Consider the following 57,671-nt stretch of genomic DNA (forward strand, 5'->3'; position numbering starts at 1 on the left):
ACCTTCTACCTTTTACACCCCGCGCCATGTCACTGGTTCAAGCCCGTAGCTATCAAAGACCGTCCACCACTTTTTAAAAACTCCAAAACTCTAAAAATCCAAGCTAATAATACTTTTCACTGTCTATTTTTATTCTTTCTACGTTGCCATTCTGTTTATAGTTCATTTAATTACATCAAAGTGATGAATTAACCTATACCAATTCCATTAAATTTATTACCAACTCAGAGCTGCGCTAGGAAAATTAGAGCAAATAAAATTTGTGTAGCTCTAGTTATTCTAAATCAAACGAATTTATGCAGTTATCACTTTCCTAGCGAGCTCCCAAAGGGCGAGTTTAAAAGGCTTATATGCAGCGTTATTGATTTTGACAAGGAAGTAATCATTCTCGGCAATCAATGCCTTGCCTCGAAACCTTTAAATTCTCGCTGAGTAGTCAATAACTTAATGGACTTGGTATTCACCTCAATGTTAAAATGCGCTCAATTTATTGATTTATACTGCTAACGCCGCCAAATAGGCGTTATTAGTGACACCTTGTAGAGACTCTTATGACTTTAACGACACGTTTTGCTCCAAGCCCAACAGGTTATTTACATGTTGGTGGTGCCCGTACTGCCTTGTATAGCTGGTTATATGCCAAGAAAAATGGCGGTAACTTTATTCTTCGTATCGAAGATACCGATTTAGAACGTTCTACCCAAGCATCAGTTGATGCCATTATGGATGGTATGAATTGGTTAAACCTTGACTGGACTCACGGTCCTTACTTTCAAACAAAGTGTTTTGATCGTTATAAAGAAGTCATCGAACAACTATTGGCATCGGGTAATGCGTATCGCTGTTACAGCACAGCGGAAGAAGTTGATGTTATGCGTGAAGAAGCCAAAGCAAAAGGCGGTATTGAAAAATACAATGGTTTATGGCGTGACCGTACTGATCACCCTGCAGATAAACCTTTTGTTATTCGTTTTAAAAACCCATTAGATGGCGATGTTGTTATCAAAGATATGGTTAAAGGCGATATTACCATTAGCAATGAGCAGTTAGATGATTTAATCATCGCGCGCTCTGACGGCACCCCTACTTATAACTTAACGGTTGTGGTTGATGACTGGGATATGAAAGTTTCTCATGTTGTCCGTGGTGATGATCATATTAGTAATACTCCTAAGCAAATTAACATCCTTAATGCTTTAGGTGCCGATATCCCACAATATGCCCATATCCCGATGATTTTAGGTGATGATGGTAAACGTTTATCTAAACGTCATGGCGCAGTAGGTGTTATGCAATATCGTGATGATGGTTTTTTACCAGAAGCACTTTTAAACTATCTAGTACGTTTAGGCTGGTCACATGGTGATAAAGAAATCTTTTCTCGTGAAGAGATGATTGAGTTATTTGACTTAAAAGACTGTAACCGCGCAGCGTCTGGTTTTAATACCGATAAACTTATTTGGGTTAATCAGCATTACATGAAAACCATGGACCCTGAATATGTTGCTGAGCACCTTGCCTGGCACATGAAAGACCAAGGTATAGATACTACTAATGGACCAGCGCTTAGCGAAGTAGTTAAAATTCAAGCTGACCGCGTTAAAACCTTGAAAGAAATGGCACAAATATCACGTTATTTCTATGAAGATTTTACCGAGCTTGATGCAAAAGCCGTTAAAAAACATTTACGCCCAGTGGTTAAAGAGCCAATGATGTTAGTTAAACAAAAACTAGCTGCATTAACTGATTGGTCACCTGAGCCTATTCACGCGGCAATTAATGATACAGCGGTTGAATTAGAACTTGGTATGGGTAAAGTCGGTATGCCACTACGTGTTGCGGCAACAGGCGCCGGTAACTCACCATCACTTGATATTACTTTAGCTTTGTTAGATCAAAAGAAAGTATTAGAGAGAATTGATCAAGCCCTAGTGGTCGTTGAAGCAAGAATTGCTGCGAGTTAATGAGCATTTTAAACACGTTAAATAAATGTAGGAGAGTACCTAGTGCAATTTAGTGATTTTGGTTTAGACAGATGTTTAATAGATACCGTTAATCATCTTGGTTTTAGCGAGCCAACACAAATTCAGCAACAGGCTATTCCTGCGGCAATGGCGGGGCATGATTTGATCGCCTCGTCGAAAACTGGCTCAGGTAAAACCTTAGCCTTTATTCTTCCTGCGATACAAAGGTTGACGAAAAACCGTGCTTTATCTAAACGTGATCCACGGGTAGTTATTTTAACGCCAACACGTGAGTTAGCTAAGCAGGTCTTTAGTCAATTACGTTTATTTACGGCTAATACTCAGTTTAAAGCGGTGCTGATTTTAGGTGGCGAAAACTTTAACGATCAAGTGAAAGTGTTAGAAAAAGACCCGCATTTTATTGTCGCAACACCAGGTCGATTAGCGGATCATTTAAAGCAAGGTCATTTTTATTTAAATGGCTTAGAGCTGCTTATTTTAGATGAAGCAGATCGCATGCTTGATTTAGGTTTTAGTAAACAGCTCACGCAAATAAATAATGCTGCCGATCATCGTAAACGCCAAACCTTATTGTTTTCAGCAACCTTAGACCATGCGCAAGTGAATGACTTTGCCAAAGAATTATTAAAAAAGCCGAAACGTATTGCCATTGCATCGGCCCATACCGAACATGAAGATATTACCAAGCGTTTCTTTTTAGCTGACAATCTCAGCCAAAAAGAAGTACTTTTGCAGCATTTCTTAACGACAGAAATTTCGCAGCAAATCATTATCTTCACGGCAACACGAAGTGATACTGAACGTTTAGCTACCATGTTAACCAAGCAAGATCTTAATGCGGTAGCCTTAAGTGGTGACTTAAACCAAGGCCAACGTAATCAAATTATGGACAGTTTTGCTAAAGGTAAACACAAGATATTGGTTACCACAGATTTAGCTTCACGTGGCCTTGATTTAATCAATGTTTCGCATGTGATTAACTTTGATATGCCAAAACATGCGGAAGAGTTTGTCCATCGTATTGGTCGTACGGGTCGTGCTGGCACTAAAGGTGATGCTATTTCATTGGTTGGCCCTAATGACTGGTTAAGCTTTAAAAACGTGGAAGCTTTCTTACAGCAAAAGATAAGCTTTACCAAAGTTGACGGGTTTAAGGTTAGGTTTAAAGGCTTAAAACCGAAAAAAGAAAAAGTGGTGAAAGCTATAGTTAATATTGCTAAAGATAAAAAAACGGTATCGAATAAGCCAAGAAAAGTCATTAAGAAAACTTTCCTTGATATAGAAGATTTCGGCGCAATGAAAATTATTAAGCGTAAGAAAGTGTTAACACCAGAGCAAATTGAAGATGCGACTAAAAAGGAACAGGATTAACTTCTGTTACCAATGCATTTAAACAGGGCAACTTCGGTTGCCTTTTTTTATGCCAAGAGTAACTTGTCTTGAGTAAGTTGGAAGTTATAAAACGCGTCTCAATTTCACTCAACCATAACACTGAGCAGGCGCAGTGCATCTAACCCTGACTAATTGTATAATGTAAGACCACTCAGACTTTACCTTCAAAGCGATGTTTAATGCCAACCACTAACCAACCCCCTTTAGCAGAGCTCGCTGAGCCAAGCCACGTTCACCAGCACTTCAAAATATTTAAGCCATATGGTTTTTTAAGTCAGTTCTTACCCGAACAACGCAAGAAGAAACGTCTACTAGGCGAGCTATTTAACTTCCCCAATAAAACGATGGCGATTGGGCGATTAGATCACGACTCCGAAGGCTTATTGTTACTCACAACCGACGGTATGATGAGCTACAAGGTCAGAGACAAAGCTATAGAAAAAGAGTACTACGTGCAAGTTGATGGCGTGATCACGGTTGAAGTCATGTCACAGCTGCAAAATGGTGTTGAGATTGGTATCAATGGCACTAAGTATCTAACCCTGCCTTGTAAAGCGTACAAGCTAGACGGTGAGCCTCAACTCCCCACTCGTGGTCGTAAAATTCGTGATCTGCGACATGGGCCTACTAGTTGGATCTCTATCACTCTGTGTGAAGGGAAAAATCGTCAGATAAGAAAAATGACGGCTGCGGTGGGCTTTGCCACATTAAGGCTGGTAAGAGTGCGGATTGGCGATATCCATATCGATAGCTTGATTGCCGGTGACGTTGTTACGCTTCCTAATTTTGACGCCGCACTTAATCGCTAAAGCCTCAAGTATTAAACCCTTTGTGCTTAATATTACCAACTCGCTAGCCCTAATCAGCAGAGCATTCAATCACCAACTAGCGTAAACCACTATTCCTGCTGATTTATCTTGCCGGAACAACGGCAGCCCTCGACGTCAGGAGCATATTGTCCTGATGTGCCATCAGCGCTGTTACGTCGATAATACTTGAGTGAATTGAAGAATACGTTAGCAGCTGTGAGGGATTCCAAAGGGATAAAAAGAGTGGCGGTAGTCTCTTTCTTCTGGGTGGAGTTGCTACCGCGACAAATCATTTTAATTTACGCTGACCATATTTATTTAACGATCACTTTTACCACAACAGCGGTCATTCGAGATTATTAAATACATGCAAAATTACTGTCTGCTTTGGGATCAGAAAGTTGACAGTAATAGCAATTTTAGGATTTTATAGTAAAGGGTAAAAGTAGACATTAACACTAATAAAGCTAACTATGTCCTAAGCGCATCCAACCAGATTATAGGATGCTTCAAGGCTTGTAGTAGTCTATTTTACACCTACGGAAAGTAACATTAATTTATTAAAGGAGAGCCAAACTTATCTAGTAAATTATAGAAATTTGGCTCTGAATTCTTGATATGCAATTTATTTAGCAGAGCCGACATAAATGATTTTAATTTCTTCATTTCTGCGATTTAAAACGGCTGCGATATCTTTTATTTCAACACTTGTGGCATGAATTTTATCTTTTTTTGTGGTCAAACGATTTAAATATGCAAAAGTATCTAACGCATCATATTTATGGGCAAAATGTGCCATCACCATATCATTACAAGTAATATTATTAACAGAAAATCGTTTGTTAACAAACGCGGCACCCCACGAATTTAGTCGCAAGGCATTTTTTAATCCAAGTTTATTATTATTACCGGCAAACACACAGATTTTAGTCTCAATACTATTATCTGCTGCGATAAATTTATACTTGGTGGCATTAACATTAAAAGATAATAATAAGATCACGACTACTGATATTAAATTTAGTATTTTCATAACAGACTCCTTTAAGTTGCAAGTTTCAGATACTCTTTGAGTAAAACTCTCGAATAGGAAGCTATTAAACACATCCTCTTCTATATCATTATAGGCATTTATCGCGCCATTCTGAATTCGTAAAACCTAAAGGTAGGAATAAAAAGAGATTAAAATGTGTAACTAAAAGTAATATTGATTTTGATATATTAAGTGTAAAAAAATTAGACACTTACTCATAAAAAAATCCGAAAACTAAATATAAATTTCGTGTTAAATGTGGAAATAGCACAATTAAGAGCCAAAGCATAGAATATGCAATGCTTTTTATTGTCGACTGTAAAAAGGGCTGACATTTTACTCCGCTCTACACTGAGAGATTGAGTCACTAGAAGTTATTAGGCCGGAATTTATGCCAAACTAAAGGCTGATGTGAACACGTTAATTATGGTGGTTTTCAGACAGAAAGGACTATAAAGCGCACTAAGTTGCCATAAATCCTCTCTCACAATGTGCTCTGAAGTGCGATAAGCCGAAGAGATACTTTAAGCTTCACCGCAGTATTTTTGGATGAGCGCACTAGTTTGATGGATATAAAAGTAGTGCGCTTTAGCTTACTTATTTACCCTAGAAACTCACCAATTAGTCCGCTCTTTTTTATTTATCAAAGCAAATAGTAATAACAGGTTTATTTAAGACTATATCCATGTATTCAATAGCTTGCAAAGATGCTAAATTATTAATGATATAGGGTGTATTTTAAATACCAATACAGACGTTAGATAAGGACATTTCATGACCATAATGCAAAAAACTCTCTGGTTAATTGCCAGCCTAGGTAATTTTTCGGCAGGGTACTTCTTTATACAGAGTCAAAGCGCATTGAGTATTGCTTTGTTAGTAACAACATTACTCTATAGCCTCATCGGTATATACGATGTCTTTTATAGCCGCCACAGTTTAAATCGTCTTTATCCGGTAGTGGCTTATCTGCGCTATTTCCTTGAATCTTACCGTGTTGAAATTCAACAATACTTTATTGCCAATGATACCGAAGAGCGGCCTTTTAACCGCGAGCAACGTACCTTGGTCTACCAACGCGCTAAAAATGTTCGTGATACCATTGCTTTTGGTACCCAGCGTAATCTCGTTGAAGATAACTACTTAAGTTTATGGCATTCATTATCGCCAACTCATATAAAAGAAAGTGCTAAACGCATAATCATTGGTGGTGATAGTTGCAAGCAACCTTATTCAGCATCGTATTTGAATATTTCAGCGATGAGCTTTGGCTCGTTAAGTAGCAATGCTATTGAAGCGCTTAATTTAGGCGCTAAAAAAGCCGGTTGTTATCACAATACCGGTGAGGGCGCGGCGAGTCCTTATCATTTAAAACATGGCGGTGATATTGTTTGGCAGCTGGGCACTGGGCTCTTTGGTTGCCGTGATGAGCAGGGGCGCTTTAATCCTGCTAGTTTTGAGAAAACGGCTAAACTACCGCAAGTTAAAATGATCGAAATAAAGTTAAGCCAGGGGGCAAAACCTGGTCATGGCGGTGTACTGCCGAAAGCCAAAATTACCGATGAAATAGCACGTATTAGACATATCTCAAAAGATCATGATTGTATTTCGCCCGCAGTAAATCCAGAATGTACATCACCAAAAGACTTACTGGCCTTTATCGAACAATTACGCCGCTTAAGTGGTGGCAAGCCTGTTGGTTTTAAATTATGTATTGGTAATCCGGCCGAGTTTTTAAGTATTTGTAAGGCCATGTTAGAAACGGGCATTACTCCTGACTTTATTACCGTAGATGGCGCGGAAGGCGGAACGGGCGCTGCGCCGGTTGAATTTACCAACCGCCTAGGTTTAATTTGTTTAGAGGGCATAAGCATAGTAAATAGCGCTTTGGTTGGTGTCGGTTTACGCAATAAAATAAAAATTATAGCTTCAGGTAAAACCGCCTCAAGTTTTGATTTACTGGCAAAAATCGCTGCTGGCGCTGATGTGGTTAATGCCGCAAGAACTATGATGATGGCCATTGGTTGTATTCAATCAAGACATTGTAATACCAATGATTGCCCGACAGGTGTGGCAACTCAAGACCCTGCACGGGCAAAAGCCATTGATGTTGAGTCGAAAAGTGAGCGAGTGAAAAATTTTCACTACAATACCCTGGCAAGCTTTTATGAATTAGTCGGTAGTATGGGGCTTGATGATCCTGCCAAGTTAGTGCCACAAATGGTCAAAAGGCGCTCACCTTATGGCATGCAAATGTCGATGGGCAGTCTTGTTGCGCCACTATCTGCCAATGCTTTAATAGACCCTTCAGCAGGCGAGAATGAACTTGATGAATCGTGGCAGCACTGGTGGAAAAGCAGTAGTGCCGAGCAGTTTTATGTTGATGATTTCTTTATACTGAAAGCGCCTGAGTTTCATCAAGCAAAAGTGAAAACTGCTTAGCACTTTCGATTGTTTTTTAGGAAAGTCCCTTTAGCTAATGGTGAGCTAGATATACGTAAAGCTAAATTACAGTTCTACGTATACCTCACTAAAACGAAGTTACTCGGCAATGAGCTGCTTCAGCGTATAACTTGTCGCATCAGTGCCAAGTTTAGCCTTCATATACGGTAATATCTCTTCAAGTTGTGCTGTTAATTGCCATGGCGGGTTAACGATAAACAAACCAGTGCCGGTCATGCCGTATTCGTCAGTATCCGCGGCCATGCAAAACTCTACTTTTAATAGGTTTTTGACGTCACTGTCAGTAAAGTCTCTCTCCATTTGTTCAACTAACTCACGCTTAACCACCGGATACCAAAGAATATAAGTGCCTGTTGAAAATTTTGTATAGGCCTTAATAATGGTTTTTACCGCTTTTTGATAATCTTCTTTTAGCTCATAAGGTGGATCGATTAACACCACACCGCGACGACTTGGTGGTGGTAATAAGCCGAGTACACCTTTATAACCATCAGACTGCTTAACGAACACTTTACGCCAGCGCTGACAAAAATCTTCTAAATGTTGAAAATCAGTCGGGTGTAACTCAAATAAATGACTAGAGTCTTGTCGACGAACAAAGGCTTTAGCGATGCCAGGAGAGCCTGGGTAAACCTCAAGTTCGTCACTTGTGTCAGTACTTGGTTCACTTGCATTACTGCTGAGGTTAAGGCTGTTGATTAGCGATAAATAGGGTTCAAGTGCTTCCGGTGCGTTTTCATCATTAATGATTTTGGCAATACCGTCTTTATATTCACCGGTTTTTTGTGCATATGCATCGGCCAATTGATACATACCAGCGCCAGAGTGGCTATCGATATAACAAAAGCCTTTTTCTTTACGAGTCATATAATCAAGTATCAGTGATAAAACACTGTGTTTGAGTACATCGGCAAAATTGCCAGCATGAAAAGCGTGACGATAACTAAGCAAGGTAATTCCTTAAAGTAGGGGGGTAATGGATATCATGGTACACAAGAAAAAAAACGGCTATCAAACAGTATTTTTGATAGCCGTTAGCAATATTTAGTTTATAGCTTATGCTTGGCTAGCTAAGTACTCGTCATAAGTTCCGGCAAAATCGATATAACCGTCTTTGGTTAACTCAATAATACGAGTGGCGATAGTTGAAACAAACTCTCGGTCATGGCTAACGAATAAAAGCGTACCCTCGTATTGCTCTAACGCCATATTTAGGGATTCAATTGATTCCATATCCATGTGGTTGGTTGGTTCATCAAGCAGTAAAATATTAGGCTGTTGCATCATTAACTTACCAAATAACATCCGACCTTTTTCACCACCGGACAATACTTTAATTGACTTTTTAATATCATCAGATGAGAAAAGTAAACGTCCTAAATAACCGCGAATCGCTTGCTCGTCATCGGTTGGTTGGCGCCACTGGCTCATCCAGTCAAATAAGGTCATGTCATTTTCAAACTCAAATTCATGATCTTGCGCGTAATAACCAATATTGACATTTTCAGACCAAGTAAACTCACCTGAATCTTGCTTATAAGCGACTTCGTTCATTAAGGTGCGTAAAAAGGTCGTTTTACCAATACCATTTTCACCAATAATAGCGATGCGTTCACCAACTTCAATTAAGGCGGACAGATCTTTAAGGATATGATTACCATCAAAGCTCTTATTTAGTTTCTCAACGACTAACGCATTACGGAATAATTTCTTTTCTTGGTCAAAGCGAATAAACGGGTTACTACGACTTGATGCTTTTACTTCTTCTAACTGAATTTTATCAATGCGCTTAGCACGAGAAGTGGCTTGTTTTGCTTTCGAAGCATTAGCCGAGAAACGCGCCACGAAGGCTTGCAGTTCGCCAATTTGTGCTTTTTTCTTCGCGTTATCTGATAATAAACGTGCTCTTGCTTGTATTGCTGCCAACATGTATTCGTCATAGTTACCTGGGAAAACACGTAGCTCACCGTAATCTAAATCGGCCATGTGGGTACAAACACTGTTCAAGAAATGTCTATCATGAGAAATAATGATCATGGTTGAATTACGTTCATTTAACGTTTCTTCTAACCATTGGATAGTGTGAATATCCAAGTTGTTGGTTGGCTCATCCAGTAATAAAATATCAGGATCTGAAAACAGTGCTTGTGCTAGTAATATACGTAACTTAAAACCAGGCGCTATTTCACTCATCAAACCGTAATGTTGCTCAACCGGAATACCAACACCAATTAATAGCTCACCTGCACGAGCTTCTGCGCTGTAACCATCCATTTCGGCATATTCAGACTCTAAATCGCCGACTTTCATACCATCAGCTTCACTCATTTCAGGCAAAGCGTAAATACGGTCACGTTCTTCTTTTACCGCCCAAAGTTCGGTATGACCCATGATAACAGTGTCAATTACACTGTTATCTTCAAAAGCGAATTGGTCTTGACGTAATTTACCTAAACGTTCACCAGTATCAAGGGTAACGTTGCCACCAGTCTGCTCTAAATCACCACCTAAAATTTTCATAAAGGTAGATTTACCACAACCGTTTGCGCCAATTAAACCGTAACGGTTACCGCCACCAAATTTTTGTGAGATGTTTTCAAACAATGGCTTAGCGCCAAATTGCTGAGTGATATTATTTGCTGATAGCATGATGTCTTCCGTCGAATGTTGAGATTTACTGAGTCAAATGTGTCAGTAAATATACCGATAGATACCGAAAAATATGTAGTTACCGGACAAGTGATGCGCGCGATTATACACTAGTGTTTACTGGTCGCATACGATAATTTATAACTAAGCCAGGCGCCAATTAACCATTTTCACATATACTAAATAGATGGATAAAATACTTTCAATGAGGGTTCTCCACTTCGATGTTGAATAGGAGGTAGTCTTATGAAAGTACCGATGAAGTTTTTATATTTAAGTTTATTTGTATTCTTTGCTATTACATCAAAGCCGTTATGAACAGCCAAGAAAATACTAACCCTATAAACGAAACACCTGAGTTATTAACAGATGCAGTTAATGAACTTGTTGATGCACTAGTTGTTGAAAAAAAGTAGCTATATGTATCGGTGTTTTGTCAGGTTTACCTAAAATAATGCCTAGAATAAAACTCATTTTTTATTCTCAATGTTATAAGTCATTTTTCAATGGCGTTGAACAAAGACTTTTTAATTTTATGACTACTATTGCTATTTTTGTTGATTAACTGGATAAAAACCAAGTCCCTGCATAAACTTGCAAGCAACGTTATGATATATCATGATTTAACTTTTAGGTGGCGTAATGAGCGTAACAATCTTAGTGGTTGATGACAGTTTAGTTTCACGGATGATGATAAAAAATATTTTAGAAATCCATGCACAGGGGGCTGATATTATAGAAGCAGGCAATGGTGAGCAAGCACTCGATAAAGTAGCTCAAGGTAAGGTTATTGATGTAGCTTTTATTGATTACAATATGCCTGGCATGACCGGACTTGAGTTAATCAGTGCATTGGCTGCCAAGCTGACCATTCCAAAAGTAGCCTTATTGACAGCAAATATTCAAGATGAGATCAAAGCTCAGGCATTAGCTGCGGGGGTGACATTTATGAATAAGCCCTTTGATGAAGAGGCCATCGCAAATTTTTTACATAACTAGCCGTTCGAGTCATTAACGAGTAACTATTATATGCCAGATAAATTGACCCCACTTGAAATAGATGCCCTAACGGAAATTTTTAATATTGGTATTGGCCGAGCTGCTAATTCTTTGAATAAAATGGTTTCACAAACGGTTGACTTAACCATTCCTGAAATTGACATATTGCCTAATAAACAGGCTAAACAGAAACTTGATTTCGATATTGCTATGGAGATCAGTGCTGTTACTCAACGATTTTCCGGGGACTTTAAGGGGCAAGCTTTATTAATGTTTAGTAAAGAGAATGGCTTGCAACTTGTTAAATTGTTACTTGGTAATAAAATACCCATTGAAGACCTATCTGAATTAGAACAAGACTCATTAGTTGAAATCGGTAATGTTATTTTAAATGCTTGTTTTGGTACCGTGATCAATTTTTTGCAAGCGTCCATTTCAATTGAAATGCCAGAGTTTATTCAAGGTAACCTAAATGAGATTTTTACTTATAGTAGTGAGTATGATTGGTCACTGTATATTAGGGTGAAATTTTCTTTACCCAGTGAAAATATTGAGGGTCATATATCCTTCATCATGGATATTACTTCACTAGAAGTTTTTCAAGAATCAGTGCGGAAATTTGTTTTTGGAATCACCAATCCTACTCCGAGTTAAGGTGATGGTATGGAAAATTTAACCAATGACATTCTTTATGCTTCTTTAAATCAACTTTCTGTCGGTATTATTATTATTGATAAAGAGCAAAGGGTAGTCTTCTTTAACCAATGGTTAAGTGATTATTCAGGTAAGGCATTAGGTGATCATGAAGGTAAATATATAGGGGCAGTATTCAAACAATATCAAGACTCTCGGTTGAGGGATGCCTGTGAATCTGCATTGACCTTGGGTTTACCAGCACTATTATCACATACCTTTAATCCTACCCCTTTACCCCTTTATCAAAAAAACTTCTTTGGCGATGAAAAATACTTAATTCAACAACAAATTAGTGTCAAAAGGATTGCTGTTGAGTCGTTAAGTCCTCTTTGCCAAATAGTCATTGATAATGTCACCAATATGGTTAAAAAGGAGCAGACGTTAAAAAACCTAGCGGATGAAAATAAAGTTCAACAACAAAAGGCTGAAGTAGCAAACCGCTCAAAATCTCAGTTTCTTGCCAATATGAGCCACGAAATTAGAACGCCCATTAATGGTGTGTTAGGCATGCTAACTTTGTTAGCGGATACTCAGTTAAGTAGAACGCAACAACACTTTTCAAAACTTGCTAAGGTTAGCGCTGAAACCTTATTACATCTTATTAACGATATATTAGACTTTTCCAAAATAGAAGCGGGAAAACTTGAAATTGAAAAAGTAGTCTTTAACCTACCTGACTGCATAGTTGAAACAGTGCAAGCTATGTCAATTAAAGCACAGCACAAAGGTATAGAAGTTGTTATTGATACCTCAGCTTTACTCGCAGGTTTTGTTGTTGGTGACCCTAGCCGATTAAAACAAATAATGACTAATTTACTCAGTAATGCCATCAAATTCACCAACCAAGGTGAAATCATTATCACGGTTACCACGCAGGAGCAAAGTTCAGCAGTAATTAAGCTAGTGGTCGTTATTGCCGATACGGGCATAGGTATTGCCGCGACAAAATGCGATTCTCTTTTTAATGCTTTTACCCAAGCTGACGCTTCTACCACGAGAGAATACGGTGGAACTGGCTTGGGACTGACTATCGTTAAGCAATTATGTCAATTGATGGGCGGGAATATAAGCGTTAACAGTCAACTGGGGCAGGGTAGCCAATTTACCTTTCATTTAAACTTGGCTAAGAGTGAAAAAGCAATAACACCTTTTAAACGTTTTACCGAAAAATCAATCTTATTAATTGAAAGCAATGCAACTAGTAGTAGAAGCATTAGTAGACAATTACAGTTATGGGGGCTTAATGTTGTTATGAAAATAACAGCCGATGGCGTAATCGCCGTAGGTGATGAAATTGAGAGTAATGATTTTTCTGTCATTATCCTTGATAGCAAATTAGATAAAGCAGTACTTGATAATATTGCTAATTTATTGCTGATAAATAATAAACTAAAATCCGAAATCGTACCTATCATTTTTATGACACCGATGGATGATCGCAGTACTGAAAAAAACAGCGAGCTTTTGGCATTGAGCAATGATGGCAATATTTATCAGCTAGCTAAACCTATTAGCGCTGCAAAGCTTTATCAAGTTCTAACAAGCGCTTTCTCTACTGAGAGTACCGAACCAGAGCAGAGCTTGTCACATCGAACACCTGAAAAATATCTAATAACGAATAACATCGATAAACAAGCAAGAATTCTATTGGTTGAAGACAATAGAATTAATCAAGAAGTTGCCTTAGGTTTATTACGTCGGATGGGTCACAGTGCTGATGTCGCAATTAATGGCGTACATGCGTTAAAGCTGATATTACAGCGACAATTTTCGGAGCCCTATCAGTTGGTTTTAATGGATTGCCAAATGCCTGGAATGGACGGATATCAAGCAACACAAGCCATTCGCACTGATGATAGATATCAGCGAGTCAATCAGGTGGGTATCATAGCCATGACAGCTAATACCATGAGCGGAGATCAGCAAAAATGCTTAGATGCAGGAATGAATGATTATTTAGCTAAACCAATTAACCCGCAATTACTGGCAGAAAAAGTAGCATTTTGGCTAGCTAAGGCGTAGATAACCTATATACCCGTTACCAATCAAAGTGCAGGGTTTCAGTGGGAATTAAAATGGCTTTAGGCAAGGAGAATCATTTAAGCATAGTCATTACTATGGTTTGATCATTTAACGCGGTATAAAGTCATTTTAAACCCATCGAAGAAGCGTTTGATCAACATCACTTCATCGTTGCTGTAACTCATAATGACGCTGCACGGATGCAGCTTATTAGAGAATGCAGGAGCATATTCTCCTGAACAACCATTATTTCATCACAGCGCCTTGAATTGAAATTGCTCAAGCACTCTGAAACATGCCTCTTGAATGGTCACGGGTATATTTGTGATTATCTACGCCTCAATCGCTTATTTAAACTTATTTAGGGTTTTTTCTATCGCTAAACTGATTATCTGAAAAGCGGGTTAAACCTTTTTTGTGCGTTGGCGTTCTCTTACCTTTTCCATTACTTTGTCCCGGTTTAGAACGGTTTTGACCCGGGCTACTTTTAAAGCCTTGCGAGTTATTCTTACCTTGTCTGTTTCTATTGGCTAAATTCTGCTCGTTACGGGTTTCTCTAGGGACTAAACAGGTTGGCGCAGAGCCAATAAGCTTGGTTAAACCCAGCTTAGTTAGTGCTTGACGAATTTGTGGCCAGTTTAGGGGATCATGATAACGCAGTATAGCTTTGTGTAAGCGTCGTTGAATGGTGCCTTTGGGTACGGTTATTCGGCCATCTTCCTTCGCTAAGTTTTTGGTCGTCACGTTACGTAAAGAGTTCAACTCGGTATGGTATAAGGTGGTGGCGTTGGCTAATGGTGATGGATAAAAATTTTGCACCTGATCTAATTTAAAATCATTTTCTTTCAGCCACAAGGCTAAATTAACCATATCTCTATCCGTGGTGCCTGGATGAGCAGAAATAAAGTAAGGGATCAAATATTGCTTTTTACCGGCAAGTTTAGAGTAATGATCGAACAATTCTTTAAATTTATCATAGCTACCCATGCCTGGTTTCATCATCTTATCAAGCGGTCCTTGCTCGGTATGCTCAGGAGCAATTTTTAAATAACCGCCAACATGATGGGTTGCTAATTCTTGAATATATTCAGGGTGCTCTATGGCTAAATCGTAACGAACACCCGAAGCGATTAATACTTTTTTAATGCCTTTAACTTTACGCGCTTTACGGTAAAGTTCGATGGTGGGTGTATGATCGGTATCTAAGTGGCCACAAATAGTCGGCCAAACACAAGACGGTTTACGACAAGTGGCTTCGGCTTTTTCACTTTTACAATTGAGCTGATACATATTAGCCGTTGGGCCACCAAGATCGGATATCACGCCAGTAAAGCCTGGGACCTTTTCTCTGATATCTTCTATTTCTTTAATAATAGATTCATGGGAGCGACTTTGAATAATACGGCCTTCATGCTCGGTAATTGAGCAGAAAGTACAACCACCAAAACAACCGCGCATGATATTAACCGATGTTTTTATCATGTCGTATGCTGGGATCTTGGCTTTACCATAACTTGGGTGGGGTACTCGCTTATATTCAAGATCAAATACGCCATCCATTTCCGCTGTTGAAAGCGGTTTCGCCGGTGGGTTTAACCAAATAAGTCGTGTGCCATGGCTCTGTACTAACGGCTTAGCGGAAGTAGGGTTAACTTCTTGATGAAAAATACGTGAAGCATGCGCATACAAAACCTTATTCTCTTTTACCTGCTCAAAGGTCGGTAAATTAATATAAGTGGTTTCCCAAGGTTTAGCTTTCTTTTCCCAGGTTTTATTACGGTAGTCAGCCATTACAATTGGCTGAGCCGTTTTGGTAACGTCTTTAGCTAAATTTTCCGCAGCCGACTGTGCTTCGTTATCACTACAGCTTTCTGGGGTAATTTCAGTGTAAGGGCTAAGGATGGCGTCAATTTTACCCGGTCGGTCAATATCACGGGAGTCTATGCCTTTCCAACCTGGTAATGGCTGATTGGTTAAGAAAGCACTACCGCGTACATCGGTGATGTTTTTAACATCTTCACCACGGGCAATACGGTGAGCAATTTCAACTAATGGCCGCTCTGCATTACCAAAGACTAATAAATCTGCTTTTGAGTCAAACAATACCGAGCGACGCACTTTATCTGACCAATAGTCATAGTGGGCTACTCGGCGTAAACTGGCTTCAATACCGCCAATAATTACCGGCACACCTTTAAACGCTTCTTTACAACGTTGAGTATAAGCTGTTACTGCGCGATCAGGACGTTTACCGCCTTCATCATTCGGCGTATAGGCATCATCATGACGCATTCTACGCTCTGCGGTATATCGGTTAATCATGGAATCCATATTACCGGCAGTCACGCCAAAAAATAAATTAGGCTTGCCTAATTCCATAAAGGCATCTTTTGAATGCCATGCAGGCTGCGCGATTATGCCAACTCTAAAACCTTGGGCTTCAAGCATACGACCAATAATAGCCATACCAAAGCTTGGATGATCAACATAAGCGTCACCGGTGACAATTATTATGTCGCAACTGTCCCAGCCTAACACGTCCATTTCTTTGCGTGTCATAGGTAAAAATGGTGCGGTGCCGTAGCACTCAGCCCAGTACTTTGGATAATCAAATAATCCTTGCTGTGGTTTCGAAATTATTTGTTTTTTAACTGAAGCCATATCACCATTCCCATTGGGGTTAACCGATTATAAATTACTATGTCACTAAATGACTGTGCCGCACTCTGTACTGCGACCTGTACCGCGAAAATAGCGGGCGCCGGATTATAGCAGAAATTTTAAAATAATCCCAAATATATCTGTATGTTTTTCGTACAGCGGGCGCGATAAATATTTAGAAAAACAAGATTGTATAATGTTTACAATATTGGTCACATTTGCTCTAATCGTTTGCTCGCATCACGATATTAACGTGATGCGAGCAAACCGGGTAGTATGAAAAAAAACAAAGCTATCAACAAAGTAATTCAAAAAACAAAAAATAATAAACAATGTTATTCCATTTTAGAGGAAGCTATGAATAAGAATTTAAAAAACAGCCTGTTGGCTAGCGCTATTGTCGCAGCTCTTGGCTTGAGTGCCTGTGATAATAAGGGTAATACTGTAGCGGTTAATGACACCTCGCCAACACAAAAATCAACCGAAAGAACGTCAATTCACGATGCAGAGCAAGAATTAATCGCGCTCTACTTACAAGCTAAGCAAAGTCTTTTTAAGCAACGAGCTTTATCAGCAACCATGTATGGTTTAACAGAGCAAGATGTAGGTCACGTTGTTAGTGACAAGATGGAGCTGTTCAGCCCTGCTAATGAAAAGCAGCTCAGAGCAGAGTTATTATCAATATCCAATAAAATTGCAAATATCAAACTAGATGGTGCCGATATCACCACTAAAAATAATCAGCAAGTGATGGCTGGGTTAACGCGATATTTTGCCGGAGAGCCAAACTTTAACATTGGCTATATTGATACTTGGATGGGACTATCCCCTTTTATGGTCAATCAAATCAATGGTCCTTTAATTGATATTCCACGCATAATGCAAAACGACCAACCCATAACAAACGAGCAAGAAGCATTAGCCTATATAGCGCGCTTGGGACAATTTGATAAACTTGCTGCCAGCATTATTGAAAAACAAGCCTTTGATGCCGCACAAAATTGGTTACCACCAACAGTGACTCTGCAAGGGGCAATTAAATACCTTAAAGGGTTTACCCAAGTAGCTGCAGAACAGCATAGTTTTGTAAAAGTTTTTAGTGATAAAATTGCCAAGATAGCTGCCCTTGATGCCAAACAAAAGCAAATATTAGTAGAGCAAGTCATTACCCAGGTGAGTGAGGTGGTTTACCCCGCGTTTAAATCGGTAGCCAAGGCTAGCGAAAGATTATTACCTAAATCTCGAAGTGAATCTGGTATATGGGCACAGCCAAAAGGTAGCGCTTATTATAAAGATGCTATCAAGCAACTGGGTGATAGTGAATTAACTCCGAGTCAAATTCACCAAATTGGTTTAGATGAAGTGGCGCGTATTAGCCTGGTGATGAATAAGATACTGCAAGAGCAAGGATACAAAGACGGTACTGTTGGTGAGCGCATGGTAGCGTTAAACGAAGAACCACGTTTTTTATATGAAGATTCTAAAGCCGGACGTGAGGAGTTGTTGAGTGATATAAATGGTTATATTACTGATATGACAATAAAAATGGCGCCGGTATTTAAAACCACGCCAAGCTATCAAGTTGAAGTCAAAGCATTCCCTGTTGAAGTTCAAGAGGGTGCGCCAGGTGGCCAATATACTTCTCCAGCGGTTGATGGCAGTAAACCCGGTATTTATTGGATTAATTTACGTGATATGAAAGCTAACCCTAAGTTTGGCTTGAAAACGCTAACCTATCACGAAGCTAACCCAGGTCACCATTGGCAGATCGCCTTAAACTTAGATCAAGCTGAGTTACCTTTCTTACGTAGAATAGCCCCTTACAATGCTTATACCGAAGGTTGGGCCTTATACAGTGAACAAGTTGCTTATGAGTTAGGCATGTATGAAAATGATCCCTTTGGCAACTTGGGTCGCTTACAAGCAGAACTCTTTAGAGCGGTACGTTTGGTTGTTGATACGGGACTGCATGACAAACGCTGGACACGCGAGCAAGCCATTAGTTATATGGCAGAGCAAACGGGCACGGCTGAGTCCGATGTTATTGCTGAGATTGAACGTTACATGGCATGGCCTGGTCAGGCGTTAGGTTACAAATTAGGTATGTTAAAAATATTAAGCTTACGTGCGCAAGCTCAGCAGCGTTTAGGCGATAACTTTGATTTAGCTGAGTTTCATGATGTTGTGCTGTTAAATGGTGCAGTACCTATGGCGGTATTATCACGTAACGTAAACTATTGGTTAGATAGTAAGTGATAAGGAATAGGTAGTAAGTAATCAATGAATTTATCAAACCGAGCAAAGTCCGTTGCAACAGTTTAGATAGTAAGTAATATAAAGCCGTATTGATATTAGCGATGTTATTAACAATACGGCTTTTTACTCAAAGCGATTTAGCCGCTTTAGTGAGGCGACTTTAGTACCTACTTTAGTTGAGTACTTAAATTGAATACTTTAAATTAGTGAATCGGCTGACTCTGTTCAGTCATTTCGTTTCTGCGATGATTTTTAAGTAGTACACAGTGTGTTTCTCCTAAACGAGCACTGCTACCGAGTGCAGAAATTTCATCTGCAGAAAAATAAGCATTTGAAAGAATAACAGCAGAGCAGTTACCCCGACATAAAACACTTTTTATTTGCTCTATATCTAGATGAGCAGACCTTTCATTCAGCAAATTATTCACTTTATTTTTCCCTTTAAAGCTCACACGAAGTACTTGTGAAACATCAATGCCATGTGTTTGGGCTAATTGTTCTAAAGATGACTCTTCAGGGTTAATAAACAACAGCCACTTTTTTTCTTGCTTATATTGTTGGCAAATATCTACATAGTGCGACGATAACTCTTGATGGTTATCAACATTAGCTAACTTTAACCAAACCTGCTCTGCAAGGGGAGTGTTGCGGGCATTATTTATAGTGTTGGTGTTAAGTGTATCGGTCGGGTTCATCGTTTTTCCTCGCACTAAATAGTGATATATAACTATACTGTATGTTTGTACAGTATATGGTTTGTGGTGACTATTCAAGCACTATTTGTTATTTTTTGCACAGTTGTGCATCACTTGCTTTAAGCTGCGACCTTAATATATCGGCTGGATTACGAGTGTAGTGTTTGCATAGTCTATTGCGGGCAGGGTTTATTTCGAAAATTATTAAGGCGCTTAACGAACTAAGAATACCAGCAAGCCGCGGGAACGTTTAATACCATTTTGATTAAATTTCTTCCCTACTCAGAGCTACATTGGTGAGCTTAGAACAAACAAAATTTGTTAAACATAGTTATTCTATATTTCATTAATTTTGTGACGTTATCAGTTTATCAATGAGCTCCCAAGGGCGAGTTTAAAAGGCTTAAATGCGGCGTTATTAATTTTGACAAGGGAATAACCATTCTCATCAATCAATGCCTTGCCTCTAAGCCTTTTAATTCTCGCTGAGTGGGAAAGAACTTAATCAAATTGGTATTAGTATTATTTGAATGAGAAAAGTGAACAAATAAAGAATACGGGGATGAACTTGGCCAGTGACATCAATAAGCCATCAGCATGGGTGATGTAAATGATTGTTTAAATAAGCGTTCAAATTATTGTTTCAATAATGCTTTAAATGCATCCATTGAAAATAGAAGGTAAACACAAGTAAGCATGAATAATGCTCACTTGTTGCTATATAGACGAAGTACTCGTCTGAGACTCATGGCAGTAATGGAGGATTATTTAACCTGAAATAACTTTTTGAGTCACTTTGCTTAGCCAGAGTTGAGGTTATTTAAGCTCTAGTGTGGTTAACTGAGCTTCAAATTGTTCAGAGCCCGCTTTAACTTGGTAAAGTTTAACCAGTAAGAAATTTAACTCGGGTGCAAACCAAGCGTAAGTAATGCGTTTTTTCTCAATAATTTCACGCTTTAAACGGATAGTTTTAATTAAGCCATAAGGAAGCATTAATTCTTCTTTGCCATCATAGAGGTACTCATAACTTTTAACGGAGCCTTTGCTGCTAATCACCGGGTAAATAAAACGCTTTTGCTCGGGGTTGTTAATTAAGTCGATACGGTTTTGTAAGTGGTAACTGAGTTTATCAAGTAGACCATCGCTAAAATCTAGGGTTATTGTTTTATCATTTTTTAAGTCTGTCGCCGTTTTTGCGTTCAAGTCATATTGCCATTGATAGTACTTATCACGGCCAGTTCCCTCTCGTTGATAATCATAACTTAACGGTATCACTTGGCTGTTTTTAATAGTAACTATCGACGTTTCGCTACGTTTGTCAGAAAAAATTAACCAACTGATATCTGTTTCATAATGGTATTTTATCTTATCATCTTCAAGATAGCTCAGCTCCCTAATTGCGGTGCCAACAGGATCAGATTTATGCAATAAAGTATAAGTTGCCCGATAGGCAGGAATGATTTTTGAAAAGGAAGATTGTTGTACTTGGACTGCTTCTATTGGCGGCGTTGCAATCTTCGCTGTGTTGGCTAAAGAAATAAAAGGTATTGCTAAAAAGAGTAGCGGGGAGATTATTCGCATAAGAAACAAAGTGTCCAGAAGCTTTAGTATGTATTGATACTAACAGCTTCTTTCGCTTTATTAGCAACAATTTACTAAGTATTTACTAAGAATTTGTCGCATGGTTGTTCGGGTATTACTTTACTAATCGTTAGCGTAACCAGAAGCAGGCAGGATGTTATTATCAAGTACAGCATGATCGCCTTGCATACTAAGTCTTTGCTTTGCAAACCATTTTACCACAAGTGGGTAGATACGGTGTTCTTGCTCATGTACTCGAGCCGCTAGGTCATCGCTGTTGTCACCTTCAAATACAGGGACTTTAGCTTGCAGGATCACTGGTCCGCCATCCAATTCTTCAGTAACAAAATGCACACTAACTCCGTGAACATCATCACCGGCATCAATAGCACGTTGGTGGGTGTTTAAACCTTGGTATTTAGGTAAAAGGGAAGGGTGAATGTTGAGTAACTTGCCCTGAAAATGTTGCACGAAACTTGGCGTAAGAATACGCATAAAACCGGCTAGTACAATTAAATCAGCATCGAAACCATCAATAACTTTGATCAGTGCTTGATCGTAATCTGCACGGCTAGCAAAGTCTTTATGGGAAAGTGCTACGTTGGCAATGTCTGCATTTTTAGCGCGAGTAAGGCCATAAGCATCGGCTCTATTTGATATTACGCCAACCACTTCCCCAGGGTAAGCACTGTCCGTACAAGCATCTATAATGGCTTGTAAATTAGTGCCACCGCCAGAAATCAAAACGACTATTCGACTCGACATGTCTTTTCCTTATTAATTTTTGCAAAAACTGTGATAAAGCGGTGATACATAAAAGGGGCTAATAAATAGCCCCTTTTAAAATATACTTCTGCTTGCTTAGCACATCAGCTGTTTATTATGAAATAACAACTTGCTCTTCGCCGTCGGCTTTATCAGCTATTGCGCCAATATGCCAAGCGTTTTCACCGTGTGCAGTTAACACTTCAATACTCTGCGCAACTTTGTCAGCAGGTACTACGATTATCATGCCAACGCCACAGTTAAAAGTACGGTACATTTCATGTTCCGTGATATTGCCTTTTTCTTTTAACCAAGTAAAGATGCTCGGCCATTGCCAGCTATCACCTTTAATAACGGCTTGTGCCGTTTCAGGAAGTACACGTGGAATATTTTCCCAGAAACCACCACCTGTGATATGAGAAAGTGCATGAACATCGACATTTTTAAGTAACTCAAGCACAGATTTTACATAAATCTTAGTAGGCTCAAGTAAGTGATCAGCGATCTTCTTACCATCAAGCAATTCATCAGTATCGGTATTGTTTACTTCTAATACTTTACGAATTAAAGAGAAACCATTTGAGTGAGGACCAGAAGCACCTAGTGCAATCAATTGATCGCCAGCGGCAACATTAGTACCATCAATTAAACGAGATTTTTCTGCAATACCAACACAAAAACCAGCAATATCGTAATCGCCCTTGTGATACATGCCTGGCATTTCAGCCGTTTCACCACCAACAAGAGAACAACCAGCCTGTATACAGCCTTCAGCGATACCTTCTACCACTGATACAGCAACGTCAACATCAAGTTTAGCCGTAGCATAATAATCAAGGAAGAATAATGGCTCAGCGCCTTGCACGATAAGGTCATTTACACACATAGCAACTAAATCGATACCAACGGTATCGTGTCTAGCTAAATCGATAGCTAAACGTAATTTAGTGCCGACACCGTCGGTACCTGCTACTAATACAGGCTCTTTATAGCCGGTAGGTAATTGAAATACCGAACCGAAACCACCTAAACCACCCATAACCTCGGGACGCTTTGTGCGTTTTACTGCACCTTTAATTTTCTCAACTAGGGCATTACCAGCATCAATATCAACACCAGCATCTTTATAGCTTAACGACTGTTTTTGTTCGCTCACGGGAAACCTCAGAAATTACCGACAGTATTTTATGGGGCGTATTCTACCAGTGCTAAGTCTCATACTCAAGACGATTACGGTATCTTCAGCTTGTTTTATTGCAACTGTGCATTTATAGGGAATTTATTAATAATTTCAGATATTAATTGTTAGCGGTGTGATAAGATAACAATTATAAAATCACAGAGTTTTTTCAAATTTTTAGTTGATATGTTTAGATTTCCTTTTGTTTTAATTACACTAATATTTACGCTGCTGAGCACTAATTTACCAGCCCTTGAAGTAAATGATTTATACCAAGCCAAAGTCGTTGTTGATTCACAAGCGCGTTCACAGCGTGAACAGGCAATTAAACTCGCACTGCAACGTGTGTTTTTAAAAGTGGGTGGCAAGCCGAGTGTGCTAGCAGATAAAGTGCTACAGCAGGCGCAAAAAAAAGCTAACCGCTATGTAAGTCAGTACCGCTATCAACGTAAAGATGGGCAACTTAGCCTCGTTGTCAGCTTCAACGAAGATAAAGTAAATCAATTATTTGAAAAAGCCAACTTAGCGTTGTGGGGTAGCCTACGTCCACAAGTGCTATTATGGTTAATAGATGAGCAGGGTAAAAGTCGCCGAATCATTGCAGCGAATCCTGACTCAATTAATCCTGACTCAATTAATCCTGACTCAATTAATCCTGACTCAATCAATTCGGATGCAACTGACTCCGATGCGATTAATCTAGATGCCATTATCTCTGTCAGTGTCAATGAGTTTTCTATAAAACGTGGTTTACCTATTGTTATGCCTTTAATGGACATCACGGATCGCCAACAAGTGGTCGTTAGTGATTTTTGGCTGTATTCTCACGAGAAAATAGAGCGAGCCTCACGACGCTATTTTGCTGACACTATTATTGTGATGAGAGTTTCAGACTCCAGTTTGCTCACCGATGAAATGGAAGGTAGTACTTTAACTCCTACAGATAATGTTGCTTGTGGTTTATTATGCGAACAACAAGATGTGGCCACAACTAAGGTACTACTAGACTGGCGGGTGTATACGCAAGGTGCTCTGTATACCCAAAAATATCAAGGTGTTGATAAACTTAGTTTAATTAATCAGGGTTTATCTGATATTACTGCATTGATTTACCAGTCTTATGCTTTATTGGACTCGGCTGAAAATGATTTTGTTATTGAAGTTGAAAATGTTACTTCGTTAAAAAGTGATATCCAATTATTTGACTTTTTAGTGGATTTGTCGGCAGTTAAAGCCGTTACCTTAATGAGTGCCCAAGGTGATGTTCGTCGCTTTAAATTAGAGCTACTTGGTTCTAAATCTTCATTTCTTGCCTCATTAAAACTGAATAATAAATTAACTCAAAACCTAGAACCACAACTCGATGACAGCAGTGGAGAAGCCAATTTTAGGGATAAGCCAATGAAGGTTATTGTGCTCGGTGAAACTAATATCAGCACACAAGGCCCTGTTGATCGAGTTGCTGATAAAAGTACTTCTTTAGCAGACGTCACCACGGTAGAGGTTATTCCTGAAGTTGATACTAAAATAAATGAGCAAGATCTAGCCGGGGAATCTGTGATACCAACGCTAATATTAGCCCCCAAAACCCCCGTTTTTTATTGGGAGCTAGGATGAAAAAAGTTGCTCAACTAGCCTTAATGGTGCAATTACCCGATGACGAAACTTTCCAAAGTTTTAAAAGTGAGCTTAATGTTGCGGTAGTCAGTCAGCTAAAATCTTATATTGAACAAGTACAAGAACAAGAGACGCCACACGGTTTTTATTTATTTGGTTTATCCAGTGCGGGTAAATCACATTTGTTACATGCAAGTAGTACTTATGCAGCCCAAGTGGGTAAGTCATCTGTGTGTTTATCATGTGCAGAATTGAAACAATTGCCCGTAGAAGTACTTGATGGGTTAGAGCAAATTGATTTAATTTGTTTAGATGATATTCATTTGATTGCCGGTGATAAACAGTGGGAACAGGCGATATTTGATCTCTACAACCGTGTACTTGAACAAAATAATTATTTATTAATCTCAGGAAACGAAAGTGCTCACCAGCTTGGTATTGGCTTACCTGATCTAGTATCAAGACTTTCTTGGGGCTTAACTGAACAAGTTAAGTCACTTGATGATGATGAAAAGATTGTTGCCATACAACACCGTGCCACGCAGCGTGGTTTGTTCTTATCAGACGAGGTGGTTAAATTTTTGATTAATCGTTTGAGTCGAGATATGGGCAGCCTAATCGAATCACTCGATGTATTAGATAAAGCTTCTATTCAAGAGCAAAGAAAAATTACCATTCCATTTATCAAGCAAGTGCTTAGCCTAAAGAGTTAATGGATAGTTTAAAATAATTATTAGCTTTTATTGCAGAATAAAAAAACAGCAGAAGTTAGTGCCGTAGCGCCCCCCCAAATAAACAAAAAAAGCACGATTCAATGAATCGTGCTTTTTTGCGTTCAATTTACCTAATAGGGTATTGTTTAATGTTTAGGTAATGGTTTTTCATAATAGCGATTAAAGTAAATTTCGTGTTGTTTCTCAAGGGAAGGGGAGCCAGAGCGGGTGAAACCACTAGGAATGGCATAACCTTTAAGTTGTTCTAATGCGTTAGTTGGGCTGATGGTTAAGTTCTCTATCCAGTTATCTCCCTCTACCATTGCTATCGGCGTAGGTACTTCAGCCATAGCTGCTTGAGAGTCAAATTCAGGTAATACTCGACTGGCACTAAAGAGTACTCTCTGCTCTAATTTATCATCGCCAATTCTGCCACGTTGTCCCCAAGTGACTATGTAATCACTAGCGTAGACATTTTCACCACTAGGTTGATTGGTAATGGCAACATCTCGAATAATACCAAAGCGGTTTTGCATCATCAACTCTTCAAACAACATGGCGTAATCTTCACGTAAACTTGAATAAGCGTAGAAGTCGCTAGCTCTATCTGGGCTAAAGAAGCCTTCGATGTCGCTAGGTAAATAATTCTTCTGTGTTTGATTAGCGGTTTCACCGGCAAAACTTACTTGTCCTAGGTCACGCATTTCCTGACTCGCTAAAGGTAAACTAATAGCAAGTTGGTCTGATTCAAAGTCAGAGCTCAATGCTGCATCGAGTACACGTTGATTACTGCTGTGTACATACCATTCATTACTTGGGAAAAAGTCATTAGCATGGGCAAGCTCATGATACATTAATGATGTTAAGCGATATAAAGCATCTGCTGCTGTGCGGGTCACACGTTCGGTTCTACTAAAGCTTTGGCTCGCATAGTCATTGTCTTTGACGTAACGCCAAGGCATGACAAATTGCAAGTCATTACCAAAGTCGGCCCTAAAATCGGGCGCCTCATTAATGGTATCTCGTTCTTGTGGTGTTAGCCAAAAGTTTTCAGCATCTAGGTAAATCGCGCCTGTAGCTGCCCAGTAAAAAGAAGGGCGGACATCATAAGATATAACAATGGCGGTGGTAGCTCTTAGCAAGTTCTTAATATCATTATTCGCATCATTATGCGTTAAGAAGTCTTTAAATCTATCGCCCATCCATTGATGTGAGACTACCACTCTGTCCATAATGGTTGCCACAGAAGGTGAAGCAGAGCTGCTTTTTACTTCTTCAGCGAGTAATGGTGTTTGAGTTAACGTACATGAACTGGTTAGACTATTCGAATAAACACAATTCACTAAATTTTCGGCATAAGCACTGTTGGGATTATAAGGGAATACTTTGGCAGTTCGATCGCTAAAGTAAGCATTATCGCTAATGGGGGCTACTGGCTCTACCAACACGGCCACTTGATCGTTAAAGCTAGTATTATTACTATCTGTAGCGGAAACGTTAAAACTAATAATAGTATCAACTGTCACTTGCGGTGCATTAAAAAATATGGCTAATTCACCATTGCTGTTATCGGTGGTTAGGCTAACATTTGGGCCTTCAATTTGTTGCCAACGTAAAGTACTAACCTCTACAGAGGATTGAAGGGTACTGCGAAACGAAACCTTGTTGTCTGCTAACACCGCATGAGAAAAACGTGCGGTAACTTTATGCTGCGTTTCGTTAACCGTTATGTTTTTTGTTAACGTCTGGCTAGCGCCATTATTGAGGATGAAACTGACGTTGAAACTATAATCACCGGCAACGGTTGGCGTAAAAGAAATGACCTTGCTGTTTTTAGCTAAGAGGGTAACTGCTTCGCCGCCGGTCTGTTGCCAACTAATATCACTGACAGTGTCATTAGGATAGTGAAGAAGAAGATCTATGCTTTGATTGACACTTTGCGTTTCATCAAGTTGAATGATGCTTTCAAGTGGGTAATTTGTTACCGGTTGACTCGAGTTACTGTCACAAGCCGATAAAAACACGGCTAATGACATCGATAACAACAGCTTACTACTAACTACATTCAAGCGCATTCACTTCTTCCTTCTTAATTTAAAAGGACAAAACCTTGGCAGCTATTTATTATCTTTCTTTTTTCTTATGCTTAGCCCAAGCTCTTGACCACGGAATTTAGCGTAATAGCTAGCACCAAAAAACATAGTGCTAGCAAAAACTAACTCTAATATTGCCCATATTCTGTCCGCTGGCAAGACCCAAAGGGTAGTTAAGCTGTGTAAAAAGTAGATTAAGACAATAAAGTTAGACCAAGCATAAGTGAAAGGGTTCCCTTGTAACATACCTTTTAAAGGGAACAATAGCGGTAAAACAAACATAAATAAGGATGTTGGAATGCTTAAACTCTCACTTGGGCTGAGTACGATTAGCCATAACGGCATAAAGAAAAGTAAAGAAAAGTAGCCAGTTAAGGCTATTTTTTTATAATTGCTTGTTGAAAGACGTTGTTTATTCATTGGGCTGCTTATTTAGATGAAGGTAATATTTTAATTTAGCGTTAAAAAAACGCTAAAACATTTTCTGGAGGACGACCAATAATGGCTTTACTGCCATTGGTGACAATAGGGCGCTCAATTAGCTTGGCCGTATTCGACATCGCATGAATAAGCGTCTCTTCGCTAGCACCCTTTAAGTTTTGTTCGGTAAACTCGGCTTCTTTTGGGCGCATCATCTCAAGAGCAGTACAATTAAGTTGTATTAGTAATGACTTTATTTGTTCAACGGTCAGCGGCGCTTTTAAATACTCAACGATAGTGAATTCTTGTTGTGATTTTTGCGCTTGCTCTTCAAGTAATGCCAGTGTTTGACGACTTTTAGAACATCTTGGATTATGGTAAATAGTAAACATGGATTTCCTTTGATAATTAACCCACCAAAAATATAAGCAGGCTTAGCTATTATAAGCTCACTGCACACTTTAGCTAGGTTAAAGGCACAGTGAAGTTCAATTTATAAACGTTTTAGGCGATTTTCTTGCTCTTGAAATTGCAGGATACGGGCTTTTATTCTTTTTTGCATTAATGGCTTCTCTTCAAGGAAGGTATAGCTGGTTTGTAACTCATCTACCGCTTTTGAATAACCGCCTAATAAGGCATAAACCTCAGCTCTATTCATATGCATTAAGCCTACCTCTCCTTCTGCACGGTATAGGGACGTTAAAATATCATAGGCAATAAAGTTACCTGGGTTGACTAATAAGAAGTCTTGTAATATTTGAGCGCCAAGATCGTAATCTTTAACCGACATCAGTGCGTTGGCGTAGTTTAAGCTGACTATTTGATTATTAGGCATAAACATATTTAATCGTTCTAGCATTTTTAATGCCGCAGGCGCTTGCTTATTGGCTAAATAAACATCCGTTAAGGCATCGACATAAAATAAATTATTTTTATCTGTTTGTCTTAATTCTTCGAGCAACAGCTGTGCTTGATCTATTTGCTTGTTTTCAAAATAAGATAAAGCCAAACCATATTGTGCAGCTGCTTTTAACGCATAACGTTTCTTGGTCAATTGTTGATTAAAATAAATGATGTTTGATACAGCATCACTTTGGTATCTAGCCTTTAATCTAGCTTTAGTCAGCTCAAAATCCAAACTAGGCGGCATAGGCCTTGCCGGGTAGTTTAATGCCCGTTGTCGAGCATCAGTGATCCGAGATTGAGGCATGGGATGGGTTAGCAACATGGCTGGCGGCTTACTTGCATAGCGATATTTTATCGACATTTTATTAAAGAAACTTGCCGCGCCTTGGGGATCAAAACCACTGTTGGCTAATAAAGCGATACCAACTCTATCGGCTTCTTTTTCATTGCCGCGTGTATAGTTAATACTTGCCTGTTGTGATACTGCCATACTGGCAGTTAGTGCAGCCATACCAACGGCTGGGTTTATTAAGGTGATCAATACGCTCGAAAGCATTGCTGCCATGGTTAGACTTTGGGTTTGGCCTTGGGACTCTAGTCGACGCGCCAAATGCCTTTGGGTAACGTGAGATATCTCATGGGCAATAACTGATGCCAACTCACTCTCGGTATCTGCTGTGGTAATCAAGCCACTATGAATACCTACATGACCACCGAAAAAAGCAAAAGCGTTTAATTCATTATTATTAACCAAGAAAAACTCAAAGGCATAATTAACCCCTTGGGCATTTTTTACTAAAGTGTTGCCTAAGTCATTGATGTACTCAATTAATACGGGATCTTGAATAATTGGTTGGGAGGCGCGTATTTGACGCATCATTGCTTGACCAATTTTCAACTCTTTATCTAGCGATAAAACGCTGTAGCCTGAGATACCAATGTCAGGTAATTCATTTTTATTGTTCTGATTAATAGCACTAGCATTAAAGCTAGTTGCCACAGCAACACCTAATGTTAGTAATAAGGCATTTAGCATGGGTTTTAGGTTAAACAATATTACATCCTATCTTCAATATCGAAATATTCATGAGTGATTAAAAGCTAAATACATTCATTAACTTTCTTGGGTAAGGATATTACCATTCTTTTTAGCTATTTCTTGGTAAAACTCGGCAATACTATAGCCTTTGACCATGACAATTTGAAAAGATTCGCCTAATGTTGATATTAATGCTTCAACTTTGTAATGTGCGTATTTTAATAAGGCGATATCAGCCTCATCACCGTTTTGAAAACAGTAAACGCCAAAGGCCACTAAACTATTGACCCGAAAAAGCATCTGCATCCGCTCAGGGTACCAAACATCAAAAGGGCAGTTGGGCTTTTTTATCATGCTTTGCGTGATGCTCTCTCCATCGACCACAGGATAACAATGTAATTCATAGCCCATATCATTAAACTCATGACGTAAACTTATCTGCGGTTTGCGTTCAACTTGCACGCTACCATCAATCGCTTTAGTTGCGCCTAAAAAGGCCAAATTCCATACTTTAGGGTTTAAAATCTGTTTATAAGCACTATCAAATCCATGGGTAAGTATACCATCTAAATCACCAATTGATGATGACAGCATACGATACAAAGCAGGGACCTCACCCCAATTTATATGCTTCTTATAAGCATTAATTTCTTTTAAGTTAGCTTTTGGGCTTAATGAATGCATTTAGATACTATTCCTGATAATAAGCTGTTTTTCATAAGACTTACCCTTATAGGTAGGCTATGATGACTTGAATTAGCACAGTGGATTAATTGTCGCAAATTAGTGAATTAAACTAAAGCGCTGTTTTAAAATATATGGTTTATAAATATGACGGTATAGGCGAAAAATGTCCTGTGCCTTTAATACAATTACGTTTACGATTAAAAAAAATGCAACAAGGCGATACATGCATTATCACCATTAATGATACTGGCTCCATTAATGATATCCCTAAGCTATTGACTAAACAGGGGTATCATTATCAAAAGACACACATCGAGAAAGGCATTGTTGAAATTTGTGTTAGCGCATAAATAAATGCTCAATGAAGTAAGAAATAAGAAATAGGTAGTTATGTTTAAGTTATTTAGTGATTGGTATACGCGTAAGTTTTCAGACCCACATGCAGTCACCTTAGTCGTGCTTTTAATATGTATCGCACTATTTATTGCTTTATTTAGCAGTCTGTTGATGCCCGTTTTTGTGGCTATAGCGTTGGCTTTTTTACTCGACCTTCCGGTGAATAAGCTGATGAAAAGCTCTATGTCACGCTCTAATGCAACGATTGTAGTCATTGTTACCTTTCTGAGTTTTTCGCTTTTGGCTGTCTTAGGACTTATGCCCATTATTTGGAAACAAAGCAGTAACTTACTGCAAGAAGTTCCCAATATGATAACGCAAGGGCAAGGCTTCTTATTAACCTTGCCAGAAAAATATCCCGACCTGGTAGATGCGGCTCAAGTAGAGAGCTTTATCGTCATGGTTAATGACAATTTACTTGAGTGGGGGCAGGTGGCACTTAAAGCCTCATTAAGCTCAATTTCTGATATTGTCGCCTTAATGGTTTATTTGATTCTTGTACCGTTGATGATGTTTTTCTTTTTGAAAGATAAGAATGAATTAATGACAAGTATTGCTTATTTCTTACCTAAAGAGCGCCGAATGGCAATTAAAGTAAGTAAAGAAATGAACCAACAAATTTTAAATTATATCCGCGGTAAAGTTATTGAAATTATAATTGTTGGTACGGCGACCACTATTGCCTTTATGTTTCTTGATCTGCAATATGCTTTATTACTGGGGTTTCTGGTCGGCTTATCTGTTTTAGTTCCTTATGTCGGTGCAACCGTGGTTACTTTTCCCGTTATGCTAGTGGCGTTGTTCCAGTTTGGCCTTAGCAGTGAGTTTGGTTACGTTATGTTAGCTTATGGCATAATTCAAGCAATTGATGGCAATGTTATAGTGCCTTTACTCTTCTCTGAAGCGGTTGACCTACATCCCGTGGTTATTATTATTGCCGTGATATTCTTTGGTGGTTTATGGGGGTTTTGGGGCATATTTTTCGCCATTCCCTTAGCAACATTAGTTAAAGCCGTTATCAATGCCTGGTCATCAAGCCCTGAAGCCGATACTGAGGCTGAAGCTTAAGAGTTTTAACTAAGTAACACACCTAACTATAGGGCATAAAATGCAGTTAGCTTACACCCAAAGAGTCATGCCGGCGCACAAACGTATGGCACTGGTAGCCCATGATAATAAAAAAGCTGATTTGCTTAACTGGGCTAAAAATCGCCGTGAGGATTTATCTTTTCATCAGTTATTTGCTACCGGCACAACCGGCACTTTATTAAGCTCAACGCTTGGACTCTCGGTGAAGTGCTTACTTTCTGGTCCTATGGGCGGCGATCAACAACTCGGCGCGTTAATCGCAGAGGGGAAAATTGATGTAATGATTTTCTTTTGGGATCCGTTAGATGCTGTACCTCATGATCCCGATGTTAAAGCCCTATTAAGGTTAGCTGCCGTATGGAATATCCCGATCGCTACCAATAAATCTACCGCTAATTTTTTAATGGATTCTGAGCTGATGACGCAAGAGAGTGCCATTGAAATTCCAGACTACGCGGATTACCTAGCATCACGCACAAAGTAACGCCATTCAATCAAGTGTAAACCGCAAGAACAACAAAAAAGCCCTAAGCTAATTTCACTTAGCTTAGGGCTTTTAGTTTTCAATGAATGTGTTGGAAACTATTATTTCAATTCATTCAAAACCGCTAAAACAACATCATGGTGCTCTTTGGTTTTAAACTTATTAAAAACATGAGTAATGGTGCCATCAAGGCCAATTAAAAAGCTTAAACGGTGAATACCATCGTACTCTCTGCCCATAAACTTCTTCAAACCCCAAACACCAAACTCATCCGCCACTTGATGATCAACATCAGATAAAAGTGAGAAGTTTAATTCATCACGTTGGCAGAATTTAGTTAAACGTTTAACTTCATCAGGACTGATACCAAAAACCACTGTATTTAATGCATTCAATTCCGCTTTAATATCACGTAAGCCTTGTGCCTGAACGGTACAGCCAGGTGTCATCGCTTTTGGATAAAAGTAAACTAGTACCTGTTTTTTACCAATATAATCAGCCAAAGATACCGATTCATCATTTTCGTTGGCTAGTGTGAAAAGTGGTGCTTTATCACCAACATTTAAAGTATTCATTATAAGCTCACTGTTAATTACGGGTGAAAGTTATGGGGCCAATATTTTTTAAACAATTTAAACCATTACAATAAATTGTTGGTCGCTTTTTTGATAAAGCCTTGAACATCGGTTTGTTGGCAGAGCTCAAGGAAATCACGTTCTAGTTCATCAATGCTAATCTTTTCCGTTAAAGCAAACAATATGCTAGCGCTCATATTATTGGTTTTGGGATCTATTTCAGACTTTAACGAAGAGATATCAATTTTTCGGGTGGCAAAAAAAGCGGTCATGACCTTTAATATACCTGGTTGGTCAATGCCTGAATATTGCACTTGATAGTGTTTGACCAAATCAAAGGTTCTGTGCCCTGTAGTGCGCTTCATCATAGTGACTAAATCTAAAGTGTGGGCAACTTTAGGGATCCGGGCTTCAATTCTATTAATCGCTCTAGCATCACCATTAAGTAACATAATAAAAGTAAATTCTGAGCCAAAAAGAGCCATGCGGCTGTCTAATATATTACATTCGCATTCACTTGCTAATTTAGTTAATTCACTAACACAACCGGTTCGGTCTGCTCCCATTGCTGTTAGTACTAAATAGTGTGACATTAATTACGCCTGAGTTGACAAGAAAGGCGCATTGTAACTGATCGCGATTAAAGTTGGAATCATCTTACATTTTTGTGGTCATATAACTTGTGTTTGCAAAATCAGCACAGTACCATGGGGCGCAATAATATACCAAACGGATTAATGTATTGATTAGCTTAGAGCTACATCAGCGAGCTTAAAACAAGCGAAATGAGTTAAACATAATTATTCTATATTTCATTTATTTCGTGATGTTATCAGTTTGCTGACGAGCTCCCAATGGGCGAGTACCTAATAAAAGGTAAAGGTTGACATGCGGCGTTATTGGTTTCGACAATAGAATAACTATTATCTTCAACCAATGCCTTGCCTCTAAGCCTTTTAATTCTCGCTAAGTGATGAATAAATTAGTCCGATTGGTATTAACCTGTCTTATATCGAATATTTTTTAGTGAGCTTAGTAGGTTTTTAATATCAATAACCTAAGCCACAGGAGTTTTAATGAGTTGTAGAGTATTTTATTTATCATTGTTAGCCATATCGCTGACCGCCTGTAGTTCTGGTAATAATAAACAAGCCCAAGGTAGTTTTGATTATCAGGACACACCTGAATCCAATAATCTCGTGATTCCTGCTAATTTGGATAAACCCAAGCAAGCCAAAAAGTTTTTTGTCACGAATGAAATCAATCATGAAGGCCCTATTGGTAAAGATATGGATATTAGAGCGCCTTCTTTGGTCATGCCGGTAGCTGCTTCTTCACGCGTGGTTGATGAATCAGGTATTGCGATTATCTGGTTCGATAAAGTTTTAGAAGATAAAGATTTATTGGCGTTTATCGAAAAGGTTGTTATCGATGAGCTTGTTGAAGATAACGTCGGTTATCACTACATAGAAGAAGATACTGAAGTTACCTTAGGTAAGGTGATTGAAGGCGCAACAAGCTTAAAAGAAACAAGTATTAAGCGTGAAGGTATTAAAACCGCCATTATTGAATCTGAGTGGTATCACAGCGAAGTTGATGTTGGTTGGATTTTCGAAGATATCCAATCCGCTAAAAGTTTACGTTTTCGTTACCAATTATTAGCTAAGTCACATGGCCGTAGTGTTTCTTTACGGGTTTCATTAGTCGATTTTCTGCAAACCGATGAACGTGGTGGTAGTCAAACAATGGGACCAATTGATAAGCAAAGAGCTGAAAAAGCTATGCTTAATCAATTGATTGCCGCGGTTGATTATAACTATCGTGTTCAACAACGTGCAGATCGCTTAACGCGCGCAAACGAAAAACTTGTGGTTATCGGTAAAAATGTTGAAGAAGAAGACGCTTATGTGGTTGAGATGGGCTTAGCCGATTTATGGGGCAATATGCCACTTTTCTTTGAAAAACATGGTTTTACCATTACCGATCTTAATGAAGATAAAAAGATTTATTATGTAGACTTTGTTAAACCTGAAAGTAGCGTTTGGGACATGATCTGGGGAGATGATGTACCGACTCTTGATGTCAGTGATGCTCATTACCAGTTTGTCTTATCAGCAGCTGATGAGCTTAACCAGAAAACAACGGTAACTATCTATAATGCCGCTGGTGAGCCGTTGCCAATAGAGTCGCTAGAGCGAATCTTCCCAGTGATTGAAAAAGGTTTATCATTTAGAGATGTTTTTTAGTTATTGCCTTAACGATTAAACCGACAAAATAGGCTGTCCGCTGATTTGTCGGCATAAAAAAACTCCACTAGTTGGAGTTTTTTTATGGGCTAGATTTAGTTTTCGTACTCAAGTTAAGACGGTAAACTTATACCAGTTCCATTAAGTTTGTGAATCTTGTTGTGCGAAAGAAAAATAACTCAAGGTAAGGCGCTCGATTGACCAATAGCTGGCTATTGGGATTGAGAGCAACGCAGGCTTGGATTATTTTAACCAGTACAAGTGGGCAATAATTTAATGGAATTGGTATTTTACCCGGAGAACTTTTCTGTAATGATAGCGATTGATTAAAGTTTGTTTTTCTCAACCGGCGCCATTTTATGCACGCTTTTATTTGTTCTTGGTAGCGTTTCTTTTAAATCATTGAGACCTTTTTTACGCATTTTTTGCTTTGAGTTTTTTTGAAAAGTGCTCAAGTTACCTAGGATGATAACAAATGTTATCACTATCATAAAAATAGCTAACCAATTATCCATTGGAATGCCTCTTGCAAGTTTGTTAAGTGTAATACCAATTTAATCAACTTGGTATAAGTCGATTAAATTAATTTTTCTCAGTTAAGTTAACCCTGATGCCACTTCGGGCGTAACATTACCTGAGTATAACATTTGATGGCGCAGCACAGACATTATTAATATAACGCTTTGCTATCTCATCTAGATTCTCAATAATAACCGCTTTACCTAATATGCTGCTATTTTGTAGTGTTTTTGCCAGTTCTTTAAGGTCAATGTTTTGCTGGTATTGCTGTGCTAACGGCAGATAAGACAAATGCCAAGGCTCTTCGGCAACTCCGCCTTGGTAGTTTTTGTAAGGGAAGTAAAAACCAAATTGATGGGCGTGTTGCACCAACCAAGCAGACAATTTTGCTAGGGGTCCTTGCTCACTGTACTCCCAAGGTTCAAGTTGAAGTTGATAGCCATCAGCTAATAAATTCGGTGCGTAAACATCTATGTCACAGCCCCAATGGTGACGGCTAGCCCCTGGCAGCGCAGAATAAAGCAATATGCTGTGAACTAACTCAAGCGGTGATAGTTTATCAATATCAACCACATTGCCAGCAATATCCTTAATGGGGGTTTTTCCGGAGAATTTATTATTCCAAAGCGTTAACTGCCGGGAAAATGAGCGAAAGCCACTGGCTATCTTTAATTCAATACCCTCTGATTGAGCTGCAGCGACGACTGCAGTAAAGGCACTTTTCATGTTGTGATGAATGGCCACTCGTTCACTTAGATAATAAAGGTGTTCTTCGGTTTTCCCCAATACCTGAGCGGCATTGGGGCAGTTGTTAGTCTGCATTTTAGAATGAACCTTATCAACAGCGATAGAATTAACTTATACCAATCTCATTAAATTATTGGAATTGGTATTAATTTTTATGAGTACATAAAACATTAACCAAACAATGATAATAAATATCTACTAGCTTTTCTAAATCTTCACAAGCAACCGATTCATTCACTTGATGAATGGTGGCATTACAAGGACCTAGTTCAATGACTTGTGCACCCGTTGGCGCGATAAAACGTCCATCTGAAGTACCACCAGCGGTTGAAAGTTGGGTTTTTTTACCGGTAACAGTGTATATGGCTTGGCTTACGGCATTGAGAAATCCGTGCTCAGAGTCTTCATGCTTGGTAATAAATGGCTTACCATTAAAAGTCCACTTAATATCATAATCAAGTTGATGCTTGTTAAGGATTGACTCAACCCGCTCAACAATAATTTGGTCATTTAATTCAGTGCTATAACGTAAATTAAATAATGCCGTGAGATGACCCGGTACAACATTGGTCGCGCCGGTACCGGCATTAATATTTGATAATTGAAAGCTAGTCGCCGGGAAATATTCATTGCCTTGATCCCATTCCACCTGACTGAGCTCAGTTAAGGCTGGCATGGCTAAATGTATCGGGTTTCTGACATGCTCAGGATAGGCAACGTGACCTTGTTTGCCCTTAATGTCGACCTCTGCAGTAATTGAACCACGGCGACCATTTTTAACAATATCGCCAACCGCATCAGTACTCGAAGGCTCACCAACAATACAGTAAGTTATTTTTTCATTGCGTGCTTCTAGGGTATCAATAACCCGCGTGGTGCCATTAATAAAGGGACCTTCTTCATCACTGGTTATTAAGTAAGTGATTGCACCTTGATGATCTGGGTGGTCTTTAACAAAACGCTCTGTCGCCACTATCATTGCCGCCAAGCTACCTTTCATGTCTGCTGCACCACGGCCATAGAGCATACCATCGATAATAGTTGGCTCAAAAGGAGGTGTGTTCCATAAATCAAGGTTACCTGCAGGCACTACATCAGTGTGGCCGGCAAAACAAAAGACTAAGTCATTACTGTTTTCAGTAGCTGTTGTTTGAGTATTACCCTGTTTGTTTAGGGTGCTATCACGGCGTGACCAAAGGTTTGTGGTATCAGCAAAGATCATCTCTTCATTAATAAAACCGAGCTTGGCTAGTCGCTCTGCCATGAGTTTTTGACAGCCAACATCTTCAGGAGTTACTGATGCTCTACTAATAAGTTCTTTTGCTAATTCAATAACCGCACTTTCATTTTTTTGTTCTGTTTGACTCACAATAACTACTCTTAGATTCGTTTAGATGACTTGCTTTAAATAACTAGGCTCAAGGTGGAGTATCATTATTTGACGTGGAAAAGTGCCTGGTAGTGATCGGCTTTAAAACCGAGATTAAGTTCACCATTTAACGGCAGAAGTGGTCTTTTAAGTAAGGTTGGTTGTTCAAGTACTGCCGCGAACATAACCTCATCGGTTAGATTGTTTTTAATCTCGTCAGGCAGGTTACGAAAAGTGGTACTGCGTTTATTTAACAGCAATGACCAATCACTTTGTTTGACGAAGTCAGTTAACAATTCAGCCGTTAACGGCTGTTTTTTAAAATCATAAAGTTGATGGTCAATACTGTTGGCTTCAAGCCATTTAGTCGCTTTTCTTACCGTGTCGCAATTTTTAATCCCGTAAAGTGTAATCATATTTGAGCAGTAGCCAATAGTTAATAATTTATGCTAAAGATGATATCAGAAACAGTGGGCTATATCCGCTTTTCTTAAGTTAGCTCAATACCAAATCGGTAGGTATGTTGTTAAAATTTAATGACTTAAATGTATCTATTAACTTTGCTTATTTTACTGATATTTATGTTGTGAGTTACTGCAGTTAGCCGAGTTGAGTCTTAATTAATAAGGCTGTGGTAATAATAAAAAATTATTTACTATAAATTCACTATGACTTGGCGGCATGGACTAACGACAGCTCTTCCGAAAATGGTCTTTAGGAAAATTAGCTTAACAAGTGAAATGATGCAGAGGAGTAACATACCTTGACTAAAAGAGCCACAATTAGGTCTGTTTGTACTGATGTAGACGGTTGAATGTACTCACCTTTTGTTCTAAAATTGTCTACAGACAAAAAACTCAATTAACGTTTTATAGCAACTTAAACACAGAACTTAGGTAAGGACACAAGTGCTTCATGACTCAAACCAGGATTAAGTTATCGCTATTATTCATCATTTTGATAGTTTTTTTAACTACAATTCTCTTAAAAATTACTGGTGTCACACCAGTAATTGATTCTTCGAATCTAGAACTTATTTCCTCAAAGACGCCAAACTTAAGCACGATAGTCAAAGCTGAAGAAATCACTGCTACTGCTATTCTAAAGACTAAGGCCAATCTAGCTAGAGCGGCCAAGAAAAATGATCAAATGGTCGTTATGCACAGACCCCAGTGGATATTCGAAAGCAAGTTAATTGTTCAGCTCGAAAGACTTAGCAGCGCGGCAGCAAACGGAGATAGTGAGGCAAGTTATATTCTAGCTATGAATCTTAGGTATTGTTACAACAGTCCCATCGATGACCTGGCACTTGAAAAGAGCTTAGCGCAAGCCTACGAATTTAGCGATAGTGAAGTCGCGGTGGCTAAGATTACACAAAAGTATGAGTATTGCTCTGGCATTGAAAAAAACCAACGCAAGCAGTTTTATCATTACTCTCAAGCCGCAGCAAACGATGGCTACGTAGCCGCACAGGAAGTTATTGGTAACATCACTCCTGAGTTCTTCATGGAATCTCAGGGTTACCAAGGACTCGAGCGAGAAGAATTTATAATAATACGTGACAATTTTATTGAGCAGAAAATAGGATTTTTGCAGCGAGCAGCACAAAATGGAAGTATCAGAGCATTAACCAGGCTTTCTCGTATGAACCGAGCACAACAATTGGGAGGAGATGGTTATGTTAAGTCCTTTGGATTTAATCAATTAATTCTCGAGCTGACTCAGAACAACGAAACATATAACAGGTATTCGCGCTATCAACAAAAGCTGCATTCGCAGTTAACGGCAAAGGAAATTGATACGGCATTCGCCATGTCTGAACAATGGTTAGAAATAATTAAAGCCAACGGTACATTATATTTAAATGAAAATTAGACCCGTTGTGGCCTTATTAGCTGAATTTAGTGAAAAGCTAAATTTGAAAAACTAAGCACAACTAATCCTAATAAACCAAGACCAATAAATTCAATAAAAACTGCTTGCCAAAATGAGGCTTTATTTTGCTCTGAAAATTTATGTTTTGGATATCTCCCCACGGTGATAAACCGCAACATTCCCCATCCAATGCTCCACGCTATTATTTTAATTGATAAATCCCAAGCTAGCCAAAGCAGGCCGCGAAATAAATAATAACATAACCGAAATAAAGGCCGACCCGCTTCTGCTACAACATCTTCCATGAATTATACTCCCGATATTCACTAATATATTGAATACATGTATTCAATATATTAGTGAATAAATGTATTCAATATATTAGTGAATAAATGTATTTTTTGATCTTGTTGATTGATATAAATATGGCGACCAAAGGCAAAGTGCAACAGCACAGCTTGCTAAAGCTGTTTGAACATCAGTTGTTAGGAACTCAATATTAGGAAACATCAGGCTAAGGATAAGGGTATCTGCCAAAAGGAAAATCATGGTACAGGCGGCGAAAATCAAATACCATTTAGGGAATATAACGTTCTTTTTGAAAAATAATTTAATTAAATACACTGATAAAATTAAAAAGCCAATATTCGCTATTATTTCAATAATAACGATGGATTTAAAACCTAAAGAAGCATTAAATAATATATCTTCCATTGTGCCATCAGCAATTATTGGCGCATAGGAAGTCCAAAAATTGTTAATCAACCGTATTGGAGAGAGCAGAATCCCCAAACCAAGTAAGAGCAACCAACCATTAAATCCCCATGGCTCTTTTTTTTCTTCTGCAGGCAGTGTATCGACAATATCCATTTGTACTCCTAGTACTTACCGCCGTATTAAGCGGACTAAAGTTTTTGCCTAAATGTTTTATAGTAAACAACTATTTTTTGAATTAAGGACAACAAGTTCCGTTTTCTTGTATCGGAGGACACTTAACGGTACCAAAAGAGCAATAAACGCAGCAATCGCCCGCTAGCGGTTTTAATAGTTCATGACACGATGTGCACTCATAAAAATATTGGCAAGCATCCGTAGGCATAACTTCTTCTTTCTTAGCTCCGCACGTTGGGCAGGTGATAATTGATTCTAGGATTATATTGTTCATCAAATGTCTCAATAGTTTGAAATTATACTATTCACAGTCGTATAACGAACACTTTAAGGGGCTTTCTATATTGTTTTTCTTAACGTATGTCGCGAAGCATGACCTAATAAACGGCTTTAATTGCTTGTTATTTGACCGCGAAGTACTAATCTAATCTGTTTTTTTCTTAGGTGCAGCAAAGTTCGCATAAATTGTTGTCACCACACCGACAACAAGCGCAAGCATAGCTAAACCAAACATGGCATTACTTTGGGATTCAAAAGCCAATAGGTATATACCTACCGTAACAAAGGACCAACCAACTAAAGCAAAAATTTTGGGGTGTGAAGTTAATTGTAGAATTCTTTTTGCTCTGGCTCTAGACTTGGGATGAGCTGAAGCTTTTCGTTTATGTTTATTTGTTGGCATCACTAACTCCTTAGGTTTTATAATGCCGCCAATAAGGGGCAAATAAATGTTGGTTAAAATGTAGATTAACGAAACACAACCAACGGTGTTTTTTTACTGCTTTCACAGTATGTTATTGCTGTTGTTTAAGCCACTCTTTTGCAGCACTTTGGTTATCAAAATTCTTATCATTTTGTAAACTTCTGGCAGGAACTCTACTTTCTAATAATGTTAAGTTGACCGGCGAATGAATAACGACTGCTTTAGCGATCAAGTTTTGACTATTTAACCATTCATTACACTCATTAAGTTTGTCAAAAGCCTCTGGTGTAGCCCCTTCTATTTCGGTGTAGTCTACTAATACTTTAAATCTGTTCTCCCCAAGACTGATAATGATGGACTCTATATCTTGGTATGCTTGAATTATGCCCTCTAGGTTAAAAGCACCAACAGATTTTATATAAATGATGTCATCATCAACAGTAATGAAGCATTCTCCATGAGGTCTACTCATAATGTCACCCGAAAGTTATAACGCTTATCATAAGCGGAAAATAATTGTGTCTACCCAGCGGCGTAATATCAAAGTGAAACCGAACAAGCATTGAGTGTCCCCGTGAATTTACTGCTTATATGCCTGATTTATCGCTATATTATAGTGTATAGATTAGCACGAAGCGCGGCAATTGCTTGATTGATGAATGCATCTTTTACAAGAATATAGTCGGTATCGAAAGTCGAGATAGCGAAAATACTTATTTTCTCATTAGCTAATACTGTCGATATATTCGATAAAATACCCGTCATCGTTAAAGCTAATGGACCTACAACTTCAAGTGCACGCCAATTTAGCTCTACTTCGTCGCTCACCAGAGCAATACTTTGCGGTAGAACAATAGATATCTCATCGAAAGTTTTAGCGATAAAGAAAATACGGGCACTAAATACTTCACCGGGGATGGTGGAGCTTTGAGATAAGCTGTGTATGGCGAAGTGTTCGTTGATAAGTCTAAGTGTTAGCTGTGTCATTTAGATCCTAACGTTAATTGCAATAGTGTAACTATAGTATTTCTTACCTGCTGTAATGTCTAATGTTTCAAAACTGAGATCGTATAAGTTTCAACGAGTACTGAAAATACTAGGTTTAAGCTGTAAAATGAGTAAAACGACTGTTTACGAAGGTTTTACTAGGATGATTAGGCGGTAAATGAAGAGGTATCGTAAAAATTAATATCCACAGAAGCTGTGGGTATTGTTGTGGATAACTTGTTGTAAGCGATGTTTGTCATTGTTAAGTAAAGGGAAAGTGAGTAGGTTGTTTTTTGTCTAACTGAGTTTTAAATCCTATGAAATAAGATAAGTGATCAAAACTATCTGTTAGATCCTTATTGCTATTAAATTAATAGTTTAAACTGGTTAAACACCCTCAAATAAGCTTAGTCCTCGTTGGTTGTTGATAAAACAAGCGCTTATCAACAACCTTATAGGGTTGCTTATCGTTTTATTGTGTCGCCTGAATTGCTGTTAGGGCGATGGTAAAAACAATATCATCGACTAATGCGCCACGTGATAAATCGTTAACAGGTTTATTCATGCCTTGTAGCATAGGGCCAATGCTTAGCAAATTCGCCGAACGCTGTACTGCCTTATAGGTAGTGTTACCGGTATTTAAATCAGGGAAAATAAAGACAGTCGCTCTACCTGCTACCGGGCTGTTTGGTGCTTTTTTCTTAGCGACATTTTCCATAATAGCGGCGTCGTATTGCAACGGTCCATCAATAATTAGATCGGGTCGCTTGGCTTTGGCAATTTCAGTTGCTTTGGCCACTTTTTCTACATTGGCTCCATGACCTGAACTGCCAGTACTGTAACTTATCATGGCGACTCTTGGCTCAATACCAAATGCTTTTGCAGAGTCAGCTGATTGGATGGCGATGTCAGCTAATTGCTCTGCGTTAGGCTCAGGGTTGATAGCACAATCACCATAAACCAGTACTTGATCAGGCAGCAACATAAAGAAAACTGACGAAACCAAAGAACTATTAGGTGCGGTTTTTATTAATTGTAAAGCGGGTCTTATGGTGTTTGCTGTGGTATTAACTGCGCCAGAAACTAGACCATCTACTTGTCCTAGTTGTAACATCATGGTAGCTAATACAACATTGTCTTTTAAGTTTTCTAGGGCAACAACATCCGTAAGGCCTTTATTTTTTCTAAGTTCAACCATAGGGCCAACATAGTTAGCTCTGATGGTTTCGGGATCTGTTATGAGTAAATTATCAGGTAAGTTAATACCTTGATGTTCGGCAATTTGTAATATCTCATCTCTATTGCCAATAAGCTGACAGCGAGCAATTTTTCGTTCACAGCAAATTGCTGCCGCTTTGATGGTACGGATATCAGTACCTTCAGGTAAGACCACAAGTTTATTCGCTTGGCGAGCAAGCTCCGTTAATTTATGTCTAAAAGCCGGTGGTGAGAGTAAGTTATAACTATTGTTTTTAGAGGTGAGACTTTCTAGCCAACGGCTATTTAAATTATCGGCCACGTGCTGTTTTACTTTGTCCTGACGTTGAATATCATCTTGGGGTATTTCAGGATTAAAACTCATGATATGACGTGATGTTTGCCAGGTATCCCATGGTACAGACAATACCGGTAAACCTGCTTCCAAGGCTTGCTTACATAACTCCCAAACTTGTTTTGATGGTTCAAAGCCATTTGTTAATATCATGCCGCCTAATTTAGTACCATTTAATGCAGATAAACAGGTGGCAATGATGATGTCAGTGCGATCGCCTGGAGTAACAATAAGGCGACCGGGGACTAGGTAACTGACTAGGTTTGAGACAGTACGAGCACAAAAGGCGACACTACGAAAACGGCGATGTGCCATATCACCTTCATTAAGGACTTTGGCATCAAGATAGTTACTAATGTCACAGATGCGCGGAGCGATGAGATCGATGTCCCACATTATGGTGCCGAGTAAATCAAAGTGTCTGTTTTTAAAAATGTCTAAATCTAACCAGTGGTTTAAATTAAAGTCACTTTCAATTTCTTCTTCTTTTGGCAGTAAGCCATATTGTTCTTGATCTGGGCAGTTTAGTTTATTGATAACACAACCAATGAGATGTTTGTTTTTTATGCCACCATAGGTTTCAGCGCTGACTTCAAGTCGGTTTTCAAATTCATCAGCACTGTCATTTCCTGGGCTGGCCACTAAGACTATATTAGCCCCAAGTGCTTGGGCAACATCACGGTTGATACGCCCAGCGTAGGGTTGTCGTGGTGTTGGCACTAAACCTTCTATAATGACCACGTCATGATCTTCTTTAAAGGCGTCAAAATTGGCAACAATTTCTTCTAATACCACTCCGTGTTGGCCATCGCCCATTTTAGCTTCTACATAACTAAGGGATATGCTGGTGCTATTTTGCGATAAGCTAATGGCATCAATGGTTTTATTTTTTTTAGCTAGGCTATTACGAGAAGGTTGGCTAATGGGTTTAAAGTGTCCTACTTTGATCCCTTTTTGCTGACAAGCGTGCAATAAACCTAACGCTACACTGGTTAAGCCTACACCTGAGCCAACAGGGATTAACATAATTCTATGTGGCATAAATTTAATCCTATTTATTCTGCATTTGAAGTGGTTACTGAGCTAAATTTGTTAGTAATTGAGCTGATTGCTCGGCAATTACCCATTCTTCATTGGTGGCAATAACCCAACAAGGTCGAGAGTCTTTAGTGGCAATATTGCCTGAGGCACCAAATCGTGTGGTTTGGTTTTTGTCTGCATCAAGATAAAAATTTAATAAGCCAAGTTGCTTAACTATTTCAGCACGTACCCAAGTTGAATTTTCTCCGATACCGCCAGTAAAAATAAGGCCATCTAGTTGCGTTAAACTGGCGCTATAAGAAGCAATGCTTTTAGCAATGCGGTAACAAAAAACGGTCAGCGCTAATTTAGCTTGGCTATTATTTTCATAGAGCATGGCATTTTCTAATGTCCTACAGTCATTGCTCAAACCTGAAACCCCTAATAAACCACTTTCTTTGTTAACTAACTTATCAACATCATTAATTGAGTAGCCTAAGTTTTCGACCAGGTGGAAGATAATACCGGCATCGAGATCGCCACAGCGAGTCCCCATCATGACCCCTTCGCCAGGCGTCATGCCCATACTCGTATCAACACTTTTACCATGCTTGATTACGGTAACACTACAGCCATTGCCTAAATGCGCGCTGATCAAGTTGCATTGCGCGAGGGGCTTGTTTAACAGCTTCGCTGCCTGCTTAGCAACAAAGTAATGACTGGTACCATGAAAACCATATCGCCTTATATCATGCTCTTGATAAAGTGAATAGGGCAGGCCATAAATAAACGCTTTTTCTGGCATGCTTTGATGAAAAGCCGTATCAAAAACGGCTACTTGCGGTAGTTTTTTAAAAGCTTGTTGGCAAGCTTTTATGCCGATAAGGTTCGCAGGGTTATGTAATGGCGCTAGTTTTGCTAACTGAGCAATCGTCTGAGCCACTTGTTCGGTTATTAATGTGGGCTGAGAGTACGTTTCACCACCGTGAACCACTCTATGACCTATTGCACAAATATCTTTAACTAAATGTAACTGTTGTAATTGTGCGACCAGGACCGCAAGTGCAGATTGGTGATCAAAGGGCGCAGCAAGTTTATAGGACTTTTTATTCCCACCTTGCTTGATGGTAATTATTGCATCGTTGCTGAGTAGGCACTCGGCTAAACCAGATAATAGTGTCTCGCCACTTTGTGGCTTGATCAAGGAGAACTTCACTGAAGAGCTGCCGCAGTTGATCACTAAAATTGCATTGGAGTTTGCCGGAACGGCGCTCTGTGATTTTTGTTGAGTCATGTCTGATGTCTTTTGGTAAAAGTAAACGCTATTGAATCATTATAACGTTGGCGCTGGCTAAAAAACTTGATGTTATGTAATAAATGCTTTGTTTAATTGTGATTGCCATCGTTTTATGCAGTTAACTCGTCGTTACATTTGTAACTGTTGCTTATAAAGAGTAGCTGCTATAGTAGACTAATGAATATATCCGTAGTACAGCTCATTAAATTGGGTCAAAAATATTTATCTCTTTGGCCTGATAAGCCGGAATTAACGCAATATTTCCAAGACTATCGAGGTGTGCAAAGTGCGCGCTTTATTTGTCGCTATTTTCCGGCGTTAGCCATGTTTACTTTTATTATGCAGCTCTATGTTGCTTCAGGGTATCCGATGGGACAAGGTTCGATTAATAATGCGATGCAGGCACTACCTCAAGCATTGGTTTATGGTTTGTTTTTAATCAGTATGCCGGTACAGGCTTTAGTCTTTTCAGGCGTCAAGGCTGATAAGTTTTTACCGCCGGCACTGGCGTCTTGGTATCACAGTGGTTTGGCGAAGGTAAAACAGCAAGTTACTGAAAAAAAAGGCCTTGGTTCTAAAAATGACAATGCTATCGCGGATCTAGCGACTTATAAACCACGTTATATCGATCTTGCGAAACTTTTACAATTAACGTTTACCACCATAAAGTAATAGCGGTTACTTTAGGGTGATAAAATATCATGTTGGTAAAGATTATTTCATTTTTCGTGGCTTATTCACGATGAGCTATTTATTGATTAGACCACCTTTTCAACACTCAGTCTTTTAAGTACCTACTCTTTTTACTACTCAAGGTTTAATTTCCCTAGGTATTCATTACTCAGTCTTTTGATATAGGCGCAGTACAAAATCAGCTTGGCAACTAAACAGCTTTAACTGTCTTAGTTGTTCTAGTACCTCATCGCTTGCTTTAAACGCAAAGGGTGTCATAGCTAATAAATTCAGCACATCTTCACTGTTTTCAAAATTCATTGGGTAGTTTAAGCGTTGTTCTTCCACTAAAGTAAGTTGCTCAATAGCTTGTTTCGATGTGTCATGTTTAGTCGCTTGACGATATATCAATGATTTAAGTTCAAATAAATGATTATCGGCAGGTGTAACCGTCAATAAATATCCTTGGTCTTGTAAAATACGACTAAATTCATTTTCTAAAATCGGGGCATAAACACTATAAAGCCAACCAAAGCCCCCATCACTAAAAGGCAAGTCAGATAACGTCGCAACACTAAAAAAACAATCTTGATGACGTTTTGCCGCAATCTTAATGGTTTCTTTGGCTATATCGACACCGTAAACACTATTGTGCTCGGTTTTATGTTGATGAGTATAAAAACCTTCACCACAGCCGGCATCAAAAACGGCAGCGCTTTTATCGCCATACTTATTATACAAGGCTAGCATGCTGTTAAGTAGAGGTTGGTAATAACCTTTATCTAAAAATGCACGCCTTGCTTGTACCATGGCTTTGTTATCGCCAGGCTCTTTAGAGTGCTTAAACTGAACGGGTAATAAATTAACATAACCTTGTTTGGCTTGATCAAAGCTATGCTTATTCTCACAACGGTAGCTTTTATCAACAAGCGATAAAGCTTGCTGACAAAGCGGGCAGCGGTATTTCGCTAGGTCTAAGTCTAACTCTCGGTCAAACGTTTCAGTACTCATTTAAGCTAAGCCTTAAGAAAATGTTGACCAAATTGGCGCATGATCAGAGGGTTTTTCTATGCCACGTAATTCATAATCAATATCGGCTTCTACACATTGTTTAGCCATAGCCTTTGTTGCCAATACCACATCAATACGAAGACCGCGATTATCATCAAATCCGCGTGAGCGGTAATCAAACCATGAATAACGCTCGGTAGTATCCGGATGCAATTGTCGGAAAGTATCGATAAACCCCCAATCCATTAAAGTGCTTAACCATTGACGTTCTTCTAATTGGAATGAACATTTACCTGATTTCAACCAACGTTTACGGTTTATTTCACCAATACCTATATCTAAATCAAGCGGTGAAATATTAATATCACCCATAACAACGACATTTTCGTCTTTGGTATGATTGTCATTCAAATAAGTCATTAAATCTTGATAGAACTTACGTTTGTATGGGTACTTTGTTTCATGGCTGATATTCTCACCTTGTGGGAAATAGCCATTTAATACCGTTACTTTCTCACCTTTATCATTGGTGGTTGAGACCATAATCATTCGACGTTGTGCTTCGTCATCATCAGTAGGGAAGCCACGCTGAACAGAGTCAGCTTCTTTTTTACATAACATGGCAACGCCGTAATGGGCTTTTTGGCCATGAAAATATACGTGGTAACCCATGGCTTCAACCGCTTCTAAAGGGAAAACTTCATCATGAACTTTAATCTCTTGTAAGCCGATAATGTCGGGCTGATGTTTATCGATAATCGCTTGCAATTGGTGAAGGCGAGCACGAAGGCCGTTAATATTAAAACTGATGATTTTCATAGAATTCCTAATGACTTTAAGCGAATAATATCGACTTGTATTGCTTGGTGATTTTAGCTGATGATCTTGCGGGTTTATCACTCTTCTCGCAAGTTTTATTTCTCGCTTGATGTTATAAAATGTAATTTAACCGTAACAACTGGTAGAAGCTATTGTTTAACCGTAATAAGTTGTTTAAGCTACCCCTAAATGAGTCAAACAATATAGAAAACTGTGAGTACAGTTTTATTATCTTTACAAAGATATAACGTGTAATAAATAAGGAAATGAACATGCTAGATAGTAACCCAGACGTAAAAAAAATCTTATTGGTTGAAGATGACCGCCAATTGTCTGACCTAGTCACTGATTTTTTAACCAGTGAAGGTTTTCATGTTAAACAAGAATTTCGTGGTGATACTGTCGCTAAACGGGTAAAACTTTTTTCTCCTGACCTTATTATTTTAGATGTAATGTTACCCGGTAAAGATGGCTTTGCTGTTTGTCGTGATTTACGTCCTGAGTTTACTGGCCCAGTGTTAATGCTTACCGCAAAAAGTACTGACTTTGACCAAGTACTTGGCCTAGAAATTGGTGCTGATGATTATGTTATCAAGCCAGTAGAGCCTCGTGTATTACTCGCACGTATTACTGCTTTATTACGTCGCGGCGATTTACCTAACCAAAGTGACGAGAAAGGTGAAATTAATTGTGGTGGCCTTTATATCAATAAAGCCTCACGTAAGGTTACCTTACATGATGAAAATGTTGACTTAACCAGTCAAGAATTTGATTTACTCTGGTTATTGTCAAGTAAGGCCGGTGAAGTACAAAACCGTGATTATATTTATAAAGCAGTGATTGGCCGTGAATATGATGGCTTAGACAGAAGTGTTGATGTTCGCATCTCTCGTTTACGTAAAAAATTACATGACAGCACAGATACACCATTTAGAATCAAAACAATTTGGGGACAAGGTTACTTATTTGTGCCAGATGCTTGGAGCTAGCCCTTGGCAATTATGTCACTGGGTATCTAGTAACTAAAATTATCAAGGCTTTGTTACTTCTTCGTAGTTACAAGGCCTTTTTATTAAGCTCATTTTATTTTACCATTCCGTATAAAGAAGTGCTTACTTAGAGCAGCATGCGCGATATTAGAACAAGTAAAATATGCGTCGTTATAGTTATTCTATATCGAGTATATTTTGCGAAGTTATCATGATGCACATGTGCTCCCGGAGGGCGAGTTTTAAAGGCTTATATACTGCGTTATTGATTTTGATAAGGGAATAACCATTACCTACAATCAATGCCTTGCTTATAAGCCTATAAATTCTCGCTAAGCGACCACTTTCTTATGCGGATTGGTATTACACTCTGTTAAAAGGAACTTTGATGAAACTCGGTCGTTCATTTTTCAATCTTTACTTCTTTATTATCTCCACCTTTATCGTTTTTTCTTGGGCACTCGATGAAGTATGGACATCTTATCTCGAGCAAGATATTGAGTCTTATACAGGTTATAAAACCCTGATGATGGCTACTGGGGATTATGTGCAAAAACACCCTGAAGAAGAGTGGGAGGAGATAATTGCCGGCGCAGGAAAACGCTGGGGATTACCGTTAAAGTTAGAATCTCTAGCGGGAGTCGAAGACATTGATCACACCGATCATCATGTTTTATCACATTCAAGTGCCCATATTTATCATTTCGATGATAAGGTAGTCATTCATTATTTACTTGAAAACTCGGACTCAGTTATTACCCTAGGGCCGGTAAAAATGCCTACTAGGCCAAGAGTAAAAGCAACCTACAGGGTTATGATTCTTGCTACCTTTGGTATCATTATATTCATTTGGTTATGGCCAATGTCCCGGGATTTGGAGCAGCTTAAAAAGGCGACGCGATCCTTTGGTCAAGGAAACTTCGACAGTAAAGCACCTGCGGCAAAATCCACTATGATAGCGCCAATGATAGGCTCATTTAATATGATGGCAGCACGAATTCGGCGTTTAATTGAGGCCCATAAAGAATTAACTAATGCGGTTTCCCATGAATTAAGAACGCCATTAGCGCGCACCAAGTTTGCCTTGCAAATGCTTGGCACTATTAAAGATGATGAAAAAAGAGCTAAGTATCTGCAACAGATCAGTAACGATGTTTGTGAGTTAGAAGAGTTGATTAATGAAATGCTTATTTATGCCGCTTTTGATAATGACAAGCCCCAGCTTAATTTCTCTAAAAACAACCTTAGTCAATTAGTACAAACACAAATCGCCAGTCATGATCAATTTGTAAACACCATTGAGTTTATTAATCACTTGCCAGATGATTTTGTTTGTTTTGATAGCCACTTTATGGACCGGGCTGTTAACAATTTTATCAGCAACGCCATTAAATACGGTAATGATAAAGTCAGAGTGACACTGTCTATTGAAAATGACCAATGCCAAATTTGCGTGGAAGATAACGGTGATGGCGTATCAGATGAGTTTAAAAAAGTCATCTTTGATGCTTTTTCTCGGGGCGATCAATCTCGAAACAGAGAAACGGGTGGTTTTGGTTTAGGGTTAGCGATTGTGGCTCGTATTATGGAGTGGCATCAAGGACAAGCTTCTATCGGTGATAGTGAACTTGGTGGCGCATCGTTTAAGCTAACTTGGCCGTTAAAGCCAGTGCACTTAATTGAAGAGGTTAGCTAATTTTATAAGATATTTATAAAATCTTTATAATAATGACTTAATCGGCTAAATGTTTTTTACTTTTAGCCGATAACTTATTTATCAAACATTGATACTTAAGAGATTAGCGCATTGGCTGTCGAGTTGGCTCAACCAATTACACAAAATATAAAAGCATTTGAACAGCGTAAGCATGGTGATTTAACACCTGGAATACACTGTTCAAATGCTTTGCTGCATGAGCTACAACTTGGCAAGCAGTTAAATAATAGTGTGCTAGAAGCTCGCCGTGCCGACTTTACCTTGATGTTGGCAATGTTAGCCCAAGATGTACGTGAACAGAGTCAATTCTTAATGCCAAAGGCAGAAGAGACTTTACCAATAATACCAACAGACTCCGTATTAAGAAAAGAATTTAACCTGCCAAAAAAAGCGCCCTTAGCCTTAACAGACCTAGATGAGCTTACACAATTTAATCAAGTACAAAGCATTGTTGATAACAACCTAGCAGATTTACGCTTAAGCAACGTTTTACAGCCAAAGGCGTTGGCATTTCGTGATGATAAACATCATATTGAAACGCAAGTTATAACGAATACTAGTTTATTGGCTCAGCTCAAGCATCGAAAATTAACCGATAAAGCTAATCAAAATCTTAACAAGCAACTATCCGAACAGTCAGCACCCAATGTTGATGAACCCTTGAGTCAGTCCCTTAATCAACCACTTAAATTCAATGCCAAAGCCTGGTTAGATGGTATTGAACAATCCTTGGTGAAAGCGCCGCTACTTAACTAAATAAGCGTATAAATATCTAAATACCTCAATAACTACTTAGCACAGCAATGTTTAAACTTTTTACCTTTCTTTGCCGACCAAGCCGTTGGATAATTGTTACATGGACATATATCATTGCGCTTTATTTTCGCTATTTCATTATGCTTGCTAATGTTGCCATCAATATAACGCCATCGACCTTCTTCAAGGGCAAAGTTAGATTTCTCTCTTAATTCACACACGGTATTGTCAACAACGTAATAGGCTGAAAACTCTACTGTGGTTGAACTACTTTCATGTATCACCAAGGCTAGCCATAGACATTCATCTGCCCAGGATTGAATATCGCTAACCGACTGGCTTAAGCGCTGAGTTGCGCCGTAAGTATCAAAAATATATCGAGCGTCTTTGATTGCATAGGCGCTAAAGCGTGAGCGCATTAACTGCTCAGGCGTAGTGGGGTAGTTTTTTTGTGTAATAAAAAGTTGGCAACAAGCATTAAATAGTACGGTTGATCCGCAAGGGCAAAGCATAACAATATGTCCAATAATGGTATTATGTGTAAACTGTTTTATTTTACCGTGTTTTTAACGCAGATAAAGCGGTATTGGTCGTTTTCTTTAACCGCTAGTTTATTTTTTCGATTAGGATACCGGGTTATAGCAAAATTAATTTAGCTAAATTCAAGATACAATAACATCAGACAGTGTGAGTGTTCATTTGACCCTCAACTTTCATTCTTTAACAAAAAACTTAACAAAAGAATTTATTTTATGAAAATACAACTCATCGCCGCGGCGCTTAGCTTTTCATTGGCTGCTTGTAGTAATACTCAGCTTAATGAGCAAGTTACCAACAGTGCGCCAGAGAAAGTTCAAGGTGCTGTTGCCGTCAACGCACAATCAACCGATATTATTACCATACAGCAAGCTATGGCAGATCCAGATTGGTTTGGTCGTGCACCTGAATCATGGTACTGGGGCGATGATAGTAACACGGTTTATTTTAAGCAAAAGCAACTAGGTAACCCGCTACGCGATTTGTTTGCCCTTGATTTAGCTAATAGCAATGATACGGTACCAGTAGCACTAGCAAATAAACATAAAGTTGCTGATACCAATGGTGTGTTAAATCAAGCTCGTAGCCATAAAGTTTATACCTTTAATGGTGATGTTTTTGTTAAAACACTCGCCACTAATGAAGTAAAACAACTTACTTTTACTTCAAACAATGAGCGTAAAGCACTCTTTTTGACCAATGACGATATTGCTTACCAAGTGGGCAATGTTTTTTATGCCCACAATGTGCAAACCGGTCAAATTAAAGAATTAGCAAGCCTGAAAATGGCAGATAAACCTGTGGGCGTTACTGAGCCTAAAAGCTATCTGGCAAAAGAGCAACATAAGCTAATTAACTATATTGCTTTGCAACAGCGTAATAAGAAGCTAAAGCAAGCAGAGAAAGAGCGTTTAGCTGCACAAAACTCTGCGGTAAATGACAGTAATTTTTATTTTGGTAAAGGGTATAAAATCGCCCATACTAGTCTTTCACCAGCAGGTGATAAGTTATTAGTGAGCATCACTTCTGCTAAATCTAGCCGTGATAAAACAGATATCATGCCTAATTATATTACTAAAGATGGCATTATCGCCGCTGAGAAAGTACGTGCTCGTGTTGCCAATAACAGACCCTATCAAGAGCAACTCTTTATTCTCGATTTAGTTACGGGTACAAAAAAAGCATTAAGCTACGAGACCCTACCCAGCTTTGATGCAGATGTGTTAGCGAGCGTTAAAGCTGAAAACTACGCGCGTGAAGGGAAAAAATACACATCCCAGAAAAAAGCGCGTAATATTCACGTACTGCAAATGTACAATCCCATTAAGTGGAGTGTTGATGGCCAACACTTGGCGATTATGTTGGAAGCCTGGGATAACAAAACGCGTTGGTTAACTACCGTAGACTTTGCTAAAAAACAACTTGTGAGCCAACACAAACTACATGATGATGCGTGGATTAACTGGAGTTTTAATGACTTTGGTTGGTTAGCGGCTAATGCCACTACCAGTAAAGTCGCGAGTTTATATTACTTATCAGAAGAGTCGGGTTACTCACATTTATATCACAAGCCTTTAAACGCTAAAGCCGTTAAGTTAACGTCAGGTAAATTTGAAGTAAGCAAGGTTACGCCAACCCAGGATAATCAACGTTTTATTTTCAAAGCCAATAAAAAACACCCTGGTATTTATGAAATTTACCAAGTGGATATGGCTAAAAATATAATTGCATTGACTGACTTAGGTGGTAAAAATGACTATGCAATCAGCCCTGATGAATCAAAATTATTAATTGAACACTCTACCGTTACTATGCCGCCTGAGCTTTATGTGCAAAGTTTGACGACTTCAGATACTGCGAAAAGAATCACTCATACCGTATCAGAGCAGTTTTTAGCGATGCCTTGGGTTGCGCCAACCGTGGTGGCTATTGCTTCAAGTAATCAGCAAGAACCGATTTACTCGAAAGTATATTTACCAAAAAACTTCGATAAAACATCCACTAAAAATCGTGCGGTAATGTTCACTCATGGTGCCGGTTACTTACAAAACTCTCATTTAGGTTGGTCAGGGTATTTCCGTGAATTTATGTTCAACTCTATGTTAGTCCAGCAAGGTTATGTGGTTATTGACATGGATTACCGTGCATCAGCAGGTTACGGACGAGATTGGCGTACGGCTATTTATCGCCACATGGGTAAACCTGAAGTAGAAGATATGCGTGATGGTGTTGAATGGTTAGTTGCAAACGCTAATGTTGATGTCAATCGTGTTGGTACTTATGGTGGCTCTTACGGTGGTTTCTTAACCTTAATGTCAATGTTCACTGACCCTGATTTATTCGCTTCTGGTGCAGCAATACGTTTAGTGTCAGATTGGGCTTATTATAATCATGGCTACACCTCTAACATTTTAAATACCCCTGAAGATGATGCCATTGCTTATGAGCGTAGTTCGCCGATTTATTTTGTCGAGGGGCTTAATAAACCATTATTAATTAATGCACCTATGGTTGATGATAATGTCTTTTTTGAAGATACGGTACGTTTAGTACAACGACTAATTGAGCTTGAGAAAGAAAACTTTGAAACGGCTATCTACCCGGTAGAGCCACATGGTTTTGTGCAACCAAGCTCTTGGTTAGATGAATATCGTCGTATCTATAAGTTGTTTGAAAATACCTTATAAACCGTTATTGATTATGTCATTGGTGATGTTCATTTAATTTCATTGTTAATGAACAACACCAGTGAAAAAATGATTTTAAAAAAGCCCTGATAGTGACTATCTGGGCTTTTTTGTTTTACGGTAGTTAACTTCGTTTACTTTGTTATCAAAATTTATATCGACCAAGTAACCGTTTCACTGATATTTTGTTGCCATTGCTGTAACGATTCATTCTTATCGGCGACTACAATGATATTACTGTGTTTAAACTCAATAGAGCTACCAAACAGCTGTTTATCATTAAAGGTAGGGCTAAAGCGTAATTGCTCATCCTTAGGCACCACAAACACTGTTACTGGGCTAGTTTTACCTTGAAACACCAGATGTAAACTCTTCATGCCATCAAATCGACAGTAATCTGCAGAGATTAACTTACCGAAGGCTTTACTAAAGTTACCATCAAAGGCAGCCATTTTTTGGTTGAGTGACGCGAGTGTTACTTGGCCACTGGTATTGTTAGCAAAATCACCTTGCTCATGATAAACATGGGCGAGGGCATAATCACCTAAATTAGTATAAGCACTGGAAAACTGCATAAAATTAAGCATTAAGCCACCGATAATAGCAACGGAGGCGGCAAGTGCTAGGTGTACTCTTTTTTTGCGTTTATGTATTTGGTGACTTGCTAACGTTTGGCGCAAGATCAGTTTTTCAGATAAACCCTCAGGTACGGGTACTTGCAAAGCCCGCATTATTTTTTCGTCTAACTGACAAATATCTTGAGCAAATTGTTTTTTGCTAGGGTCGGCTTGCTGAGCCGCGATGCAGTCAGCATCTTGATTATTGGGATCAGCATATATAGCACGCCTAAATTGCAAATCATCCATTGTACATACCTCGTTTTACCGGCTCTGCTTCTAAAGCTTCTTTAAGTTGGTTTCTTGCTCTAAATAACCGTGTCATCACGGTGTTTTTATTTAGGTCTAACATTGCAGCTATATCTTCGCCGCTAAAACCGCCCAATACTTGCAAAATTAACGGCTCGGAATATTCTGGCGGCAATTTCGCTATTTTTTCTCTTAACCAGTGATTTTCAAGCTGCTGCTCAGTGGTTACTGATTGGGTATCGGTTATGTTTGCCTCTTCATACTCGCTCATCTCAAAGCGCTTTCTCTCGAAACGTCTGGCATTCTCACGCCGTAATATAGTGATTAACCATGACTTAGCCGCTTTTTCATCCTTTAACGAATCCAAGGCTCGCCAGGCTCGTAAAAAGGTTTCTTGCACTAAGTCTTCAGCCACTTGTTTTTCATGGCAGAGCCAATAGGCATAGCGATATAAATCACCGTGTAGCGCCTTAACTAGCGCTTCATATCTAACTTGTTTTGTCATCATATGGTTATAGACCCTAGCAGGGGGAAGTTAATTTCAACGAGGAGCGATTATTTAAGAAAAACCAACCACACGAGCTATTAAGTGATTCAATAAAGTAAGTTACTCAATGGCCAAGAGATCAAGTAACGTACTTTATTGTAGACAAGTTTTGGCCTAGCTTCAGGATGATTGATTATGGATTATGGATTATGGATCATGGGTTAAGCGGTAACAACCCACTAATCTTAGTATTAGCGCCTTGCTGCTTATCCACCGTTTGAATGGCGGTAAGTAGCGCCATTCCTTGCCATGACCCGGCACCGTTTATAGCGCTTTTTCCATACAGGTGCTGCTGTAAATCATTTAAGGCAGTGGCAAAACTTTGCTCTTGTACAAAAACTTGGGCTTGAGCAATATTACTGATTTTTATCTCGGGTTTGTCACGGGAGAGTATTTCTTTTAGCCAAGGTAAGACTAGGCTCAGCGCTTGCTCGGCGTTGTTTTTCTTACAAGCCGCGAGTAGGGCCAGATAATGATTACCGGCATTTTTTGTGTGATTAATGCGCATCTTGACGGGTTTTTTTTGCGATAAATAAAAATGCTGTACTAGCCATGCCAAAGTCGTTAATAACCATAAACCAAGAAAGAGCCATTGTAGCGTTTTATCTTGATTGGTAATTATAGGGCCAGTAGTAGCACTTTGCGGGGCAAGACTTTTA

At 38.9% G+C, this 57,671-nt stretch carries 53 protein-coding genes (1 of these 53 running past the window's edge); 20 read left to right on the plus strand and 33 right to left on the minus strand.

The features are described from left to right. Positions 1–551: 551 nt before the first annotated feature. The 3 genes from gltX (at position 552) to F580_RS0110390 (ending at position 4,186) form a co-directional block, all read left to right on the plus strand. Positions 552–1,964, plus strand: coding sequence for a glutamate--tRNA ligase (gltX, locus tag F580_RS0110380; RefSeq protein WP_019027662.1), 1,413 nt, complete (start codon positions 552–554; stop codon positions 1,962–1,964). 42 nt (positions 1,965–2,006) lie between these two features. Then, on the plus strand, positions 2,007–3,356 hold the full coding sequence (locus tag F580_RS0110385; protein ID WP_019027663.1) for a DEAD/DEAH box helicase: 1,350 nt from the start codon (positions 2,007–2,009) through the stop codon (positions 3,354–3,356). Positions 3,357–3,556: 200 nt separating this feature from the next. Continuing rightward, positions 3,557–4,186, plus strand: coding sequence for a pseudouridine synthase (locus F580_RS0110390; RefSeq protein WP_019027664.1), 630 nt, complete (start codon positions 3,557–3,559; stop codon positions 4,184–4,186). Between the two features lie 625 nt (positions 4,187–4,811). Here F580_RS0110390 and F580_RS0110395 read toward each other — a convergent pair. Next, a complete protein-coding gene (locus F580_RS0110395) occupies positions 4,812–5,219 on the minus strand; it encodes a DUF3718 domain-containing protein (protein WP_019027665.1) in 408 nt (135 codons plus the stop codon). 774 nt (positions 5,220–5,993) lie between these two features. Here F580_RS0110395 and F580_RS0110400 point away from each other — a divergent pair. Further along, on the plus strand, positions 5,994–7,661 hold the full coding sequence (locus F580_RS0110400; RefSeq protein WP_019027666.1) for an FMN-binding glutamate synthase family protein: 1,668 nt from the start codon (positions 5,994–5,996) through the stop codon (positions 7,659–7,661). A 99-nt stretch (positions 7,662–7,760) separates the two neighbouring features. On the opposite strand, the gene F580_RS0110405 is transcribed toward F580_RS0110400, so the two are convergent. Next, positions 7,761–8,633 (minus strand): 23S rRNA (adenine(2030)-N(6))-methyltransferase RlmJ, encoded by an 873-nt coding sequence (locus F580_RS0110405; RefSeq protein WP_019027667.1) that lies wholly within the window; start codon positions 8,631–8,633, stop codon positions 7,761–7,763. A gap of 105 nt (positions 8,634–8,738) precedes the next feature. Next, positions 8,739–10,331 (minus strand): ABC-F family ATPase, encoded by a 1,593-nt coding sequence (locus F580_RS0110410; RefSeq protein WP_019027668.1) that lies wholly within the window; start codon positions 10,329–10,331, stop codon positions 8,739–8,741. Between the two features lie 642 nt (positions 10,332–10,973). Here F580_RS0110410 and F580_RS0110420 point away from each other — a divergent pair. From F580_RS0110420 to F580_RS24350, 3 genes are read left to right on the plus strand one after another with little or no spacing between them, the layout of a single operon-like run. Then, complete coding sequence (locus F580_RS0110420) at positions 10,974–11,330, plus strand: response regulator (RefSeq protein WP_019027670.1); 357 nt, start codon at positions 10,974–10,976, stop codon at positions 11,328–11,330. Between the two features lie 30 nt (positions 11,331–11,360). Continuing rightward, positions 11,361–11,984, plus strand: coding sequence for a chemotaxis protein CheX (locus F580_RS0110425; RefSeq protein WP_019027671.1), 624 nt, complete (start codon positions 11,361–11,363; stop codon positions 11,982–11,984). 9 nt (positions 11,985–11,993) lie between these two features. Then, complete coding sequence (locus tag F580_RS24350) at positions 11,994–14,048, plus strand: ATP-binding protein (RefSeq protein WP_019027672.1); 2,055 nt, start codon at positions 11,994–11,996, stop codon at positions 14,046–14,048. 357 nt (positions 14,049–14,405) lie between these two features. Here F580_RS24350 and F580_RS0110435 read toward each other — a convergent pair whose 3' ends face one another. Further along, a complete protein-coding gene (locus tag F580_RS0110435; protein WP_019027673.1) occupies positions 14,406–16,709 on the minus strand; it encodes a YgiQ family radical SAM protein in 2,304 nt (767 codons plus the stop codon). Positions 16,710–17,066: 357 nt separating this feature from the next. Here F580_RS0110435 and F580_RS0110440 point away from each other — a divergent pair, with 357 nt between their 5' ends. Next, positions 17,067–18,965 carry a DUF885 domain-containing protein gene (locus F580_RS0110440; protein WP_026301376.1) on the plus strand — a complete coding sequence of 633 codons (1,899 nt, stop codon included), beginning with the start codon at positions 17,067–17,069 and terminating at the stop codon, positions 18,963–18,965. Positions 18,966–19,168: 203 nt separating this feature from the next. Here the strand turns inward: F580_RS0110440 and F580_RS0110445 are convergent, their stop codons facing one another. From F580_RS0110445 to purM, 4 genes are all read right to left on the minus strand, one after another. Beyond that, a complete protein-coding gene (locus F580_RS0110445) occupies positions 19,169–19,660 on the minus strand; it encodes a hypothetical protein (RefSeq protein WP_019027675.1) in 492 nt (163 codons plus the stop codon). 816 nt (positions 19,661–20,476) lie between these two features. After that, positions 20,477–21,241: a DUF3108 domain-containing protein gene (locus tag F580_RS0110450; RefSeq protein ID WP_019027676.1), complete on the minus strand. Its 765-nt coding sequence runs from the start codon at positions 21,239–21,241 to the stop codon at positions 20,477–20,479. Between the two features lie 123 nt (positions 21,242–21,364). Next, complete coding sequence (purN, locus tag F580_RS0110455) at positions 21,365–22,006, minus strand: phosphoribosylglycinamide formyltransferase (protein ID WP_019027677.1); 642 nt, start codon at positions 22,004–22,006, stop codon at positions 21,365–21,367. 115 nt (positions 22,007–22,121) lie between these two features. Next, positions 22,122–23,162, minus strand: coding sequence for a phosphoribosylformylglycinamidine cyclo-ligase (gene purM / locus F580_RS0110460; RefSeq protein ID WP_019027678.1), 1,041 nt, complete (start codon positions 23,160–23,162; stop codon positions 22,122–22,124). Positions 23,163–23,372: 210 nt separating this feature from the next. Here purM and F580_RS0110465 point away from each other — a divergent pair, with 210 nt between their 5' ends. Next, positions 23,373–24,803, plus strand: a complete 1,431-nt coding sequence (locus F580_RS0110465) for a DUF2066 domain-containing protein (protein ID WP_019027679.1) — start codon at positions 23,373–23,375, stop codon at positions 24,801–24,803. Beyond that, positions 24,800–25,516, plus strand: a complete 717-nt coding sequence (gene hda / locus F580_RS0110470; protein ID WP_019027680.1) for a DnaA regulatory inactivator Hda — start codon at positions 24,800–24,802, stop codon at positions 25,514–25,516. Before F580_RS0110465 ends, hda begins: the two co-directional genes overlap by 4 nt. Before the next feature lie 146 nt (positions 25,517–25,662). Here the strand turns inward: hda and F580_RS0110475 are convergent, their stop codons facing one another. The 5 genes from F580_RS0110475 to F580_RS0110495 all read right to left on the minus strand — a co-directional run bounded on the left by F580_RS0110475 (position 25,663) and on the right by F580_RS0110495 (position 30,658). Next, positions 25,663–27,591 (minus strand): hypothetical protein, encoded by a 1,929-nt coding sequence (locus F580_RS0110475; protein WP_019027681.1) that lies wholly within the window; start codon positions 27,589–27,591, stop codon positions 25,663–25,665. 42 nt (positions 27,592–27,633) lie between these two features. After that, positions 27,634–28,029: a DUF2069 domain-containing protein gene (locus F580_RS0110480; protein WP_019027682.1), complete on the minus strand. Its 396-nt coding sequence runs from the start codon at positions 28,027–28,029 to the stop codon at positions 27,634–27,636. A gap of 41 nt (positions 28,030–28,070) precedes the next feature. Next, positions 28,071–28,421 (minus strand): arsenate reductase (glutaredoxin), encoded by a 351-nt coding sequence (gene arsC, locus F580_RS0110485; RefSeq protein ID WP_019027683.1) that lies wholly within the window; start codon positions 28,419–28,421, stop codon positions 28,071–28,073. Positions 28,422–28,522: 101 nt separating this feature from the next. Then, positions 28,523–29,989: a beta-barrel assembly-enhancing protease gene (gene bepA, locus F580_RS0110490; RefSeq protein ID WP_245560613.1), complete on the minus strand. Its 1,467-nt coding sequence runs from the start codon at positions 29,987–29,989 to the stop codon at positions 28,523–28,525. 60 nt (positions 29,990–30,049) lie between these two features. Then, positions 30,050–30,658 (minus strand): hypothetical protein, encoded by a 609-nt coding sequence (locus tag F580_RS0110495; protein WP_019027685.1) that lies wholly within the window; start codon positions 30,656–30,658, stop codon positions 30,050–30,052. 134 nt (positions 30,659–30,792) lie between these two features. On the opposite strand from F580_RS0110495, the gene F580_RS0110500 reads away from it, so the two are divergent. The 3 genes from F580_RS0110500 to F580_RS0110510 are packed head-to-tail and all read left to right on the plus strand — an operon-like array spanning position 30,793 to position 32,630. Next, positions 30,793–31,011 carry a sulfurtransferase TusA family protein gene (locus tag F580_RS0110500; RefSeq protein ID WP_019027686.1) on the plus strand — a complete coding sequence of 73 codons (219 nt, stop codon included), beginning with the start codon at positions 30,793–30,795 and terminating at the stop codon, positions 31,009–31,011. Between the two features lie 40 nt (positions 31,012–31,051). After that, positions 31,052–32,125, plus strand: a complete 1,074-nt coding sequence (locus tag F580_RS0110505) for an AI-2E family transporter (protein ID WP_019027687.1) — start codon at positions 31,052–31,054, stop codon at positions 32,123–32,125. A 40-nt stretch (positions 32,126–32,165) separates the two neighbouring features. Next, positions 32,166–32,630, plus strand: coding sequence for a methylglyoxal synthase (locus F580_RS0110510; RefSeq protein ID WP_019027688.1), 465 nt, complete (start codon positions 32,166–32,168; stop codon positions 32,628–32,630). Between the two features lie 101 nt (positions 32,631–32,731). Here F580_RS0110510 and bcp read toward each other — a convergent pair whose 3' ends face one another. After that, entirely contained in the window at positions 32,732–33,205 is a 474-nt protein-coding gene (gene bcp / locus F580_RS0110515) for a thioredoxin-dependent thiol peroxidase (protein ID WP_019027689.1), read from the minus strand. 65 nt (positions 33,206–33,270) lie between these two features. After that, positions 33,271–33,798, minus strand: a complete 528-nt coding sequence (locus F580_RS0110520) for a glycine cleavage system transcriptional repressor (protein ID WP_019027690.1) — start codon at positions 33,796–33,798, stop codon at positions 33,271–33,273. A 483-nt stretch (positions 33,799–34,281) separates the two neighbouring features. Between F580_RS0110520 and bamC the strand changes: the two genes are divergently transcribed. After that, on the plus strand, positions 34,282–35,451 hold the full coding sequence (gene bamC / locus F580_RS0110525; RefSeq protein ID WP_019027691.1) for an outer membrane protein assembly factor BamC: 1,170 nt from the start codon (positions 34,282–34,284) through the stop codon (positions 35,449–35,451). A gap of 326 nt (positions 35,452–35,777) precedes the next feature. Here bamC and F580_RS0110530 read toward each other — a convergent pair whose 3' ends face one another. The 4 genes from F580_RS0110530 to F580_RS0110545 all read right to left on the minus strand — a co-directional run bounded on the left by F580_RS0110530 (position 35,778) and on the right by F580_RS0110545 (position 38,502). Continuing rightward, positions 35,778–35,966 carry a hypothetical protein gene (locus F580_RS0110530; protein ID WP_019027692.1) on the minus strand — a complete coding sequence of 63 codons (189 nt, stop codon included), beginning with the start codon at positions 35,964–35,966 and terminating at the stop codon, positions 35,778–35,780. Between the two features lie 115 nt (positions 35,967–36,081). Beyond that, on the minus strand, positions 36,082–36,792 hold the full coding sequence (locus tag F580_RS0110535) for a M15 family metallopeptidase (protein ID WP_019027693.1): 711 nt from the start codon (positions 36,790–36,792) through the stop codon (positions 36,082–36,084). 70 nt (positions 36,793–36,862) lie between these two features. Continuing rightward, the gene (gene dapE, locus F580_RS0110540) at positions 36,863–38,086 is read right to left on the minus strand and encodes a succinyl-diaminopimelate desuccinylase (protein WP_019027694.1); all 1,224 of its coding nucleotides are present in this window, start codon (positions 38,084–38,086) and stop codon (positions 36,863–36,865) included. 65 nt (positions 38,087–38,151) lie between these two features. Then, on the minus strand, positions 38,152–38,502 hold the full coding sequence (locus tag F580_RS0110545) for an arsenate reductase (RefSeq protein WP_019027695.1): 351 nt from the start codon (positions 38,500–38,502) through the stop codon (positions 38,152–38,154). Between the two features lie 499 nt (positions 38,503–39,001). Between F580_RS0110545 and F580_RS0110550 the strand changes: the two genes are divergently transcribed. After that, on the plus strand, positions 39,002–39,961 hold the full coding sequence (locus tag F580_RS0110550) for a sel1 repeat family protein (RefSeq protein ID WP_019027696.1): 960 nt from the start codon (positions 39,002–39,004) through the stop codon (positions 39,959–39,961). Between the two features lie 26 nt (positions 39,962–39,987). On the opposite strand, the gene F580_RS0110555 is transcribed toward F580_RS0110550, so the two are convergent. The 8 genes from F580_RS0110555 to F580_RS0110585 form a co-directional block, all read right to left on the minus strand. Further along, positions 39,988–40,266 (minus strand): hypothetical protein, encoded by a 279-nt coding sequence (locus F580_RS0110555; protein ID WP_019027697.1) that lies wholly within the window; start codon positions 40,264–40,266, stop codon positions 39,988–39,990. Positions 40,267–40,342: 76 nt separating this feature from the next. Then, positions 40,343–40,831 carry a DUF2569 family protein gene (locus F580_RS0110560; protein WP_019027698.1) on the minus strand — a complete coding sequence of 163 codons (489 nt, stop codon included), beginning with the start codon at positions 40,829–40,831 and terminating at the stop codon, positions 40,343–40,345. Between the two features lie 82 nt (positions 40,832–40,913). Beyond that, a complete protein-coding gene (locus F580_RS26860) occupies positions 40,914–41,126 on the minus strand; it encodes a GDCCVxC domain-containing (seleno)protein (protein ID WP_083926971.1) in 213 nt (70 codons plus the stop codon). A 150-nt stretch (positions 41,127–41,276) separates the two neighbouring features. After that, positions 41,277–41,534: a hypothetical protein gene (locus F580_RS0110565; RefSeq protein ID WP_019027699.1), complete on the minus strand. Its 258-nt coding sequence runs from the start codon at positions 41,532–41,534 to the stop codon at positions 41,277–41,279. A gap of 112 nt (positions 41,535–41,646) precedes the next feature. After that, a complete protein-coding gene (locus tag F580_RS0110570; protein WP_019027700.1) occupies positions 41,647–42,027 on the minus strand; it encodes a hypothetical protein in 381 nt (126 codons plus the stop codon). A gap of 134 nt (positions 42,028–42,161) precedes the next feature. After that, positions 42,162–42,542 carry an ACT domain-containing protein gene (locus F580_RS0110575; protein ID WP_019027701.1) on the minus strand — a complete coding sequence of 127 codons (381 nt, stop codon included), beginning with the start codon at positions 42,540–42,542 and terminating at the stop codon, positions 42,162–42,164. Between the two features lie 472 nt (positions 42,543–43,014). Then, positions 43,015–45,135: a phosphate acetyltransferase gene (pta, locus tag F580_RS0110580; RefSeq protein WP_019027702.1), complete on the minus strand. Its 2,121-nt coding sequence runs from the start codon at positions 45,133–45,135 to the stop codon at positions 43,015–43,017. Positions 45,136–45,169: 34 nt separating this feature from the next. Then, positions 45,170–46,408, minus strand: coding sequence for an acetate/propionate family kinase (locus F580_RS0110585; protein ID WP_019027703.1), 1,239 nt, complete (start codon positions 46,406–46,408; stop codon positions 45,170–45,172). A gap of 180 nt (positions 46,409–46,588) precedes the next feature. Between F580_RS0110585 and yfbV the strand changes: the two genes are divergently transcribed. After that, positions 46,589–47,083: a terminus macrodomain insulation protein YfbV gene (gene yfbV / locus F580_RS0110590; protein ID WP_019027704.1), complete on the plus strand. Its 495-nt coding sequence runs from the start codon at positions 46,589–46,591 to the stop codon at positions 47,081–47,083. Positions 47,084–47,248: 165 nt separating this feature from the next. Here the strand turns inward: yfbV and rlmA are convergent, their stop codons facing one another. Beyond that, positions 47,249–48,094, minus strand: a complete 846-nt coding sequence (gene rlmA, locus F580_RS0110595) for a 23S rRNA (guanine(745)-N(1))-methyltransferase (RefSeq protein ID WP_019027705.1) — start codon at positions 48,092–48,094, stop codon at positions 47,249–47,251. 12 nt (positions 48,095–48,106) lie between these two features. Continuing rightward, complete coding sequence (xthA, locus tag F580_RS0110600; RefSeq protein ID WP_019027706.1) at positions 48,107–48,913, minus strand: exodeoxyribonuclease III; 807 nt, start codon at positions 48,911–48,913, stop codon at positions 48,107–48,109. A 272-nt stretch (positions 48,914–49,185) separates the two neighbouring features. Here xthA and F580_RS0110605 point away from each other — a divergent pair, with 272 nt between their 5' ends. The 3 genes from F580_RS0110605 to F580_RS0110615 all read left to right on the plus strand — a co-directional run bounded on the left by F580_RS0110605 (position 49,186) and on the right by F580_RS0110615 (position 52,375). Next, positions 49,186–49,902: a response regulator gene (locus tag F580_RS0110605; RefSeq protein ID WP_019027707.1), complete on the plus strand. Its 717-nt coding sequence runs from the start codon at positions 49,186–49,188 to the stop codon at positions 49,900–49,902. Between the two features lie 388 nt (positions 49,903–50,290). Further along, the gene (locus F580_RS0110610) at positions 50,291–51,598 is read left to right on the plus strand and encodes an ATP-binding protein (protein WP_019027708.1); all 1,308 of its coding nucleotides are present in this window, start codon (positions 50,291–50,293) and stop codon (positions 51,596–51,598) included. A 123-nt stretch (positions 51,599–51,721) separates the two neighbouring features. Next, positions 51,722–52,375, plus strand: coding sequence for a VC2046/SO_2500 family protein (locus tag F580_RS0110615; RefSeq protein WP_245560615.1), 654 nt, complete (start codon positions 51,722–51,724; stop codon positions 52,373–52,375). A gap of 32 nt (positions 52,376–52,407) precedes the next feature. Here the strand turns inward: F580_RS0110615 and F580_RS0110620 are convergent, their stop codons facing one another. Beyond that, positions 52,408–52,887, minus strand: coding sequence for a YchJ family protein (locus F580_RS0110620; RefSeq protein WP_019027710.1), 480 nt, complete (start codon positions 52,885–52,887; stop codon positions 52,408–52,410). A gap of 240 nt (positions 52,888–53,127) precedes the next feature. On the opposite strand from F580_RS0110620, the gene F580_RS0110625 reads away from it, so the two are divergent. Continuing rightward, the gene (locus F580_RS0110625; RefSeq protein ID WP_019027711.1) at positions 53,128–55,599 is read left to right on the plus strand and encodes a S9 family peptidase; all 2,472 of its coding nucleotides are present in this window, start codon (positions 53,128–53,130) and stop codon (positions 55,597–55,599) included. Positions 55,600–55,751: 152 nt separating this feature from the next. Here the strand turns inward: F580_RS0110625 and F580_RS0110630 are convergent, their stop codons facing one another. The 3 genes from F580_RS0110630 to F580_RS0110640 form a co-directional block, all read right to left on the minus strand. Further along, complete coding sequence (locus tag F580_RS0110630; protein WP_019027712.1) at positions 55,752–56,465, minus strand: DUF3379 family protein; 714 nt, start codon at positions 56,463–56,465, stop codon at positions 55,752–55,754. Continuing rightward, entirely contained in the window at positions 56,458–56,973 is a 516-nt protein-coding gene (locus F580_RS0110635; RefSeq protein WP_019027713.1) for a sigma-70 family RNA polymerase sigma factor, read from the minus strand. Before F580_RS0110635 ends, F580_RS0110630 begins: the two co-directional genes overlap by 8 nt. 193 nt (positions 56,974–57,166) lie before the next feature. Beyond that, a protein-coding gene (locus tag F580_RS0110640) for a BatD family protein (RefSeq protein WP_019027714.1) crosses the window boundary here: on the minus strand, positions 57,167–57,671 show its final stretch. The gene runs 1,298 nt beyond the window's last position; the window shows 505 of its 1,803 coding nt (coding positions 1,299–1,803); its start codon lies beyond the right edge, outside the window — the gene reads right to left on this strand; the stop codon is at positions 57,167–57,169.

This window comes from Colwellia piezophila ATCC BAA-637, assembly GCF_000378625.1.
Lineage (GTDB): Bacteria > Pseudomonadota > Gammaproteobacteria > Enterobacterales > Alteromonadaceae > Colwellia > Colwellia piezophila.

Bases quoted from the DNA above. Each gene is read 5' to 3' on its own strand.
- xthA (WP_019027706.1), bottom strand. From the start codon at position 48,913: ATGAAAATCATCAGTTTTAATATTAACGGCCTTCGTGCTCGCCTTCAC.
- purN (WP_019027677.1), bottom strand. From the start codon at position 22,006: ATGTCGAGTCGAATAGTCGTTTTGATTTCTGGCGGTGGCACTAATTTA.
- F580_RS0110400 (WP_019027666.1), top strand. From the start codon at position 5,994: ATGACCATAATGCAAAAAACTCTCTGGTTAATTGCCAGCCTAGGTAAT.
- F580_RS0110605 (WP_019027707.1), top strand. From the start codon at position 49,186: ATGCTAGATAGTAACCCAGACGTAAAAAAAATCTTATTGGTTGAAGAT.
- F580_RS0110530 (WP_019027692.1), bottom strand. From the start codon at position 35,966: ATGGATAATTGGTTAGCTATTTTTATGATAGTGATAACATTTGTTATC.
- hda (WP_019027680.1), top strand. From the start codon at position 24,800: ATGAAAAAAGTTGCTCAACTAGCCTTAATGGTGCAATTACCCGATGAC.
- rlmA (WP_019027705.1), bottom strand. From the start codon at position 48,094: ATGAGTACTGAAACGTTTGACCGAGAGTTAGACTTAGACCTAGCGAAA.
- F580_RS26860 (WP_083926971.1), bottom strand. From the start codon at position 41,126: ATGAACAATATAATCCTAGAATCAATTATCACCTGCCCAACGTGCGGA.
- F580_RS0110565 (WP_019027699.1), bottom strand. From the start codon at position 41,534: ATGCCAACAAATAAACATAAACGAAAAGCTTCAGCTCATCCCAAGTCT.
- F580_RS0110560 (WP_019027698.1), bottom strand. From the start codon at position 40,831: ATGGATATTGTCGATACACTGCCTGCAGAAGAAAAAAAAGAGCCATGG.
- F580_RS0110500 (WP_019027686.1), top strand. From the start codon at position 30,793: ATGGTTTATAAATATGACGGTATAGGCGAAAAATGTCCTGTGCCTTTA.
- F580_RS0110445 (WP_019027675.1), bottom strand. From the start codon at position 19,660: ATGAACCCGACCGATACACTTAACACCAACACTATAAATAATGCCCGC.
- F580_RS0110635 (WP_019027713.1), bottom strand. From the start codon at position 56,973: ATGATGACAAAACAAGTTAGATATGAAGCGCTAGTTAAGGCGCTACAC.
- F580_RS0110510 (WP_019027688.1), top strand. From the start codon at position 32,166: ATGCAGTTAGCTTACACCCAAAGAGTCATGCCGGCGCACAAACGTATG.
- bamC (WP_019027691.1), top strand. From the start codon at position 34,282: ATGAGTTGTAGAGTATTTTATTTATCATTGTTAGCCATATCGCTGACC.
- F580_RS0110435 (WP_019027673.1), bottom strand. From the start codon at position 16,709: ATGGCTTCAGTTAAAAAACAAATAATTTCGAAACCACAGCAAGGATTA.
- F580_RS0110440 (WP_026301376.1), top strand. From the start codon at position 17,067: ATGAATAAGAATTTAAAAAACAGCCTGTTGGCTAGCGCTATTGTCGCA.
- F580_RS0110450 (WP_019027676.1), bottom strand. From the start codon at position 21,241: ATGCGAATAATCTCCCCGCTACTCTTTTTAGCAATACCTTTTATTTCT.
- F580_RS0110575 (WP_019027701.1), bottom strand. From the start codon at position 42,542: ATGACACAGCTAACACTTAGACTTATCAACGAACACTTCGCCATACAC.
- F580_RS0110625 (WP_019027711.1), top strand. From the start codon at position 53,128: ATGAAAATACAACTCATCGCCGCGGCGCTTAGCTTTTCATTGGCTGCT.
- F580_RS0110630 (WP_019027712.1), bottom strand. From the start codon at position 56,465: ATGGATGATTTGCAATTTAGGCGTGCTATATATGCTGATCCCAATAAT.
- F580_RS24350 (WP_019027672.1), top strand. From the start codon at position 11,994: ATGGAAAATTTAACCAATGACATTCTTTATGCTTCTTTAAATCAACTT.
- gltX (WP_019027662.1), top strand. From the start codon at position 552: ATGACTTTAACGACACGTTTTGCTCCAAGCCCAACAGGTTATTTACAT.
- arsC (WP_019027683.1), bottom strand. From the start codon at position 28,421: ATGTTTACTATTTACCATAATCCAAGATGTTCTAAAAGTCGTCAAACA.
- bcp (WP_019027689.1), bottom strand. From the start codon at position 33,205: ATGAATACTTTAAATGTTGGTGATAAAGCACCACTTTTCACACTAGCC.
- yfbV (WP_019027704.1), top strand. From the start codon at position 46,589: ATGAATATATCCGTAGTACAGCTCATTAAATTGGGTCAAAAATATTTA.
- pta (WP_019027702.1), bottom strand. From the start codon at position 45,135: ATGCCACATAGAATTATGTTAATCCCTGTTGGCTCAGGTGTAGGCTTA.
- F580_RS0110585 (WP_019027703.1), bottom strand. From the start codon at position 46,408: ATGACTCAACAAAAATCACAGAGCGCCGTTCCGGCAAACTCCAATGCA.
- F580_RS0110545 (WP_019027695.1), bottom strand. From the start codon at position 38,502: ATGATTACACTTTACGGGATTAAAAATTGCGACACGGTAAGAAAAGCG.
- F580_RS0110535 (WP_019027693.1), bottom strand. From the start codon at position 36,792: ATGCAGACTAACAACTGCCCCAATGCCGCTCAGGTATTGGGGAAAACC.
- F580_RS0110505 (WP_019027687.1), top strand. From the start codon at position 31,052: ATGTTTAAGTTATTTAGTGATTGGTATACGCGTAAGTTTTCAGACCCA.
- F580_RS0110610 (WP_019027708.1), top strand. From the start codon at position 50,291: ATGAAACTCGGTCGTTCATTTTTCAATCTTTACTTCTTTATTATCTCC.
- F580_RS0110395 (WP_019027665.1), bottom strand. From the start codon at position 5,219: ATGAAAATACTAAATTTAATATCAGTAGTCGTGATCTTATTATTATCT.
- F580_RS0110465 (WP_019027679.1), top strand. From the start codon at position 23,373: ATGTTTAGATTTCCTTTTGTTTTAATTACACTAATATTTACGCTGCTG.
- F580_RS0110620 (WP_019027710.1), bottom strand. From the start codon at position 52,887: ATGCTTTGCCCTTGCGGATCAACCGTACTATTTAATGCTTGTTGCCAA.
- F580_RS0110410 (WP_019027668.1), bottom strand. From the start codon at position 10,331: ATGCTATCAGCAAATAATATCACTCAGCAATTTGGCGCTAAGCCATTG.
- F580_RS0110495 (WP_019027685.1), bottom strand. From the start codon at position 30,658: ATGCATTCATTAAGCCCAAAAGCTAACTTAAAAGAAATTAATGCTTAT.
- F580_RS0110520 (WP_019027690.1), bottom strand. From the start codon at position 33,798: ATGTCACACTATTTAGTACTAACAGCAATGGGAGCAGACCGAACCGGT.
- F580_RS0110555 (WP_019027697.1), bottom strand. From the start codon at position 40,266: ATGGAAGATGTTGTAGCAGAAGCGGGTCGGCCTTTATTTCGGTTATGT.
- F580_RS0110420 (WP_019027670.1), top strand. From the start codon at position 10,974: ATGAGCGTAACAATCTTAGTGGTTGATGACAGTTTAGTTTCACGGATG.
- F580_RS0110390 (WP_019027664.1), top strand. From the start codon at position 3,557: ATGCCAACCACTAACCAACCCCCTTTAGCAGAGCTCGCTGAGCCAAGC.
- F580_RS0110425 (WP_019027671.1), top strand. From the start codon at position 11,361: ATGCCAGATAAATTGACCCCACTTGAAATAGATGCCCTAACGGAAATT.
- F580_RS0110570 (WP_019027700.1), bottom strand. From the start codon at position 42,027: ATGAGTAGACCTCATGGAGAATGCTTCATTACTGTTGATGATGACATC.
- F580_RS0110475 (WP_019027681.1), bottom strand. From the start codon at position 27,591: ATGCGCTTGAATGTAGTTAGTAGTAAGCTGTTGTTATCGATGTCATTA.
- F580_RS0110480 (WP_019027682.1), bottom strand. From the start codon at position 28,029: ATGAATAAACAACGTCTTTCAACAAGCAATTATAAAAAAATAGCCTTA.
- F580_RS0110550 (WP_019027696.1), top strand. From the start codon at position 39,002: ATGACTCAAACCAGGATTAAGTTATCGCTATTATTCATCATTTTGATA.